The 57671-nt window shown below is 65.3% G+C and carries 45 protein-coding genes and 2 tRNA genes (1 of these 47 running past the window's edge); 26 read left to right on the top strand and 21 right to left on the bottom strand.

Translation table 11 applies throughout. The features are described from left to right. The 9 genes in view from ACEN2S_RS16275 to ACEN2S_RS16235 are tightly spaced (at most 40 nt apart) and all read left to right on the top strand, a layout consistent with a single transcriptional unit that may run on beyond the window. Positions 1-495, top strand: the 3' portion of a protein-coding gene (locus ACEN2S_RS16275; protein ID WP_441867803.1) for a type VI secretion system Vgr family protein. The gene continues 1590 nt to the left of window position 1, outside the view; only the last 495 of its 2085 coding nucleotides appear in the window; its start codon lies beyond the left edge, outside the window; its stop codon occupies positions 493-495. A 2-nt stretch (positions 496-497) separates the two neighbouring features. Beyond that, positions 498-1121 (top strand): DUF6931 family protein, encoded by a 624-nt coding sequence (locus tag ACEN2S_RS16270; RefSeq protein ID WP_441867801.1) that lies wholly within the window; start codon positions 498-500, stop codon positions 1119-1121. A gap of 3 nt (positions 1122-1124) precedes the next feature. Further along, on the top strand, positions 1125-1424 hold the full coding sequence (locus ACEN2S_RS16265; RefSeq protein WP_441867799.1) for a PAAR domain-containing protein: 300 nt from the start codon (positions 1125-1127) through the stop codon (positions 1422-1424). A 9-nt stretch (positions 1425-1433) separates the two neighbouring features. After that, complete coding sequence (gene tagH / locus ACEN2S_RS16260; protein ID WP_441867797.1) at positions 1434-3029, top strand: type VI secretion system-associated FHA domain protein TagH; 1596 nt, start codon at positions 1434-1436, stop codon at positions 3027-3029. A gap of 40 nt (positions 3030-3069) precedes the next feature. Continuing rightward, positions 3070-4410, top strand: coding sequence for a type VI secretion system baseplate subunit TssK (gene tssK, locus ACEN2S_RS16255; RefSeq protein WP_441867795.1), 1341 nt, complete (start codon positions 3070-3072; stop codon positions 4408-4410). Positions 4411-4423: 13 nt separating this feature from the next. Next, on the top strand, positions 4424-5857 hold the full coding sequence (tssL, locus tag ACEN2S_RS16250) for a type VI secretion system protein TssL, long form (RefSeq protein ID WP_441867793.1): 1434 nt from the start codon (positions 4424-4426) through the stop codon (positions 5855-5857). Then, positions 5854-9423, top strand: a complete 3570-nt coding sequence (gene tssM / locus ACEN2S_RS16245; protein ID WP_441867791.1) for a type VI secretion system membrane subunit TssM — start codon at positions 5854-5856, stop codon at positions 9421-9423. Before tssL ends, tssM begins: the two co-directional genes overlap by 4 nt. After that, complete coding sequence (tagF, locus tag ACEN2S_RS16240; protein WP_441867789.1) at positions 9423-10013, top strand: type VI secretion system-associated protein TagF; 591 nt, start codon at positions 9423-9425, stop codon at positions 10011-10013. The genes tssM and tagF overlap by 1 nt, the downstream gene beginning before the upstream one ends. Continuing rightward, on the top strand, positions 10010-10732 hold the full coding sequence (locus ACEN2S_RS16235; protein WP_441867787.1) for a PP2C family protein-serine/threonine phosphatase: 723 nt from the start codon (positions 10010-10012) through the stop codon (positions 10730-10732). Before tagF ends, ACEN2S_RS16235 begins: the two co-directional genes overlap by 4 nt. Before the next feature lie 49 nt (positions 10733-10781). Here the strand turns inward: ACEN2S_RS16235 and ACEN2S_RS16230 are convergent, their stop codons facing one another. Beyond that, positions 10782-13085 (bottom strand): protein kinase domain-containing protein, encoded by a 2304-nt coding sequence (locus tag ACEN2S_RS16230; protein ID WP_441867785.1) that lies wholly within the window; start codon positions 13083-13085, stop codon positions 10782-10784. A gap of 68 nt (positions 13086-13153) precedes the next feature. After that, positions 13154-13765, bottom strand: coding sequence for an OmpA family protein (locus ACEN2S_RS16225; protein ID WP_441867783.1), 612 nt, complete (start codon positions 13763-13765; stop codon positions 13154-13156). A gap of 192 nt (positions 13766-13957) precedes the next feature. Here ACEN2S_RS16225 and ACEN2S_RS16220 point away from each other — a divergent pair, with 192 nt between their 5' ends. The 4 genes from ACEN2S_RS16220 (at position 13958) to ACEN2S_RS16205 (ending at position 23400) form a co-directional block, all read left to right on the top strand. Further along, positions 13958-14803 (top strand): M15 family metallopeptidase, encoded by an 846-nt coding sequence (locus tag ACEN2S_RS16220; protein ID WP_441867781.1) that lies wholly within the window; start codon positions 13958-13960, stop codon positions 14801-14803. A 304-nt stretch (positions 14804-15107) separates the two neighbouring features. After that, entirely contained in the window at positions 15108-16805 is a 1698-nt protein-coding gene (locus ACEN2S_RS16215; RefSeq protein WP_441867779.1) for a ShlB/FhaC/HecB family hemolysin secretion/activation protein, read from the top strand. Between the two features lie 91 nt (positions 16806-16896). After that, positions 16897-21450 carry a two-partner secretion domain-containing protein gene (locus ACEN2S_RS16210; protein ID WP_441867777.1) on the top strand — a complete coding sequence of 1518 codons (4554 nt, stop codon included), beginning with the start codon at positions 16897-16899 and terminating at the stop codon, positions 21448-21450. A 12-nt stretch (positions 21451-21462) separates the two neighbouring features. After that, positions 21463-23400, top strand: coding sequence for a caspase family protein (locus ACEN2S_RS16205; RefSeq protein WP_441867775.1), 1938 nt, complete (start codon positions 21463-21465; stop codon positions 23398-23400). Positions 23401-23415: 15 nt separating this feature from the next. Here ACEN2S_RS16205 and ACEN2S_RS16200 read toward each other — a convergent pair whose 3' ends face one another. Further along, positions 23416-23907 (bottom strand): Lrp/AsnC family transcriptional regulator, encoded by a 492-nt coding sequence (locus ACEN2S_RS16200; protein WP_441867773.1) that lies wholly within the window; start codon positions 23905-23907, stop codon positions 23416-23418. A gap of 283 nt (positions 23908-24190) precedes the next feature. Here ACEN2S_RS16200 and rsgA point away from each other — a divergent pair, with 283 nt between their 5' ends. Next, positions 24191-25219: a ribosome small subunit-dependent GTPase A gene (gene rsgA / locus ACEN2S_RS16195; protein ID WP_441867771.1), complete on the top strand. Its 1029-nt coding sequence runs from the start codon at positions 24191-24193 to the stop codon at positions 25217-25219. Between the two features lie 164 nt (positions 25220-25383). Here rsgA and aspA read toward each other — a convergent pair whose 3' ends face one another. Further along, positions 25384-26826, bottom strand: a complete 1443-nt coding sequence (gene aspA, locus ACEN2S_RS16190; RefSeq protein WP_441867769.1) for an aspartate ammonia-lyase — start codon at positions 26824-26826, stop codon at positions 25384-25386. A 105-nt stretch (positions 26827-26931) separates the two neighbouring features. Beyond that, positions 26932-27819 carry a LysR family transcriptional regulator gene (locus ACEN2S_RS16185; protein ID WP_441867767.1) on the bottom strand — a complete coding sequence of 296 codons (888 nt, stop codon included), beginning with the start codon at positions 27817-27819 and terminating at the stop codon, positions 26932-26934. 212 nt (positions 27820-28031) lie between these two features. Here ACEN2S_RS16185 and ACEN2S_RS16180 point away from each other — a divergent pair, with 212 nt between their 5' ends. Further along, positions 28032-28577 carry a fasciclin domain-containing protein gene (locus tag ACEN2S_RS16180; RefSeq protein WP_441867765.1) on the top strand — a complete coding sequence of 182 codons (546 nt, stop codon included), beginning with the start codon at positions 28032-28034 and terminating at the stop codon, positions 28575-28577. A gap of 121 nt (positions 28578-28698) precedes the next feature. Here the strand turns inward: ACEN2S_RS16180 and ACEN2S_RS16175 are convergent, their stop codons facing one another. Both ACEN2S_RS16175 and ACEN2S_RS16170 read right to left on the bottom strand, forming a co-directional pair. Then, positions 28699-29157, bottom strand: a complete 459-nt coding sequence (locus ACEN2S_RS16175; RefSeq protein WP_441867763.1) for a hypothetical protein — start codon at positions 29155-29157, stop codon at positions 28699-28701. Between the two features lie 121 nt (positions 29158-29278). After that, positions 29279-29353 (bottom strand) — tRNA-Gln (locus tag ACEN2S_RS16170). A 102-nt stretch (positions 29354-29455) separates the two neighbouring features. Here ACEN2S_RS16170 and ACEN2S_RS16165 point away from each other — a divergent pair. Then, the gene (locus ACEN2S_RS16165) at positions 29456-30634 is read left to right on the top strand and encodes an NAD(P)/FAD-dependent oxidoreductase (RefSeq protein WP_441867761.1); all 1179 of its coding nucleotides are present in this window, start codon (positions 29456-29458) and stop codon (positions 30632-30634) included. Positions 30635-30764: 130 nt separating this feature from the next. Here the strand turns inward: ACEN2S_RS16165 and kdsA are convergent, their stop codons facing one another. Genes kdsA through ACEN2S_RS16150 form a run of 3 tightly spaced genes read right to left on the bottom strand, consistent with a single transcriptional unit; the run spans position 30765 to position 34036 of the window. Further along, positions 30765-31598, bottom strand: a complete 834-nt coding sequence (kdsA, locus tag ACEN2S_RS16160) for a 3-deoxy-8-phosphooctulonate synthase (RefSeq protein ID WP_441867759.1) — start codon at positions 31596-31598, stop codon at positions 30765-30767. A 43-nt stretch (positions 31599-31641) separates the two neighbouring features. Continuing rightward, the gene (locus ACEN2S_RS16155; RefSeq protein ID WP_441867757.1) at positions 31642-33399 is read right to left on the bottom strand and encodes a capsule biosynthesis protein; all 1758 of its coding nucleotides are present in this window, start codon (positions 33397-33399) and stop codon (positions 31642-31644) included. Beyond that, positions 33377-34036: an ABC transporter ATP-binding protein gene (locus ACEN2S_RS16150; RefSeq protein ID WP_441867755.1), complete on the bottom strand. Its 660-nt coding sequence runs from the start codon at positions 34034-34036 to the stop codon at positions 33377-33379. The genes ACEN2S_RS16155 and ACEN2S_RS16150 overlap by 23 nt, the downstream gene beginning before the upstream one ends. Positions 34037-34207: 171 nt before the next feature. On the opposite strand from ACEN2S_RS16150, the gene ACEN2S_RS16145 reads away from it, so the two are divergent. Together ACEN2S_RS16145 and ACEN2S_RS16140 are read left to right on the top strand one after the other, a co-directional pair. Next, positions 34208-34861 (top strand): uracil-DNA glycosylase family protein, encoded by a 654-nt coding sequence (locus ACEN2S_RS16145; RefSeq protein ID WP_441867753.1) that lies wholly within the window; start codon positions 34208-34210, stop codon positions 34859-34861. Beyond that, the gene (locus ACEN2S_RS16140) at positions 34854-35684 is read left to right on the top strand and encodes an SseB family protein (protein WP_441867751.1); all 831 of its coding nucleotides are present in this window, start codon (positions 34854-34856) and stop codon (positions 35682-35684) included. Before ACEN2S_RS16145 ends, ACEN2S_RS16140 begins: the two co-directional genes overlap by 8 nt. Positions 35685-35780: 96 nt before the next feature. On the opposite strand, the gene ACEN2S_RS16135 is transcribed toward ACEN2S_RS16140, so the two are convergent. Both ACEN2S_RS16135 and ACEN2S_RS16130 read right to left on the bottom strand, forming a co-directional pair. Continuing rightward, positions 35781-36239, bottom strand: a complete 459-nt coding sequence (locus tag ACEN2S_RS16135) for an Lrp/AsnC family transcriptional regulator (RefSeq protein WP_441867749.1) — start codon at positions 36237-36239, stop codon at positions 35781-35783. Further along, the gene (locus tag ACEN2S_RS16130; RefSeq protein ID WP_441867747.1) at positions 36236-36694 is read right to left on the bottom strand and encodes an Lrp/AsnC family transcriptional regulator; all 459 of its coding nucleotides are present in this window, start codon (positions 36692-36694) and stop codon (positions 36236-36238) included. Before ACEN2S_RS16130 ends, ACEN2S_RS16135 begins: the two co-directional genes overlap by 4 nt. A 127-nt stretch (positions 36695-36821) precedes the next feature. Between ACEN2S_RS16130 and ilvC the strand changes: the two genes are divergently transcribed. Continuing rightward, positions 36822-37844, top strand: coding sequence for a ketol-acid reductoisomerase (gene ilvC / locus ACEN2S_RS16125; RefSeq protein ID WP_441867745.1), 1023 nt, complete (start codon positions 36822-36824; stop codon positions 37842-37844). A gap of 143 nt (positions 37845-37987) precedes the next feature. Here ilvC and ACEN2S_RS16120 read toward each other — a convergent pair whose 3' ends face one another. The 3 genes from ACEN2S_RS16120 to ACEN2S_RS16110 all read right to left on the bottom strand — a co-directional run bounded on the left by ACEN2S_RS16120 (position 37988) and on the right by ACEN2S_RS16110 (position 40241). Beyond that, a complete protein-coding gene (locus tag ACEN2S_RS16120) occupies positions 37988-39193 on the bottom strand; it encodes a UbiH/UbiF family hydroxylase (RefSeq protein ID WP_441867743.1) in 1206 nt (401 codons plus the stop codon). A 72-nt stretch (positions 39194-39265) separates the two neighbouring features. Further along, a complete protein-coding gene (locus ACEN2S_RS16115) occupies positions 39266-39487 on the bottom strand; it encodes a hypothetical protein (protein WP_441867741.1) in 222 nt (73 codons plus the stop codon). Between the two features lie 109 nt (positions 39488-39596). Next, entirely contained in the window at positions 39597-40241 is a 645-nt protein-coding gene (locus ACEN2S_RS16110) for a pyrimidine 5'-nucleotidase (protein ID WP_441867739.1), read from the bottom strand. A 108-nt stretch (positions 40242-40349) separates the two neighbouring features. Here ACEN2S_RS16110 and ACEN2S_RS16105 point away from each other — a divergent pair, with 108 nt between their 5' ends. After that, complete coding sequence (locus tag ACEN2S_RS16105; RefSeq protein WP_441867737.1) at positions 40350-40988, top strand: GntR family transcriptional regulator; 639 nt, start codon at positions 40350-40352, stop codon at positions 40986-40988. Between the two features lie 129 nt (positions 40989-41117). Here ACEN2S_RS16105 and ACEN2S_RS16100 read toward each other — a convergent pair whose 3' ends face one another. Both ACEN2S_RS16100 and carA read right to left on the bottom strand, forming a co-directional pair. Further along, on the bottom strand, positions 41118-43070 hold the full coding sequence (locus tag ACEN2S_RS16100) for a glycosyltransferase family 2 protein (protein WP_441867735.1): 1953 nt from the start codon (positions 43068-43070) through the stop codon (positions 41118-41120). 133 nt (positions 43071-43203) lie between these two features. Beyond that, positions 43204-44370 (bottom strand): glutamine-hydrolyzing carbamoyl-phosphate synthase small subunit, encoded by a 1167-nt coding sequence (carA, locus tag ACEN2S_RS16095; RefSeq protein ID WP_441867733.1) that lies wholly within the window; start codon positions 44368-44370, stop codon positions 43204-43206. A gap of 171 nt (positions 44371-44541) precedes the next feature. Between carA and ACEN2S_RS16090 the strand changes: the two genes are divergently transcribed. Then, positions 44542-44994 (top strand): GatB/YqeY domain-containing protein, encoded by a 453-nt coding sequence (locus tag ACEN2S_RS16090; protein ID WP_441867731.1) that lies wholly within the window; start codon positions 44542-44544, stop codon positions 44992-44994. Positions 44995-45168: 174 nt separating this feature from the next. Here ACEN2S_RS16090 and ACEN2S_RS16085 read toward each other — a convergent pair whose 3' ends face one another. The 4 genes from ACEN2S_RS16085 to lipB all read right to left on the bottom strand — a co-directional run bounded on the left by ACEN2S_RS16085 (position 45169) and on the right by lipB (position 49000). Next, on the bottom strand, positions 45169-45762 hold the full coding sequence (locus ACEN2S_RS16085) for a DUF2244 domain-containing protein (protein ID WP_441867729.1): 594 nt from the start codon (positions 45760-45762) through the stop codon (positions 45169-45171). 116 nt (positions 45763-45878) lie between these two features. Beyond that, a complete protein-coding gene (locus ACEN2S_RS16080) occupies positions 45879-47552 on the bottom strand; it encodes a cytochrome c oxidase subunit I (RefSeq protein ID WP_441867727.1) in 1674 nt (557 codons plus the stop codon). 166 nt (positions 47553-47718) lie between these two features. After that, the gene (locus ACEN2S_RS16075) at positions 47719-48144 is read right to left on the bottom strand and encodes a c-type cytochrome (protein ID WP_441867725.1); all 426 of its coding nucleotides are present in this window, start codon (positions 48142-48144) and stop codon (positions 47719-47721) included. Between the two features lie 148 nt (positions 48145-48292). Next, positions 48293-49000: a lipoyl(octanoyl) transferase LipB gene (gene lipB, locus ACEN2S_RS16070; RefSeq protein ID WP_441867723.1), complete on the bottom strand. Its 708-nt coding sequence runs from the start codon at positions 48998-49000 to the stop codon at positions 48293-48295. A gap of 218 nt (positions 49001-49218) precedes the next feature. Here lipB and ACEN2S_RS16065 point away from each other — a divergent pair, with 218 nt between their 5' ends. From ACEN2S_RS16065 to ACEN2S_RS16045, 5 genes are all read left to right on the top strand, one after another. Beyond that, a complete protein-coding gene (locus ACEN2S_RS16065) occupies positions 49219-50607 on the top strand; it encodes a peptidoglycan-binding domain-containing protein (RefSeq protein ID WP_441867721.1) in 1389 nt (462 codons plus the stop codon). 271 nt (positions 50608-50878) lie between these two features. Beyond that, a tRNA-Leu gene (locus tag ACEN2S_RS16060) sits at positions 50879-50965 on the top strand. A gap of 993 nt (positions 50966-51958) precedes the next feature. After that, a complete protein-coding gene (locus ACEN2S_RS16055) occupies positions 51959-55126 on the top strand; it encodes a Hint domain-containing protein (RefSeq protein WP_441867719.1) in 3168 nt (1055 codons plus the stop codon). 100 nt (positions 55127-55226) lie between these two features. Then, entirely contained in the window at positions 55227-56330 is a 1104-nt protein-coding gene (locus tag ACEN2S_RS16050) for an ABC transporter ATP-binding protein (protein WP_441867717.1), read from the top strand. 127 nt (positions 56331-56457) lie between these two features. Beyond that, positions 56458-57540, top strand: coding sequence for an ABC transporter substrate-binding protein (locus ACEN2S_RS16045; protein ID WP_441867715.1), 1083 nt, complete (start codon positions 56458-56460; stop codon positions 57538-57540). Positions 57541-57671: the final 131 nt, after the last annotated feature.

The raw sequence follows: 57671 nt of genomic DNA, 5'->3' as shown, positions 1-57671 counted from the left end.
CAGGTGGTGCGCAACAATGCCACCGTGACCATCGGCGACAAGAAAGACGCAGGCGATTTGACGCTGACCGTGCACAATAACCTGACCGAGAAAGTGCTGGACGGGGATATGTCGACCACGGTCGCCAAGGGCAATCAGACGATCACGGTTGAGACGGGCAATCAGGACACCACGATCAAAAAGGGCCATCAGACCCAGACGGTGGAGACCGGCAATCAGACGGTGACAATCTCACAGGGGAACCAGTCGACCACGGTCAGCATGGGCGATCTGACGGTCAAAGTCTCGACGGGCAAGATCAGCATGGAGGCGATGTCGTCGATAGAGCTGAAATGCGGCGCCTCCTCGATCAAGCTTGAGCCCGCGAAAGTGACGATCAAAGCGCCGGTGGTTGAAGTGAAAGCCGATGGCAAGATGGATATCTCCAGCCCGATCACCACGGTCAAGGGCGACGGCATGCTGACCCTCAAGGGCGGCATGACCATGATCAACTAGGGATGAACCTCGTGAACACGCGCTTTCAATCCATGGTGAAATTGCCCGAGGGGCCGGTGGCCAAGCGGCTGGCCGAGCTGAATGTGACGTTGAAAACCCCGCTCGTGGCGCCCGCCAGTGCGCCCGCGGAGGTGGTGCTGGCCGAGCTGGACGAGAAGGGCGCGCTGATTGATCTCTTGCGCCTCTTGTCCATCCTGTTGCCCGCGCGCGAACGGGTCTGGTGGGCCTGTCTGGCGGCGCGTGATATGGTCGGGGCGGCCCCTGAAAGCGCCACGCCATCGCTGTTGGCGGCCGAGGCCTGGGTGTTCCGCCCGAGCGCCGAGAACCGGATTGCGGCGCAAGAGGCGGTGGATCTGGCCGGACCGGAGGATGAGACGGTGAATTGCGCGTTGAGCGTCGTTTATTCCGACGGCACGCTGGGGCCGAAGGCGCTGGCGCAATATCCCGCGCCGCTGGGGGCGGCAACCATCACCGCCTTTGGGGTGGTGGTCACCGCGCTGGGGCATCACGCGGATCGCTATGCGGAATATGGTCAGCTGCTGATCGACCGGGCGGTGAACATCGGCCGCGGCGGCAATGGCAAACTGGAGGTGGCCGAGGCCGCCGGAACGACAGGGGAGGGCTGAGCCATGGGCGTTCCACAAGCGCGGGTGGGCGATCTGCATGCCTGTTTGCTGCCCTCGATCCCGCCGCCGCCGGTGCTGCCGGTGCCGCTTCCGGTTGCGCCGCCCTGTTGCCCCACGGTGCTGGTCGGCAAAAGACCGGCCGCGCGGGTGACGGACATGCTGGCCGCGGCACCGCCGCATCCGATTGCCAAAGGCTCGATGACGGTGCTGATCGGCAAAATGCCCGCCGCCCGGATCACCGACATCTGTGCCTGCGGCGGCATGATCCTCTTGGGCGAATTCACGGTTTTGGTTGGGGGCTGATCTGCAAGAATGACCGTTACGTTGAAATTCCAATCCTCGGGTATGCTGCCCGGTGATGCTCGTCCTGTCCGGATGCAGGGCAACAGTCTGACCGTGGGGCGGGGCCCGGCGAATGATCTGGTGCTGCCCGATCCCGACCGCATGCTGTCAAAAAGCCATTGTGTGATCGAGGATCACGGCGGCAATGTCGTGGTGGTGGATCTTTCGACCAACGGCACCTTCCTCAATTACGCGAAAATGCCGCTGGGCCGGGTGCCGACACCCCTCAGCCATGGCGATGTGATCTGCCTGGGCGGCTATGAGCTGGTGGTCGAGATCGAGAGCGGCATCCCCGATTTCGGTGACCTTCTGGTCGCGCCCGCCGCGCCGGGGGCAGTGTCGCACGGGCGGGCGGATCGCGCGCCGGATCCGCTGTCGCTTTTGGATGACGCAGGCCCCGGCGGGGATTTCCTCGATGATCTTCTGGGCGATGCGGCGGGGCCGAAAGGGCCGGGGCAGATCAAGCGCCCGGATCCGTTCGAGGATCTGTTGCCGCCGCTGGGCGAAGAGGCTGATCCCTTCTTTCGCGCACCGGATGACGGGCGCGGCAGTGGCTCGTCCTTGCCGATGCACAACCCCGGCACGCAAGACAGCTTTGCGCCGCCGGTGCAGCGGGCGCCCTCGCTGATCCCCGATGACTGGGATGATCTCTTAAGCCCGACACCGCCAAAGCCCGCAGCCCCCGCGCCGGTTCCGCCCTCGCCCGCTCCGGTCGCCGCCCCGCCCGTCACGCAAATGATGCCGCCGGAAGCACCGGTGCCAGCTTCGGCGCCGATCCCGCACGACCCTTTTGACGATATTTTCGGCGAAGGGCCTCTGGTGCCGCCCGCAGCACCGCCGCCGCCCGAGCCCCTGCCTGTGCCTCCGGTTGCAGAGGTGGCGCCGGTGGCGATCCCGAAACCCGGCGCCGCAACCCTGCCGCCGCCGGTGGCCCCCATCGCGCCTGCCGCGCCCGCGACCGCGCCTGCCGCCCCGTCGGCAGGCAGTGAGGCCGCCGCGCAGGCGTTTTTGACGGCGCTGGAGGTCGAGGGGCTGCGCATCGACGCTGCGGATCTGACGGGCACCATGGGCCGCCTGGGCCGGATGATGCGGCTGATGATCACCGGCCTGCGCGAAATCCTGATGACCCGCACCTCGATCAAATCCGAGTTCCGCATTGATCAGACGATGATTTCCGCGGGCGGCAACAACCCGCTGAAATTCTCGATCAGCCCCGAGCAGGCGATCGAGGCTTTGGTGCGTCCGACCGGCAAGGGCTATCTCGACTCCGGGGCGGCGGTGGAGCAGGCGCTGAACGACATCAAGGCGCATGAGATGGCGATGGTGACCGGGATGGAGGCGGCGCTGAAGGGCGTGCTGGCCAAGCTTGACCCCGAGGTTCTGGCCGGGCGGATCGAGGTTTCCGGCGGGCTGGGCAGCATCCTGAAAGGCAAAAAGGCCCGCTACTGGGAGGTCTATGAAAAGATGTATGCCGAAATCTCGGATCAGGCGGAAAACGACTTCCACGAATTGTTCAGCCGCGAATTCGCGCGCGCCTACAAGCAACAGCTTGATAAGCTGAAATAGCGCCGCAGGGCGCCAAAGAAGAAACGAAGGGAGGACGGATTTGTCCTGGGACAGCAAAGTGCTTTGGACGGAGGGGCTGTTTTTGCAGCCGCATCATTTCCAGCAGGCCGACCGTTACACCGAAGCGCTCGTGGCGGGGCTGGCGCGGCGCATTGTGCCCTATGCCTGGGGCGTGAGCGCGCTGGAGATTGACGATGAGGCGCTGAAGGTGGGGCAATTCGCGTTGAAATCCTGTGCCGGGCTGACGCAGGACGGCACGGTGTTCCGGGTGCCGCAGGCGGATGACCATCCGCCCGCGCTCGAGGTGCCGGGGTCGATCAAGGATTGCGTGGTCTATCTGACGGTGCCGCAGCGGCGGCAGGGGGCCAGCGAAGTGGATCTGAGCGGGGCCGAGCAATCGGCCAGCCGCCTGCGCCCGGCCGAGGTCGAAGTGACCGATGTGATGAGCCAGCAAAAGAAACCGACCACGCTTGGGGTGGGCAAATTGCGGCTGCAATTCGCGCTGGCGGTGGATGATCTGGCCGACAAGCTGGCGATCCCGGTGGCGCGGATCATCGAGGTGCGGCCCGACAAGGAGATCCTTCTGGACCGCAGTTTCATTCCCACCTGCACCGATGTGCGCGCGGCCCCGACGCTGACCGGCTTCCTGAGCGAGGTGGAGGGGCTTTTGTCGCACCGGATGCTGGCGCTGGCGGGGCGGATGTCGGAAAGCGGTCCGGCGCGGGGGGCCTCGGAAATCTCGGATTTCCTGCTCCTGATGACGGTGAACCGCACCCTGCCGGTGTTCCGGCACTATGCCCATATCGAAAACCTGCACCCCGAGGCCGCCTATCGCGCCTGTATCGGGCTGGCGGGCGAGCTGGCGACCTTTATGAGCGCCGACAAGGAGGTGCCGAAATTCCCGCCCTACCGGCACAATGATCTGAAAGAGAGCTTTGCGCCGGTGATCCGGGTCTTGCGGCAATATCTCAGCTCGGTGCTGGAGCAGACGGCGGTGTCGATCACGCTGGAAGAGCGGAAATACGGCATCAGCGTGGGCGTGATTGCCGACCGCAAACTGATCGGCAGCGCGGGTTTTGTGCTGGCGGTCAGCGCCGATATCCCGGCCGAGGATGTGCGGCGGCATTTCGCCGGGCATTCCAAGATCGGCCCGGTCGAGGAAATCCGGCAGCTGGTCAATTCGGCCCTGCCGGGGATTACCCTGCGCCCCTTGCCGGTGGCGCCGCGGCAGATCCCCTATCACGCCGGGGTGGTCTATTTCGAACTGGATGCGGCCAGCCCCTATTGGTCGAAAATGACCACATCGGGTGGCGTCGCGGTGCATGTCTCCGGGCAATATCCGGGGCTGAAGATGGAACTCTGGGCGATCCGCAACACCTGAGGAGGGGAGTGCGATGAGCGATAACGACCCGTTTGCGGAACCGTTCGACACCGATAAAACGGTGATCAAGCCCAATCCGGGCGGACGGCGCAATGCCGCGCCGGTGCCGGGTGTGCCGGAACCGGCTGCCGCCGCGCCTCAGCCGCCCGCCGCGCCGGGCGCTGGCTTTGATGCCTTTGGCGTGCCCGCCGCCGCCGCCGCCGCGCCGCGCGCGCAGGCCCCCCGTGCCCCGGCAACCGGGGATGCGGGCGAGCTGGTGCTGACCGGGATGAACCCGCTCAATGCCTGCGCCGCGCCGCTGTTTTCGCTGATCAGCCGCATCCGCAACCGCGCGCAGCATATGGACCCGGACAAATTGCGCGAGGCGGTGGTGACCGAGTTGCGCGCCTTTGAGAACCGTGCTTTGCAGGCGGGGATTGCCGCGCAAACCGTCAAGGTGGCGCGCTATGCGCTTTGTGCGACGCTGGATGATGTGGTGCTGAACACCCCCTGGGGTGGGCAGTCGAGCTGGGGCGTGCAGTCGATGGTGGCCACCTTCCACCGCGAAACCGTGGGCGGTGATCGCTTTTATGACCTGCTGGCGCGGCTGGAGCAGGAACCGGGCAGCAATCTCGACCTGCTGGAATTCATCTATATGTGCCTCTCGCTGGGGTTTGAGGGGCGGCTCAGGGTCGAGCAGGGCGGATCGGACAAGCATCTGCAGATCCGCCTCGGCCTCGCGCGGATCATCGCGGCGCAGCGTGGCCCGGTTGAGCGTGACCTCTCGCCGCATTGGGCGGGGGTGCTGCGCCCCTTCCGTGCGCTCTCGGCCTGGCGGCTGGTCTGGATCGCGCTGGGGGTGACGGGCATCCTCCTTGCCCTCGAATTCGGCGGGCTGAGCTATGCGCTCTCCAACCGCACCGAAAATCTGATTGGCCGGATGTCGGTGGTGGATGCGGGGCCGGTGGCCACGCTCGAGCGGCGTGCGCCGCCGCCACCGCCGCCGGTGGTGGAAACCGCGCAGCCGCAGATCGAAAAGGTCGCGGCTTTCCTCAAGCCCGAGATTGATGAGGGGCTGGTGACGGTGTTCCAGCAGGGCAATACGCTGGTGATCCGCATGGCGGGATCGGGGATGTTCGGCTCGGGGTCTGACGCGCTCGCCAAGGGCTTCAAGGAACCGATCGAGCGGGTGGCCAAGGCGCTGAACGATGAGCCGGGCAAGGTGATCATCGCCGGGCATTCCGACAATGTGCCGATCCGGTCCTCGCGCTTTCCCTCCAACATGCATCTGTCGCTGGCCCGCGCCAAGACGGTGATGAACACGATGGAAAGCGCGCTGACCGACCCCACGCGGCTGAGTGCCGAGGGGCGGGCGGATGCCGAGCCCATCGCCGATAATGCGACCGCCGAAGGGCGCGCCACCAACCGCCGCATCGAAGTGCTGCTGGTGCAGGAGCAAGATCAATGATCCTTCGAGGTTTCCTTTTCCCGCTGTTCCGCTCGATCTATTTCGTGCTGTTCTTTGTGGCGGCCGTCCTCTCCGGGCTGGTCTGGTATTTCGGGCCGCTGCTGGGCACCGACAGCTGGCGGCCGTTTGACAGCTGGGTGAACCGGCTGATCACCACCGGCGTGCTGTTTGGCGTTTTCGCCCTCGTGGCGCTGATGATCTTTCTGATCCGCCGCCGCCGCGAAAAGGCGATGACCGAGGATATCGCGGGCAGTGTCGAGACCGGCGAAGATGTCGTGGGCACCGAGGTGGGCGAACTTCGCCGCAAGCTGAAGACCGCGATGGCCGAGCTGCGTAAATCGAAGAACGGCCGCAAACATCTGAACGATCTGCCCTGGTATGTGATGATCGGGCCGCCGGGGGCGGGCAAAACCACCGCCATCGTCAATTCCGGCCTGCAATTCCCGCTGGCCGAGAAGATGGGCAAGACCGCGATTGGCGGCGTCGGCGGCACCCGCAACTGCGATTGGTGGTTCACCAATAATGCGGTGCTGATCGACACGGCGGGGCGCTACACCACGCAGGAAAGCGATGCGCAGCTGGACAATGCCGCCTGGCTCGGCTTTCTCGCGTTGCTGAAAAAGTACCGCAAACGGCAGCCGATCAATGGCGCGATGATCGCCATCAGCCTGTCGGATCTGTCGCTGACCGATGAGATCACCCAGCAGGAACATGCCAAAGCCGTGCGCCGCCGCCTGAATGAGCTGCGCGAGAAACTCGGCGTCCGCTTTCCGGTCTATGTTTTGTTCACCAAGGCCGATCTGATCGCGGGCTTCACCGAATTCTACGACAATCTTGGCAAGGAAGACCGCGAGCAGGTCTGGGGTTTCACCCTGCCGCTCGACAAGACCCGGGCCGAGGCCTCGCCGGTGGCGGGGTTTGATGAGGAATTCGCGCTGCTGCTGGGGCAACTCAATGCGCAATCGCTCGACCGGATGCAGGTCGAGACCGATCCGCAGCGCCGGGCGCTGATCGCCGGGTTCCCCTCACAATTGGCCTCACTGCGGCGGGTGGCGCGGGATTTCCTGACCGAAGTCTTTCAGGACAACCGCTATGAGCAGCGGCAGATGCTGCGCGGGGTCTATTTCACCTCCGGCACGCAGGAGGGCACGCCGATCGACCGGCTGATGATGTCGATGGCGCGCACCTTTGGCATCGGGCGGCAGGCTTTGGGCAGCGGGCAGGGGGCGGGACGCTCGTATTTCCTGACCCGGCTCTTTGAGCAGGTGGTCTTCCCCGAGGCCGGTCTGGTCTCGGCGGATGACAAGGTGGAGCGGCGCTACAAGATCACCAAATGGGCGGCGGTCACCGCCACCGTGCTGGTGGCGCTCGCGGTGGGCGGGCTTTTGGTGCGCAGTTTTGTCGGCAATTCGGCGCTGGTCGCGCAGGCGGGGGCGCAGCTGGACACCTATCAGGCCGCAGCGGCGCAGCTGCCGTCCAATCCGGTGGGCGACAGCGATCTGCCGCCGGTGGTGGCGGCGCTGAACACGCTTCGCGACATGCCGGGCAATCCGGTGCTGTCGGATCCGGAACCCGATGGCGCGCTCGGGTACGGCCTTTATCAGGGCGATGTCATCGGCACGCAGGCGGCGCAGACCTATCGTGCGGCGCTCAATCAGCGGTTTCTGCCCCGGCTTTTGCTGCGGCTGGAAGAGCAGATCAGCGGCAATATGAACAACCCCGATGTGCTGTATGAGGCGCTGAAGGTCTATCTGATGCTGGGCCTGCAGGGGCCGATGAACACCGATCTGGTCAAGGAATGGATGGATCTCGACTGGTCTACTTCTTTCGCCGGACCCAGCCGCGATCAGCTGCGCGCCGATCTGGCGGACCATCTGAACGCGCTGCTCAGCCAGCCGATGCAGGAGATTGCGCTGAACGGCCCGCTGGTCGATCAGGTGCAGGGGCTTTTGTCGGAAATGCCGCTGGCGCAGCGCGTCTATAACGGCATCATCAACAGCCCTGCCGCCACCTCGCTGCCGAAATGGCGGGTGTCGGATGCGGGGGGGCCGGCCGTGGCGCGGGTGCTCGTGCGGTCCTCTGGCAAGCCGCTGACGGAGGGCGTCGATGGCATCTTCACCTACAAGGGCTTCAATGAGGTGTTTCTGGGCGAGGCTTTGGGCGTCGCCCGCCGCATTCAGCGTGACAGCTGGGTGCTCGGCCCGCGTGGCGAGGCCGAGCAGACCGAGCAGGCGCTGACCGCGCTCAGCCGCGATGTGCTCGACCTCTATTACAACGACTACATCGCCCGCTATGATGGGATTCTGGCGGATATCGACATTATCCCCCTGGAATCGCTCAGCCATGCGGTGGAGGTGACCAATGTCTTGTCCGGTCCCACCTCGCCTTTGGTGAATATCCTTGAGGCGATCTCGCAGGAGACCAAGCTGAGCGAGGACCGCTCGGTTCTGGCCAATACCGCGATTGGCGAGGGGGTGGGCAAGATCGCCGGGATGGAGCTGCAATCCGCGCTCAACGTGCAGTCCCAGGCGCTGCTCGAGGCCTTTGCCAAATCGGCCAGCACCGCGGGCGGACCGCCGCCGAAGGCGCCGGGGGTCTATGTCGAGGAGCGGTTCGACTGGCTGCATCAGCTGGTGGCCAAGCCCGAGGGGCAGCCCTCGCAGCTCGATGAGCTGATGGGCAAGCTGACGCTGGTCTATCAGGAGCTGAACAAGATGAGCTTCAGCGGCGCCACCGGCGGGGCCGAACAGGGCTTCGCGTTGCAGCAGTTTCAGGAACAGGCGGCGCGCATCCCCGGCCCGCTGGAGCGCTGGGCGACGCAAATCGCCAGCGGTTCTTCGGGTGTGACCTCGGAGAGCACGCGTGCCTCGATCAATGCGCGCTGGCAGGCGACCGTGCTGCCGTTTTGCGAGCAGGCGCTGAGCAACCGCTATCCCTTTGCCAATGGTGCGCAGGCGGATGTGGCGCTGGCGGATTTCCAGAAGCTGTTTGGTCCGGCAGGGTTGATCGACAGTTTCGTCAATGACGGGCTGTTGAAATACATCGACACCCGCGCGCGGCCCTGGGCCTGGAAACGGGTGAATGATGTCGATCTGGGCATCTCGCCCGCCGTCTTGCAACAGCTGCAATATGCGGCCGAGATCCGCGATGCGTTCTTCGCCAACGGCCCGGCGCCGTCGGTGAAATTCCAGATCCTGACCGAGGCTTTGGACCCGCAGGCGAAATCGGTGCTGCTGGAGATCGACGGTCAAAAGATTGCCTATGCCCATACCGATGGCGTGCCGGATCCGGTGGCGATCACCTGGCCGGGCAGCGTCGGCATGGCGCGGATTTCGTTCGAGCCGGGGGCGGAAAATGCGGAAAGCGCGATCAGCAAGGACGGGCCCTGGGCCTGGTTCCGGCTGCTCTCGGCGGCAGAGGTGCGGCGCAGCAATGTTTCGGACCGCAAGAAGGTGATCTTCCGCATCGGCGGCCGCATCGCGTTTTTCCAACTGCAATCGGGCTCGGTCATCACCCCCTTTGCCCTGCCGGCGCTGACGAAATTCAGCTGTCCGAAGTCTTTCTGATGCTGGCGGCGGGCGTGGGGGCCTATGGCAAGATGCCGGCGGCGGGGGATTTCTTCCGGCTGAACGCACCGGCGGGCTTTGTCGCGGTCTGGGACCCCTGGTTGCAGGCGGGGATGGTTCAGGTGGCGCAGGCGATGGGGGCGGGTTGGGAGGCGGCCTATATGTCGGCGCCGATCTGGCGCTTCAGCATCGCGGCGGGGCTGGCTGGGCCACAGGCGGTGACGGGGGTGCTGATGCCCTCGGTCGACCGGGTGGGGCGGCAGTTTCCGCTGACGCTGATGGCACCCTTGCAGGCGGGCACCGACCTTACAGCGCATCACGCGGCGGCAGAGCCGTTGTTTCTGGCGCTGGAGGATCTGGTGCTCACGGCGCTGCAGGATGATCTGACGCGCGACGCGCTGGAGGTGGCGCTGGCGGCACTGCCAGACATGGGATTGCCCGATCTGCCCGGTGGTGCCGGGGAGGGGGGGAGCCTGTGGAGCAGTGTGCTCGACGGCGCGCTGCATCAGATGCGCTGCGCGGCGCTGCCCGCCGGGGCGCAGATGCGGGGATTGTTTGATCTGGCGACAACAGAGGCGGGGTGGGCATGACGCAAAACCATATGCTGCGTTACTCGGTGCAGACCCATGTCGGTCTGAAGCGCAAAGTGAATGAGGATGCGGTGCTGGCGCTGCCCGATCACCAGATCTGGGTGGTTTCGGACGGGATGGGGGGGCATGCGGCGGGGGATTATGCCAGCCGCCTGATCGCCGACCTGATCGCGACGATTCCCCTCGACCTCGCGCCTGCCGCGCGGATGCAGGCGCTGCGCGATGCGATCCAGAAAGCGCATGAGATCATTCAGGCCGAAGCGGTGGCGCGCGGCGTCTCGGTGATTGGCGCGACGGTGGTCTGCCTGATGATGGCCGAGGGGCATTTTGCGGCGCTCTGGGCGGGGGACAGCAGGCTGTATCTTCTGCGCGACGGGCAGATCCAGATGCTGACGGTGGATCATTCGGTGGTGGCCAGTCTGGTGCTCTCGGGGCAGATGCATTGGGATGAGGCGGAAAAACTGCCGCAATCCAATGCGATCACCCGGGCCGTCGGCGTCGGCGATGCGCTTGAGCTGGACAAGGTGCGCGGCGAGTTGCGCTCGGGCGACCGCTTTCTTTTGTGCTCGGACGGGCTGACCAAATACGCCACTTTCGCCGTGCTGCAGGAGGCATTGTCGCAGGCGCCGCTGGAGACGGTGGCCGACCGGCTGGTGCAGATCGCCCTCACCGGCGGCGGCGGCGACAATATCAGCGTGATCGTGGTCGACGTGCTCTGACCCCCCCGCCGCCTGCAGGCGCCTCTGACCCCCGCCACCCGCAGACGGTTCAGGGTTTGGCGGTGGTCAGGATCCGGCTGTCGAGCGAGGTGATGCGCGCCTTGGCATCCTGTTCCTGCAGGCGCAGCGCCTCGGCATAGCCGGTGGCGGATTCGCTGGTGGGCCGCATCTGGTCAAACAACGGCCCCTCGGAATGGATCACCAGGATCTTGCTTTTGCCCAGCGTGCTGTCATCCACGGTAAAGGCCAGCGCGCCGCTTTGTTGCGCCTCGGCAATCGGATAGGCGACGCGTACTGAGACCTCGCCGGTTTGCCCCGCGCGCAGATGCGCCACCGCATTGTCCTGCCGCCCGATATTGGGAAGCAGGTGGAAGACATTGCCCGAGACATCCAGCACCGAAACCGACAGATAGCCCCCGGTCATATCGGCGGGCAGCAGCACATCGATTACCGGGTTTTGCCCGACCAGAAACGCGCCGTCCGGGTTGGGGGCATTGTTCTGATCGCCATTGGCAAAGGCGATCTTGATGCCGCTCGCGGGGGCTTTCGGCAGGAAATTCTCAATCAGGCAGAGCGAAGGGTTCAAGATGTCGGTGTCCAGCGTCACCGGCCGCTCGCCCGCCACCGCGCGCAAGGCATCGCTGAGCGCGGCGCGGCCCTCGGCGCTGGCGAGGGTGCCGGTGACCACGATCGGGGTCTGCGGGCCAAAGCCGGTGGCTGGGCTGTCGGCCAGCACCAGCGGGCCGCAATCGGCATATTGCGTCAGCACCGGGGTCACCAGTGCCGCACTCAAGAAAGTTTGCGTCAGCCGGATCTCGGCATGGCCGGTCAGCGCGCCGGGCAGGCCCGCCGCGAACTGGCTTTGCAGCTTTTCTTTCAAGGCCTTGTCGGTGGTGGCACCGCTGATCGTTGCCTGATTGCCGTTCAGCGCGAGGCTGAAGCTGTCGAGCCCGTCAAGCGCACCCAGCAGGCTTTGCAGATCATCGCCCCAGCTGGGCGCAATCGCGCCCGAGGCAAGGGTCAGGCTGCTGTTGCCCGAAACTGCTGCCATCCGCGCATCGAGCGCGGTTTTCACCGCCTCGGAGGGGACATTGCCGGTGGCGGAGGCCGGACCCTCGGCGGGCTTGTCGATCACCAGCGTGTAGGGCTCGGCCAGAGGGTAGGCGGGGCGCAGGATGCTGTCGAACAGCCCGGTCGCATAGCCGCCCGCGCCGCCGATCAACACGAGGCCGACCAGCGCCGCCGCAACCAGCCCGCCGCGTGACTTTTGCGGCGCGGCGGGGGTAGGGGCGGTCTGGGCGCGTGCCACGATCAGCTCGGGCGCGGTCGTTTCAGGCGCGTTCGAACCGGATGCGGTCGATTCGGGCGTGGCGGATGCCGGTGCTGCGGGCGGTACCGTGGTCGGGGGGCCCGGCGGGATGGTCACCTCCGGACCTGCGGCGGGCGGTTTGGGCGTCACGCTGCTGCGCGGGATAATGACGGTGGCGTCGCTCAGATCCACTTGCCCGGCCAGCGGTTCGGTGCTGGCGGGGGGCGCCGCGAGATAGGCCAGCACCTCGGCGGCGCTTTGAAAACGGTCATCGGGATTGGGCGCGGTCATCCTGGCGATCAGGGTGCGCAGGGGATCGGGCAGATCGGCAGTATCGAGGGGTTCTGCCTTTTTCTGCAACACTTCCATCGGGTTGCGGCCAATGTTGGGGGCCGCCCCTCGGTAGTTGGCCAAAAGCAGCGCGCCCAGAGAATAGATGTCCGTCCGCGTGTCGGTCTTGCCCGCCAGTTGCTCGGGCGCGGCATAGGCATATTTGCCCGCAAATTCATTGCCGACGATGGTTTCCGCGCCGGGATTGGTGTCCTTGGCGATGCCGAAATCAATGATCACCGCCTGCGCCGGATCGCCGCCGCGCAGGATGATATTGTCGGGCGAGAGGTCTCGGTGCACGATGTTGCGGCTGTGCGCCGCCTGCAGCCCCTCGGCCACCCGGCGGCAGATGACCAGCAGGTCTTCGGCGGCCATCGGGCCTTCCTTCAGCTTCTTGTCCAGCCCCGGCCCGTCGATGAAATCCATCAGCAGATAGACCAGACCATCCTGCGTCCGGTGATTCTCGGAATAGCGCACCACCGCATCATGGCGGATGTCGCGGATCTCCTCCTCGCGCGTGAGCAGCACGAGGTAATCGTCATTGCCGGAAAACTCCGACTTCAGCACCTTCAACGCCACCTGCCGTCCCGAAATTTCGGAGCGCGCGCGGTAGACATCCGAGGTGCCCCCGCGCCCCAATATGGCCTCGATCCGATAGGTGTTGTTCAGCAGATCGCCGGGTTGAAAGGCGTCACCGGGACGGGGTTCTATCATGGGCGCTCCGAAGTCGGATCGTTTGCGGTCAGATCGTGCAGGGGCGGCACAGCCGGGGTGCCGGGCGGTCAGCCCAGCGCCTGAAATTCCACGCGGCGGTTCTGGTCGCTGCGCGGGTCGGCGGCGTCATAGGGGGCACGCTCGCCCATGCCGATCGCCTCAAGTCGCTCTGCCGGGATCTGGCAATCGCTGACCAGAAACCGCTTCACCTCCTGCGCGCGCAGGAGCGAAAGGTTCTCGTTATAGGCGGCAGAGCCGGAGCTGTCGGTGTGGCCAATGATCTGAAAAACCGAGACATCCACCGATTTCATCGCCTGACAGAGCGTCGAGAGTTTCGGCTTTTGATCCTCGCGCAGGGTGGCGCTGTCGAAATCAAAGCTGATCTGAATGTTGACCTGCTGGTCCTTGTCCACCGGCTGATAGGCGGCGGTGACGCTGGTGGTGGCTGCGGCGGCGGGGGCGGTTTCGGCGCTGGCCGCCGCGCTGGCCGCGGGCGCGTCGGTTGCCGGCGCCGCGGCCGGGGGCACCAACACCAGACCACGGGTCTTTTGCTTCTTGAACGCCTCCGTCATCTGGTCGGCGGTCAGTTCGGTCGCGGTCTGGGCCTGAACGATCCCGGCGGTGGAAAGGCTCAGGGCCAGCGCGAGAGTCAGCCCGGTTAAGTGCTTAAGCTGGGACATGATCCTAATTTTCCTAAATCGCCTTGGGGGATGGATGAAAGAACGTTACTCCAGAGGCCCGGTTGCGACAACTTTTTTAACGTGCCGTTTTGGCGGGTTGCAGATATATCTTGGGGGGCAAGCGCCCAGACCGCTTGAATGCAACGCCGGGGGCCGGAGGCCACCCGCGCCAAGGAAAGGCTCCCTGTCTCTATGCGTTTGCTGTCGGCTTTCATTGTGGCGTTCGCGATTATACTGGCGCCGGTGCTGTGGTTTGCGCTGCCACGGGTGTTTCCCGGGCCGGGCGCAGGCGGGCCCGAGGGCGGGGCCATCGATTCCGGCGCGCGGATTGATATCGAGATGCTGAGCCAGCAGGTCGAGGATCTGCAGATCAAGGTCGAGGAGCTGAGCAATTCGCTGGCCGAATATGCGGCGGGTTCGCAAGAGACGGCACCGCCCGCCGCCGGAGATGACGCCGAGGTTTTTCAGCAAAGCGGGCCGAACGGCATCATTGATGCCTATGCCAAGGTGGTGCTGATCGCCAACCGCCGCAATGTGAACGACGGGCTGGTCGTGGCCACGCCCTCGTTTCTCGAGCAGACTTTTGGTCCCCCGCGGGAGGATCTGAACGATCAGTGTCAGGCACTGACCAATCCCCGTCTGGCGCCCAGGCTGAAAACCGAGGATGTCGGGCCGATCCGGGTGCAGATGCTGGCGCCTGCGATTGAATCGTTGCGCCGGGTGTTCGAGAATATCCGCAAGACCGATGCCGATCTTTATGCCCGCATCAACACGGCGGGCTCGCTCTGCGTGCGCCAGATCCGCGGCACGGTGGGGCGCGCGTCGACGCATTCCTACGGGCTGGCGGTGGATCTGAACATCGACGGGGTGCTCGACACATTGGGCGATGGCAAGACGCAGCTGGGCCTGACCATCCTCGCGGATTTCTTCCGCACCGAGGGCTGGGTCTGGGGCGCCGCCTGGTCGCGCGAGGACAGCATGCATTTTGAGGTCAGCCGCAAACAGCTGGATCTTTGGCTGGCCGACGGCTCGCTCTGAGGGCTGGGATTCTGTGTCGCCGGGCGGTCAGCCCCGGCCGACCGCCTGTTCTGAGGGCAGGCTCTGCCGCGGCCCGGCGTTTTGGGGCGCTGGCGGGGGTGCCGGCGGGGGCGCTGGCGCCGTCCCTGTGGCGAAAACGCCCATAAATGCGGGCCGCAGCGAATTGGATGCGGTTCGTAGTTTACGGAACGTAAGGAAGTAAGGCAGAGTTGCCGGGTGAGGGCATGGTGATACCAGGGAGGGTGGCGTTTTGACCCAAAGCAGACTGCGGACCGCAGGGCTTGCCGCTGTGCCGGGGCCGCGATTGCACCGCCGGTTTCCTGCCCTGACCCTTGCGGCGCTGATGGCGGTCGGCGCGACGGCGGGCTGGGGCCAGACGGCCAGCCAGCTGACCCCCCAGAGTTTTGAGCCGCAGGCCCAGCGCCCGACCGGTCCGGTGGTGTTGTCCGGGCGCGCGGGCGGTCCGGTGCCCGCCGGGGCGGACCGGCTCTTCGTGCGGCTGAGCGATGTGGTTGTCGAGGATGCACTGCCCGAAATGGCCGCCGCCGGTGCCGCGCTGCGCGGGCGGCTGGCCGGGCAAGTGATTTCCGCCGCCGAGATTTTCAAGGCCGCCAGCGCGCTGGAGGCGGATTATGCCAAGGCGGGCTTTGTGCTGGCGCGCGTGGTCCTGCCGCCGCAAACGCTGAACAACGGCGGCACCTTGCGTCTGCAGGTGATCAACGGCTTTGTCGAAAACGTCGATGTCACCAATGTGCCCGGCCCGGTGCGCAACCGTGTGAGCCAGCTGAGCACGCCGTTGGTCGGGCGCAAGGCTCTGCGGCTGAGCGATATTGAGCGTCGGCTTTTGCTGGCGGGGGATACCTTTGGCCTGTCGCTCGGCTCCTCGCTGATCGCGGGCGAGGATCCGGGCAGCACGCGGGTGCTGTTGGATGCCGAGTTCCGGCCGGTCACCGCCTTTGTCGGGCTGGACGATACGCTGGGCGCGGATCTGGGCACTTATTCTTTTTCCAGCGGGGTTGAGGTCAACGGCGCGCTGAAAATGGGCGAGACTTTTTACGGCCGCCTTTCCGGTAACCCCTCGCAGTTGTTTGACGATCTGCCCCGCTACCGCACGGCGGCGCTGGGCTTTGTGCTGCCCTTGGGGGGCAACGGGCTGACGCTGAATGTCGAGGGCACCTCGAGCAAATCCACCCCGGATACGGCCTTTGCCCCCACCACCAGCGATTTTGAGCGTCTGTCGGTGCGGCTGTTTTATCCCTGGATCCGCTCGCGCGATCTGAACCTCTCCAGTCAGGTCAGTCTGGATCGGCAGAGCGACAAGCAATTCCTGCTGCTGGGTGCCAGCCGGGTCGGGCTTTATCATGATGAGCTGTCGGTGCTGCGCGCCTCGCTCGACGGGATGCGGCGCAACGCCAGAGGCGGGGTGTTTGAGGGCGCGCTGTCGCTGTCGCAGGGGCTGGATGGGCTGGGCGCGCGCGATGGCAGCACGGGTCTGCCGTTGTCGCGGCAGGGGGCGGCACCGGATTTCAGCAAACTGGTGATCGCCGGGCGCTACACGCAGCCGCTGAATGAGAAATTCCTGATGGTGCTGAGCGGGCGGGCGCAAACCGCCTTTGGCGACGCGCTGCCCAACAGCGAGCGTTTGGGGATCGTCGGCGCGTCGGAACTGTCGAGCTTTGATGCGGGCAAGCTGCAGGGCGACAGTGGCTGGGTGGTGCGGGGCGAGGTGTTGATGCCGCGTCCGGTCACCGTGGGCGCCGTGCCGCTGCAAATGAGCCCCTATGTGTTTGGCGCCTATGGTCAGGTGAACAATGCCCGGCCCACCGCGGTGGAAGCGGCGCGGATCCGTGCCTCCTCCGTCGGGCTGGGGGTGAAATTCGACTATCAGGGGGGCGATCCGTTTACCTCGGGTTCGCTCAGGATTGAACTCGGAAAAGGAGCGCGGGATGACAATGGACCCGATGGGTATCGCATCGCCGTCTTGGCCAACTACCGGTTCTGAGCCTGGCTGCGCGGTCAGGCGGGCGTCACCCCAGCGCCGGCGCGCGCTGGCGCTATGGCTTTGCGCGCTGGCCAGCACCGCGCTGACCCCGGTGGGGGCCCCGACGGCGGCACGGGCGCAGGCGCTGCCCGAGGGGGCCACGGTTGCCGCCGGGTCGGCCAGCATCAGCACCGGCGCGCCGGGCAGCATGGTCATCACCCAGGGCACCGATACGGCGGTGATCAACTGGAACAGCTTCTCCATCGGCAGCGGCGGCACGGTGGACATCCGGCAACCGGATGCCACGGCGGCGCTGCTCAACCGGGTGACCGGCGACAGCACGAGCACGATTTATGGCAGCCTGACCGCCAATGGGCAGGTCTATCTGGTCAACCCGAACGGCATTTTCATCGGCCCCTCCGGTCAGGTCAGCACCGGCGGTTTCGTCGCCTCGACGCTGGACATTTCGGACGCGGATTTTCAGGCCGGGCGGTTGCGGTTTGGCGGCACCGGTCAGTCGGCCGCGGTGGTGAACCAGGGCACGATCAGCACATTGCGCGGCGGCTATGCGGCGCTGCTGGGCGGTTCGGTGGACAATGCCGGGGTGATCCGGGTGCCGATGGGCCGGGTGGGTCTGGGCGCGGGCGAGCAGGTTACACTCGATCTGGCGGGTGACGGCTTTTTGCAGGTGGCGCTGCCCTCCGAGAGCGATGATGCGGCCACCACCGCTCTGGTGCGCAATTCCGGCACGATCATCGCCAATGGCGGTCAGGTCGAGCTGATGGCCGCCACCGCCCGCGATGCGGCACGGCAGACGATCAACATGTCGGGTGTGATCGAGGCGCGCAGCGTCGGCGGCCAGTCGGGGGCCATCGTGCTCGGCGGCGGATCGGGCGGTGCGGTGCGCATCAGCGGCCGGATGGATGTCAGTGCGGCGGCGCCTGCCAGCTCTCCCACGCCGCCTGCACGGCCTGCGGTGGGCGGTGCGATCACCGTGACCGGGGCGGATATCAGCCTGACCGGGGCCAGCCTGAATGCCAGCGGTGCGGCGGGCGGCGGCACGATCCGCATTGGCGGCGATGCGCGGGGCGAGGGGGATTTGCCGCATGCTGAGACGGTCAGCATGGATGCCACGAGCAGCCTGCGGGCGGATGCGCTGACGAATGGCGATGGCGGGCGGATCATCCTGTGGTCAGACCTGCTGACCGATGCGCGCGGCACATTCAGCGCGCGCGGCGGTGCCGAGGGCGGCGACGGCGGCTTTGTCGAGGTCTCGGGTCATGATGACCTTCGCTATTTCGGCCGGACCGACACCCGCGCGCCGCAGGGCCAGACCGGGATGCTGCTGCTCGATCCGGTGGATTACACCCTGCCCGGCAGTTCGGATGCCGCGACGATTGAGGCGAACCTTGCCACCAGCGATGTCACCATCTCGACCACGGGTTCGGGCACGGATGCGGGCAATATCACCATCAATGAGGCGCTGAGCTGGACCGCCTTTACCGCGCTCTATTTCTACGCCGACAACAACATCGTCCTGAACAGCCCGATCACCGGCCCGGCAGGCGGGCTCTATTTTTCGGCGCCGGGCACGGTCACCACCGGGGCGGCCGCCGACATTGATGTGCGCTGGTTCTATCTGGCGCAGGGCAATTGGCTGCAATTGGGCAGCACCCTGCCGGGTCTCACGGCAACCGATTTTGCGGTCTCGAGCAGCGCGAATTTCCTGCGCGCCCTGGGCGGCGACGGCAGCGCGGGCGATCCCTATCAGCTGACGGATGCCTATGGCCTCGTGGCGCTGGCGGGCTCGCTCTATACCGAGGCTGATTTCGTGCTGGCCAATGACATTGATGCCAGCGGCACGGCGGGCTGGGACGACACCGGTGAAGGCGCTTTGGGCTTTAACCCCATCGGCTTTTTTGACGGCACGCTGGACGGGGCGGGCCATGCAATCGACGGGCTGACCGAATTCGACTACGCGACGGAAGGCGGCCTGTTCAATACCCTCGGCAGCAATGCGGTGATCACCGATCTGCGGATGACAAATGCCGATCTGCAATTCGGCAATGGCGGCATTCTGGCGGCAACAAACAATGGCACCATCCGCAACACCTCGGTGTCGGGATCGGTTGTCGGCGATCAGGGCTCGGCGCTGGGCGGTATGGTCGGCACCAACACCGGCAGCATCACCGACAGTTTCTCGACGGCAACGGTGGATCTGACCTACGCGGATTTTTATGCGACCGAACTGGCCGTTGGCGGGCTTGCGGGCATCAACGAAGGGACGATCACCCGCTCGAATGCCACCGGCACGGTCTCGGGCGACAATTTCGCGGGCGGGGTCGAGATGTCTGTCGGCGGGTTGGTCGGGGCCAATCACGCGGCGGGGCAGATCACGGATTCCTATGCCTGGGGCGCGGTGCAGGCCACCGGCGACTCGCTCGGGGCGGTGCTGGGCGGCCTGACGGGCACCAATGCCGGCACGATCACCCGTTCCATCGCCACCGGAGCGGTCCAGGGCAGCGGCTCGGCCAGCTTCACCGAAGGGGGCCTCAACGGCCGCGACCTGTCAGGCACCGTCACCGCCTCCTATTGGGATGCGACGGCCAGCGGGCAGGCGACCAGCGCGGGCGGCACCAGCCTGACCACCTCCGCCTTGCAAGATACCGCGGGTTTCAGGACTCTCGCCACCTCGGCCGGCTGGGATTTCGGCGGGGTCTGGGCGCCGGGGGCGAACGGCTATTACCCGGTGAATTACTCGACAACGCCAGTGGTCTTTGCGCTGCCGGACAATCTGACGCTGCAATATGGCACGGTGGAATCCGCCGTGGCGACGGGAAGCGTTTCGGGGGGCAGCAGCGCCTATGTCTTTGATGATCCGACGGATACGATGACACCGACGGACCTTTTGGCCGATCTGACCTTTGCCAGCAATACCGTCGGCACCAGCAGTTTCGGGGTGACCGCAACCACCGCGACCAGCACGCAGGGGCAGGCGTTCCGCGTTGTCTCGCTGCCCGCGACGGCCACGATCACCCCCGCGCCGCTGACGGTGACCGCGGGCGATCAGGTGGGGGTCTACGGCCCCGGCGTTGCGCTGGGCGGCAGCGCCTACAGCGTTGACGGGTTGGTTTATTCTGACACCGTTGACAGTGTGCTGCTGGACAGCAGCGGTGCTGCGCCCGGTGCGGCCGTGGCGGGCAGCCCCTATGCCATCACCCCGAGCGGGGCCAGCGGCAGCGGGCTGAGCAATTACGACATCACCTATGTTGCGGGGGCGCTGGTGTTGACCCCGGCGGCGCTGACGATCACCGCGCTGGATCAAAGCGGTGTTTACGGGCCGGGCTTCACGCTGCCAGGCAGTGGCTACAGCACCGGCGCTTTGGCCTATTCGGGCGACAGCGTCACCGCGGTCACCCTCAGCAGTGCGGGGGCGGCGCCGGGCGCGCCGGTGGCGGGCAGCCCCTATGTGATCACGCCGAGCGGGGCCACCGGCACCGGTCTGAGCAATTACACCATCACCTATGTGCCGGGGGCGCTGACGGTCACCCCGGCGGCGCTGACGATCACCGCGCTTGATCAAAGCGGTGTCTATGGGCCCAGCCGGTCGCTGGGCAGCACCGGGTTCACCACCTCCGGTCTGGCCTATTCGGGGGACTCTGTGGACAGCGTGGCGCTCGCCAGCAGCGGTGCCGCTGCCGGAGCGCCGGTGGCGGGCAGCCCCTATGTGATCAGCGTCAGCAATGCCAGCGGCACGGGGCTGAGCAATTACGACATCTCTTATGTCTCGGGGGCGCTGACTCTGGTGGCGGCGCCACTGACCATCACCGCCCTTGATCAGAGCCGGTTCGAGGGGGATGGTTTTGGGTTCGCGGGGACCGAGTTTTCCGTGACCGGGCTGGCCTATTCGGGCGATCTGGTGAGCATGGTCGATCTGGCCAGCGACGGTGCGGCATCGGATGCCACGGCGGATGGCAGCCCCTATGCCATCACCGCCAGCGATGCGACGGGCACCGGCCTTGGCAATTACGACATCACCTATGTCGCGGGCACGATGACCGTGGCCGCGCCCACCCCGGACATCGCGCCGCCGCCGCCCCCGGTGCCGAGCGCGCTGCCCAATCCGGCGGATACGGTCAACACCACGCTGGTGACGCCGGGCAGCACGGTTGCCGTCGCCCCCGGAGTTGAGCCTGCAACCGAGACGCTGGTTGTGGTCAAATCCATCGCAACCAAACTCGAGATTGCGGCGCGCTCCTGTGGGCAGAGCGACGCGGATATTGGCCGCTATCTGGCCTGTCTGGCCGACAGCATGGACCAGTTTGCCACCTCTCTGGATGAGATTTCGCAGGACCTGCCCCCGGGGCTCGGCTCGGTCGGTGACATCATCCGGGGCACCCGCGACGACATCCTGAACATCAGCGCCACCGCCGAGGCGCGGCTGGCGACGGCCACCACCGATGCCGAGCGGCAGGCGATCCGCCGCGACGCGGTGGGGGCGGCGCACCGGTCCCTGCAAAACGCCCAATCCGAGATCCGCAAGGCGATCTCGCTGATCCGGGCGGAAGATCCCGAGCTTGTGAGTTTGCAAACCGCGACCATCGAGACGATAGTCGGGGCGGTTGCCAGCGTGGACAGCGGATTGTCGCGCGTGGCCGAACTGTAAGCGGAGGGCGCAATGCCGGGGATGTTCAGGGCCGCAGCGCTTGCGCTGGCCGGTTACCTCGCGACCAGTGTCGCGGGGCTGGCCGAGGTCCGCACCGCGCTGATCGTCGGCAATTCGCATTACGAGGCGGTGGGCACGCTGGACAATCCGGTGAACGACGCCTCGGACATTGCCATCGCGCTGGAGGGGCTGGGGTTTGAGGTCTTTCTCGGCCTCGATCAGACCGAAGTGCAGATGCAGGCGCTCGCGGCCAAATTCGAGGCGGCGGCGGCGCAGTCGGATGTGGCGCTGTTCTACTATGCCGGGCATGGGTTTCAGGTGAACGGCCAGAACTATCTGGTGCCGACGGATGCGCATATTTCCAGCGCCGAGGATGTGGCCACCCAGACGCTGCCGGTGAACGAAGTGCTTGACGCGATGGAGAAATCCAAAGGTCTGCGGCTGGTGTTTCTGGATGCCTGCCGCAACAATCCCTTTGGGGAGACGCCGGTCGGGCCGCAGATCTCCAGCGGCCTCGCACGGATGGGCAATGCGGCGGATTTTCTGGTGGCCTATGCCACCCAGCCCGACAATGTCGCCTATGACGGCACCGGACGGAACAGCTTTTTCACCGAAGCCATGCTCAGCCATATCTACACCCCCGGGCAGGATATGTCGGATCTGATGATGTCGGTGCGCCGCGATGTGATGGCGGCCACCGGTGGGCGGCAGATCCCCTGGGAGAACTCCTCGCTCACCCGGCAATTCCGCTTTGACAACAGCCCGGTGACGGCTTCCGAGGAAACGCTCTTGTGGCAGGTGGCGGCAAATGCCGATGATCCGGCGCTGATGCGGCTCTACCTCGACCGCTACCCGGAGGGGGCGCATGTCGGCGATGTGGTGGCCTATCTCGATCAGGGCGATACCGGCATGCGGACCCGCGATCTGGGGCTCGGCGATGCCGATGCCCAGGCCGAGCGTTTGTGGCAATTGGCGCAGCGCAGCCGGATGCGGCCGCTGCTGGAGTTTTACCTCGATCAATACGGGCAGGGCGCGCATGCCGATCAGGCGCGGCGCCTTTTGCAATCGCTGCCGCCCTCGGACGACACCACGCCGGGCGGGATTTGCGAGCGGCTGACCACGCATCCGCGCGATGCGACGGCGACGCAATCGGGCGTGCCCTTCGCGCAGCTGCAGCGCAATGCGGTGGCGGCGATTCAGGCCTGCAGTGCGGCGGCGGCGCAGGCGCCCGATCTGCCGCATTACACCGCGCTTTTGGCGCGGGCGACGGCGGCGACCGGCGATATGGGCCGGGCGGTGCAGCTCTATCAGCAGGCGGCCGACCGGGGTGACCTGCGGGCGATGGTCAGTCTGGCGCAGCTGCGCGAAACCGGCACCGGCCTGCCGCAGGATCCGGCGGCGGCGGTGGCGCTCTATCAGCGGGCAGCGGATGCGGGCAGCCCGGATGCGATGATCAACCTTGCGGTGATGCTGTTTGAGGGCAAGAGCCTGCCGCAGGACAAGGCGAAAGCGGTGGCGCTGTTGCAGCAGGCCTCGGCGCAGGGCTCGGCCAAGGCCACCTTCAACCTCGGCGTCTTGATGCAGGAGGGCGATCTGGGCGACCCGGGCGAGGCGCTGGCCTATTTCCGGCGTGCGGCGCAAGAGGGCGAAACTGCGGCCTACCGCGCGGCGGCGGTGCTGCTGGATGAGGGGCGCGGGGTGCCCGCCGATCCGGCGGCGGCGGCGGATCTCTTGTTGCGGGGTGCGGCCGAGGACAACGGCCTGATCGTGCAGCAGCTGAGCACCGCACCGGGCGAGTGGTCGCGCGCCACATTGTCGGCGATGCAGGGGCGGTTGCAGGCGGCGGGCTATTACACCAGTGCCATCGACGGGCGCGGCGGGCCGGGCCTGACTGCGGCGCTGGCCACCTGGCGCAACGGCGGTTTTCGCCCGGATCTGCTGGCGCCCTGATGCGTCAGGGCCGCCTCAGGGGGTTGAGAAGGCCAGGTGCCCGTCCTTGACCACCTCCATCGCCACATAGGTCGAGGTGGAGGCCACATGCGGCAGCGCCGAGATTTTCTCGGCCATCACCTGCCGGTAGCCGATGATGTCATGCGTGCGCACCTTCAGCAGATAGTCAAAGCCGCCCGCGATCATGTGGCATTCCTCAATCTCGGGCACCTGCCGTGCGGCCTTGTTGAAGGTTTGCAGCGCCGCCTCGCGCGTGTCGGACAGGCGCAGCTCGACATAGGCGACATGCGCCAGCCCCAGCCGGATCGGCGACAGGATGGCGCGGTAGCCCGCAATGATCCCCTCGGCCTCCAGCCGTTTGACCCGGGCGATCACCGGGGTTTTCGACAGGCCAACCCGGACCGCCAGATCGGTCATCGACATGCGCCCATCCGCCGAGAGGCATCGGATGATCGCCTGGTCGTATTTGTCCAATGCATCAAACCGTTTGGCCTCATCGGTCGACATGGCGGCATTCCTTTGGCTGAATATCGGGGAAATATTGGTCCGATCCGTCTTCATATAGCGCCAGATCCGGTTCTCTGGCTAGGGTATGCGCGGCGGCAGGCGGCGCGGCAGGCGGTCGCGGGGGGCTGGCGGTCGCAGGGGCAGGGGCCGCCGGGGTGCGCCCGGGCGGCGCTTGCCAAACCGCAGACAGCTGCTTATGCCAAAGCACAGGCGGGCCCCGTCGGGTCGCAGGATCAGGATATTCAATGATGCGGCGTGCAGCGTGCCCCCGGGCGCAATCGTGATGGCGGATTTTGCGACCACCGGCCCGGCGCCTCTGGCCGTCATGGGCTGGTCCGAGCATTACACCGAGCAGCTGACCCCGGATGAGATGGCACTGGCCCCCGTGCGCATCGCGACCGTTCACCGGGCGCGGATGTCGGCGGTGGGGCTGGAGGGGCCGTTGAAGCTGATGCTGCCGCCGAAAACCAATACGCAGAATTACGCCGTGGGCGACTGGGTGCTGATCGAGCCGGAAACCGCGATGCTGGTGCGCCGCCTCAAACCCCTGACGCTGGTGCAGCGCCGCCATGACAGCGGGCGCGGGCATGTGCAGCTGATCGCCGCCAATATCGACACGATGTTCATCGTCACCTCCTGCAATGCCGATTTCAACCCGGCGCGGCTGGAACGCTATCTGGCGCTGGCCAATGAGGCGGGGACGACGCCGGTCATCGTGCTGACCAAGGCCGATACCACCGAAGACCTCGCCCGCTACCGCGCCGAGGCCGAGGCCTTGCAGCGCGATCTGCCCGTGGTTTCGGTGAATGCGCGCGAGGCGGCGGCGGCCGGGGTGCTGGCGCCTTGGTGCGGGCCGGGGCAGACCGTGGCGCTGATCGGCTCCTCCGGGGTGGGGAAATCCACGCTGCTGAACACCCTGGCAGGTCCCGATTATGCCGCGCCACAGGCGACCGGCGACATCCGCGAGGCGGATGCCAAGGGGCGCCACACCACCACCGGGCGCTCGCTGCATGCGATTGCGGGCGGCGGCTGGGTGATCGACACGCCCGGCATGCGGACCCTGCATCTGAGCGATGTGGGCGACGGGATCGACACGCTCTTTGCCGAGATCACCGAACTCGCCCCCGAATGCCGTTTCCGCGATTGCACCCATGCGCATGAGCCGGGCTGCGCGGTGCAGGCGGCGGCGCGGGACGGGCGTCTTGACCCCGAGCGGCTGGCCCGCTGGCGCAAATTGCAGGATGAAAACCAGTTCAACACCCCGGTGGTGGGGCGGGGGAACCGCCCGGGCCCAGCCCGCGGCAGGCGCTGAGGCGCACCCGCTGGCCGGTCGTTCTTGCCGGGCGCGTTCAGATCTTTCAGCAGGTGTCATCAGAACGCGCAGCGCCTGCGGCCAAAGTGAAGGTGGCATGCAGAGATGAGCATTTGGCCGCCTGATGCGGTAAAAAGGCCGCCCGATCAGGGCGGCCTTCCCCGTCAATGCTTGTGCGAGGGGCGGAAGGGCTGCGGCTTGGTCAGCATCTCGGGCTGCAGCACCGCATCCAGATCGTCTTTTTCCATCAAGCCCTTGTCCAGCACCAGCTGATAGACCGAGGCGCCGGTGGTATGCGCTTCGAGTGCCACTTCGGTGGCATTGGCATAGCCGATATAGGGGTTGAGCGCGGTGACGATGCCGATCGAGTTTTCCACCGTGGCGCGCAGCAGGTCGCGGTTCGCGGTGATGCCGCGCACGCAATTCACCTCCAGCGTCTCACAGGCGGCTTTCAGATGCGCGAGGCTGCGGAAGAGCGAGTAGAAGATCACCGGCTCAAAGGCATTCAGCTGCAACTGGCCGCCTTCGGCGGCAAAACTGATGGTGACGTCATTGCCGATCACCTCAAAGGCCACCTGATTGACCACTTCCGGGATCACCGGATTCACCTTGCCCGGCATGATCGAGGAGCCGGCCTGTTTCGCGGGCAGGTTGATCTCATTGAAGCCCGCGCGGGGGCCGGAGGACAAGAGCCGCAGATCGTTGCAGGTTTTCGACAGCTTCACCGCCACCCGTTTCAAAACGCCCGAGACCTGCACAAAGGCCCCGCAATCCTGCGTCGCCTCGATCAGATCCGGCGCGGTGATCACCGGGATGCCGGTGATGTCGGCCAGATGCGTGCGCACGCGGGCGGCATATTCGGGATGCGCGGTGATGCCGGTGCCGATGGCGGTGGCGCCCATGTTGATCTCAAGGATCAGCTGCGCCGCCTCGGTCAGGCGGGATTCATCCTCTGACAGCATCAGGGCGTAGGTGCCGAATTCCTGCCCCAGCGTCATCGGGACGGCATCCTGCAACTGCGTGCGGCCCATCTTGATCACATCGGCAAATTCGGCGGATTTCGCGGCGAATGCCCCGCGCAGCCCGGCCATCGCGCCCACCAGCTGGTGGATGCCGCTCCAGGCGGCGAGTTTCAGCGCGGTGGGGTAGACGTCATTCGTGCTCTGCCCCATGTTCACATGTTCATTCGGGTGCAGATGGCGAAACTCGCCCTTGGCATGACCCATGATCTCCAGCGCGCGGTTGGCGATGACCTCATTGGCGTTCATGTTGGTCGAGGTGCCGGCGCCGCCCTGAATGAGGTCGACGACGAACTGGTCATGCAGCTTGCCCGCGCGGATCTCGTCGCAGGCGGCGGAAATCGCGTCGCAGCGCGCGGCGTCGAGCAGGCCCAGATCGCGGTTGGCGCGGGCGGCGGCCTGTTTGATCGCGGCCAGCGCATTGATCAGTTCCGGCGCATCGGCAATCGTGCGGCCGGTGATGGCGAAGTTTTCCACCGCGCGCAACGTATGCACCCCCCAATAGGCCGAAGCGGGCACTTCGCGGTCGCCCAAAAGGTCATGTTCGATGCGGTATTCTGTGGTCACGATGGTCTCCCGCCGGGGCATGCCCGGAATGCGCGTTTTCTGGTCCCGGCTGGTGACGCCTGTCACAAACCGTGCTCCAGAAATGCGCCGGACCCGGGGAAAGGTCCAATGCCAAGGCGGACTGGGTTATTCCGTTCTTGCATAACCCTGTTCGGCGGCTTTCCAGACCGTGTCCATCAGCGGGCGCGAGCGGGTGGCGCTGCGGTAGAGCCGGATTTCCATCGGCAGCTCCGGCCCCATCACCTTCAGCGCACCGGAAGCGAGTTCTGCCTCGACCAGACTGCGCGGCAGCCAGGCCAGACCATGCCCCGCCACCGCCATGAATTTCAGCGCCTCGGCCATCGAGCCGTCATCGGTATGCGCGACATAGGTCTCGGGCGTGCCCTCCTGCCCCTGCGCCATCACCGTCAGCAGACCGAGGAACGACCCCCGGGAATATTGCAGCAAGGGCAGCCGCGATCCGCGCACCATCCAGCCATCGAGAAAGGCAGGGTTGATCACCGGCACCAGACTGTCATGCCCGACGGTCAGATAGGCGAACCGCACCGGGTCAAGCGGGATCGGCACACTGGGGTGGTGATAGGTCAGCATGAAATCATAGCCGCCCTCGACCAGACTCTGGATGCAGAGATGGAAATTGTCGGGCAGCACGCGGCTGGCCACCGGGCCGATCCGGTCGCGGATGCCGCTGAACCAACGCGGAAAGAAGGTCAGCGTCAGCGTGTGCAGCGCGGTGACCGTCACCGTGGGCAGGTTGGGGCGGCCGGGCTGCGGGCTGCGGGCGCGGGTCATCATCCGCAGCACCTCTTCCGCCGTCTCGCGGAACTGGCGGCCCTCGGCGGTCAGACTGATCGGATAGCGGCTGCGGTCGATCAGGTCAAAACCCAGCCACAGTTCCAGCTGGCGCACCCGGCGGCTGAAGGCGCTTTGCGTGACATTGCGGTCTTCGGCCGAGCGGGAAAAGCTGCGCGTATCGGCGAGGGAGAGGAAGTCCTCAAGCCATTTCAGTTCCATGCCGACCTCCGCAGGGTGCCGACGGCGGCACCCGATGGCCTTCTGTGACATGAAGCGGTGGCCGGGGCCAAGCGGAGAATCGGCCCGTCCAGGGGCGAAGGGGAGATGGGCGGGCCAAAAGAATTTTGCACGCCGCGGAAACTTTCGGCGAAAGGCCGCCGTAGCTCATGGTGACCGGGAAACATCCCGGACCCGTTCAACAGGAGAGAGACATGCGCAGCCAAATGATCGCCAGCCTGCTGGCCCTGACCCTTGCCACCCCGGTTCTGGCCGCCAATCCCGATGTCGGCGGCGCGCCGATGTTCGAGACGAAGAACATTGTGGAAAACGCCGTGAACTCGGCCGATCACACCACGCTCGTCGCCGCCGTGAAGGCCGCCGGCCTGGTGGATGCGCTGCAGGGTCCGGGGCCGTTCACCGTCTTTGCCCCGGTCAATGACGCCTTTGCCGCCTTGCCGGCGGGCACCGTGGAGACGCTCCTGAAGCCCGAGAACAAGGCGATGCTGACCAAGATCCTGACCGCGCATGTGGTGGCGGGGGACTATACCACCGCTGACATCATGCGCCGGGCCAAGGCCTCCAAGGATGGCTATTTCAACATGGTGACGCTGTCGGGCGATGCGCTCTCGGCCACGGTGCGCGGCAAGAACCTGTATATTCTGGATGAAATGGGCAATGCCTCAAAGGTCACCATTGCCGATGTCAAACAGTCGAACGGCGTCATTCAGGTGGTGAACAAGGTTCTGCTCCCGCGCTGAGGGGGTTTTCAGCACGGTGAGCGGGGGAGGGCGGTCCGATGGGCCGCCCTTCTGGCATGATGGGCTGGCCGCGCGGCGCGCCGGAGGCCGACGCGCCTGAGGGGCGCTCCGATGCGCCGCCTCAGAACAGCAGTTTGTAGCTGTTGCCGCGGCTGTCGGTGGCGGAGCCGGTGCCGCTTTGCGTGCCCGAGCCCATGATGAACGTGCCCTGCACCCGCGTGCCATCGGTGCAGACGGCGTAGATCTCACCGCTGTTGATGCCGCCCACATCCTCGGAGGCGTTTTTGAACTTGCCGCCGGTGTCGCGCAGGGTCAGCGACAGGCCGCGCTCGCGCGAGGTGACCTTGGGCACCACCGAGGTCCAGGTGCCGGTGCAGCGCGTCTTGTCGGGCTTGGGCAGGCGGAAGCTGATCGTGCCGGAGGTGTCGGTGTCATCCTCGGATTTCACCGGAATCATCGTGGCCGGGCTCTGCATCGCGATCGGGCCTTGCAGAGGGTAAAGACGCATGTCGCCCTGACCGTTGCCGCAGGCAGTCACGAGCGCGAGGGAGCTGAGGGCGAGGAGGGCACGCAGGGTCACAGGCAGGATCTTTCCAATTGCAGGGCGACAGGGGAGAGCGCTGAAGGATCAACGCGTTTTGCCCGCCCGGCTTGGGGCGGGAGTGCGCATCTGGTAAGGTATTCATTTCTTTTAGGAAATTTGGCTGGGGCGGTAGGATTCGAACCTACGGTACACGGTACCAAAAACCGACGCCTTACCACTTGGCCACGCCCCAACTCTGTGAGGCGGTGTTTAGCCAAGGCGGGTGGGGGCCGCAAGAGGAAAAACGACAGTTTTTTACATTGCACCCCGAACTTTCTGCGGGCAAAGCAAAAACATGGAAAAAGTAGATGTGGTGATCCTGGGCGCCGGTGCTGCCGGCATGATGTGCGGCATTGAATCGGCCCGCCGGGGACGGCGGGTGGTGATTCTGGATCATGCGCGCAGCCCCGGCGAGAAGATCCGGATCTCGGGCGGCGGGCGGTGCAATTTCACCAACCGCACCGTGGCGCCGGAGCGATTCCTGTCCCAAAATCCGCGCTTTGCGCTGTCGGCCCTTGCGCGCTACACGCCCGCGGATTTCATCGCCCGGGTGGATCGCGCGGGAATCGCCTGGCATGAGAAAACGCTGGGGCAGTTGTTTTGCGACGGCAAGGCCACGCAGATCGTGGAGATGCTGGTGGCGGATCTGCGGGCGGGCGGGGCTGAGCTGCGGCTGGGCACGGCGATCACCGAGGTGCGGCGCGAGGGCACGGGATTCGTGGTCGGGACGGACCGCGGGATGCTCGCGGCCGAGAGCCTGGTGGTGGCTTTGGGCGGCAAGTCGATCCCGAAGATGGGCGCGACCGGGCTCGGCTATAAAATCGCCGAGGATTTCGGGCTGAAGCTGACCGAAACGCGTCCGGCATTGGTGCCACTGACCTTTGCCGAGCAAGAGCTGGCGCAGACCGTGCCCTTGGCCGGGGTCTCAGTGATGGCGCGGGTCAGCCATGGCAAGACCGGCTTTGATGAGGCGCTGCTTTTTACCCACCGCGGATTGTCGGGGCCGTCGATCCTTCAGATCTCAAGCTATTGGCGCGAGGGGGACAGTCTGCGCGTCGATCTGGCGCCGGGGACGGATGTGGCGGAGCGGCTGGCGCAGATGCGCTCGGAAGCGGGGAAAGTGGCCATTCACAATGCGCTGGCGCGGCTCTTGCCCGAGCGGCTGGCGGGGTTTGTGGTGGCGGAGGCCGGGCTTTCGGGGCGGCTCGCGGATCAGAGCAAGGCGGGGCTCGCCCGGCTCGGTGCGCAGGTGCATGACTGGCAGATCCGGCCGGTGGGCTCGGAAGGGTATCGCACGGCCGAGGTGACGCTGGGCGGGGTGGACACGCGGGGGTTGGACGCCAAAACCATGGCGGCGCGGGGACAGCCGGGGCTCTATTTCATCGGCGAAGTGGTGGATGTGACCGGCTGGCTGGGCGGGTACAACTTCCAATGGGCCTGGGCCTCGGGCTGGGCGGCGGGGCAGGCGGCCTGAGCCATCTTTGCGCGAAGGGCCTGTGGGGCGCGGCGGCGGGGGCTGTCTGCCCCCGCACCCCCGAAGGTATTTTCGCCAAGAAGAAAGGGGACGGCGGCGCGGAAGGGGCGGGCGCCGCCGGTCTTTGCGGTCAGACGCGGATCGGGTCGGCTTTCGCCAGCGCGTCAAAGGCCATCAGCGTTGCGATCAGTTTCGGCATCTGGTCGAGCGGGATCATGTTCGGCCCGTCGGAGGGGGCGGTGTCGGGCGCTTCGTGGGTTTCGATGAAGACGCCTGCAATGCCAAGGCTGACGGCGGCACGTGCCATCACCGGGGCAAACTCGCGCTGCCCGCCCGAGGAATTGCCCTGTCCGCCCGGTTGTTGCACCGAATGCGTGGCGTCCATGATCACCGGATAGCCGGTTTTCACCATCGTCGGCAGGCCGCGCATGTCGGCCACGAGCGTGTTATAGCCAAAGGAGGTGCCGCGCTCGGTCAGCAGGATGTTTTCATTGCCGGTGGAGGCGACCTTGGCGGCGACATTGGGCATGTCCCAGGGGGCGAGGAACTGGCCCTTTTTGATATTGACCACCGCGCCGGTTTCGCCCGCGGCGATCAAAAGATCGGTCTGGCGGCAGAGGAAGGCGGGGATCTGGATCACATCCACCACCGCGCCCGCGGTGCGGGCCTGCTCGGCGTCGTGAATGTCGGTGAGGACCGGGCAGCCGAGTTCGGCCCGCACGGTTTCCAGCACCCGCAGACCTTCCTCGATGCCGAGGCCGCGGCGGCCCGAGAGCGAGGTGCGGTTGGCTTTGTCATAGCTGGCCTTGAAGATATATTGCGCGCCCGCGGCGGCACAGGCCGCCACCATCGCGCGGCCGATCATCAGCGCATGCTCGAGGCTTTCGAGCTGGCAGGGGCCTGCAATCATGGTCAGGGGGCGGTCATTGCTGACCGTCAACGCGCCGATACGCACATCTTTCATGGGTCTTCCTTTGCAATCCGGGGGCCCCGCCGGGGCCGCCCGGTCAGGACGATACCTGCTCGCGCAGGATCGACGCGGTGAGCGACATCATCAGATAGATGCCACCGAAGATCAGAAAGGCCAAGATGGTGTTTTCGAATTTGCGCGGATAGGTCGGCTCATCCGGGGCCACCGGGCTGACGCCCATCGACAGGTAGCGCACCTGTTTGTTCGCCTCGATCCGGGCGGTTTCCAGCTGGGCCGCCGCCTGACCGAGCAGGACCTGCCGGGTCTGCAGCTCGGCCTCGGCGATGCGCAGCTGGCCGGTGACCGAGGCCAGCGAGGTGCTGGTGCCCGAGCCCTGGGTCAGTTGCGAGCGCAGTTGCGCGATCACCGCCTCAAGACGCGCGATGTCGCCCTTGACGCCTTCGACGCGGGCGGCATTCGGCTGGGCATTGTCCATCAGCTGTTGCAGCTGCAGGCGTTTCTTCTGCGCCTCGGTCTCAAAGGTTGAGACCTGGCTCATCACCACATTGGATTCGGTGACCGGGTCCAGCACGCCCAATTGCTCTTGCAGGTGCAGTACCTTTTCCTGCGCGGCGAGCACTTTCGCCTCGGCATCGGCATAGCTGTCGCGCGCGCCCTGCATCTGATCTTCGCGCAGGCGTTGGGTCAGCTGGTCGACCTGCTCTTCGGCATAGTTGATCAGGGCCTGGGAGAAATGCACCGAATCCTGCGGATCGGGCGCGATCACTTCCATCTTGATGATGCCCTCGGTCGGGTCATAGCCGATCTTCACGTTGTTGCGGTAAACCTTATAGGCCTTTTCATTCGAGGCCCCCTCGGGCAGCCGCTGAATGGCATCAAGCGAGGGGTTGGAGAATTTCGCCTTGAAACCCTGATCCTTGTCGAGCCGCAGCAAAGCCTCGCGCGAGTTCAGATAGCTTTGCACGGTGATCGAATCCTGGCTGGTGGCCAGTTGCGTGCCCGAGAACAGCCCGGCAAGCCCGCCGGAAGCGGTCTGATCTGCCTGCTGGATCACGAATTCGGCGCGCGTCGCATACATCGGCGAGGCGATGAAGTAGAAATACCAGCCCGCCATGATCGTGGGCAGCAGCACGAAAATGGCCAGACGCGAGGCCAGCAGCAATTGTTTGCGCCGCCGCCGCTTGGCGATGTCGCGCTGCATGCGGATGATTTCGGCGGCACGGCTGCCTTCGTCCATCGGGGCCGGTTTCGCGGGCAGGTTCTTGCCCTGCCGGGTGGTCTGGGGCAGCTGCACGCGGGTGTCCGCGCCCTTGCCATCCATGCGCGCGATCGCGGTGCCGGTCTGGGCGGGCGCGTCATCATCATCGGCCTGGCCGATCTGGAGCACCTGATTGCGGTCGAACGGATCGATCCCGCGGCGGCGGAGCAGTTTCACCGCTTCAAAATCCGAGGTGGCGTCGATCCCGTGCCGCTGGGCCACGCGGCGGGCCATGCGCAATTGCCGCCCCGTCAGCCCTTCGGCGCGGATGGCGGCAATTTCCTCGTCCGAGGTCAGCTCGTTCGGGGCCAGCACGGTGCTGCGCTCGGCGGTGGGGAAAAGGCCTTCGCCAAAGCCATCATCATGCGGCGCCAGAAGGTCATCGTTCTGTGCAGGGCTCTGGCGTTGCAACCGTTCCGGCTCAGCCGGGGCGCTGACGGCGCGCGGGGCCAGCCGCTGATTGGCGGCGGGCTGACCGGGCAGGCCGCCATCAAGGACCGACACCGGGGTGGCCGCGGCAAGGGCGGGCTCATGGCGGCGGATGCGGAATTTCTTAGCCTTGGGAATGGTAGTCATATAAACGCTTCGCCTCTTCCAAGGTATCGAACATATAAAGCTGCCCGTCGCGCAGGACGGCGGCGCGGCGACAGAACTTTTCAAGGGTTGCCGCCTGATGCGAGACGACAATCACGGTGGATTCCTTCAGCCGGTCGCGCAGGATCGACCCGGCCTTGCGGTTGAACTCCACATCCGTGGTCGAGGGCATCCCCTCGTCGATCAGATAGATGTCGAATTCGATGGCCAGCAGCAAGGCAAAGGTAAAGCGCGAGCGCATCCCCTGACTATAGGTGCCGACCGGCATGTCGAAATATTCCTCGATCCCGCAGAGCCAGCGGCAAAATGCCTCAACATAATCAGGGTCGAGACCGTAGAGACGGGCGATGAAACGCGCGTTTTCGGTGGCGGTGTGGCGCGAGACGACGCCGCCCATGAAGCCCAGCGGAAAAGAGACGCGGCAGGTTTTGCGGATCTCGCCCTCATCGGGTTTCTCAAGGCCCGCCATCATGTTGATCAGCGTGGTCTTGCCGGTGCCGTTCGGGGCCAGAATGCCCAGCGATGTGCCCAGTTCCACCCGAAAAGACGCCTGATCAAGAATGACCTTGCGCGTCTTGCCGGTCCAGAAGGACTTGCTGACATTCTCAAATTCGAGCATTTCGCCCATTTGCCTCGGTTGGTGCCGCACCCGTTTCCCGCAAGGATAGGCGCTGTTGGTTAAAACAAAGACTAGACGGTAAATCGGGCAAGAGTAAGGCCGTTCCCGCTTCCTGTATACGCGGATGCGGGCCAATCTCGTGCTTCACGAAACAGAGAGGGGGGTGTCGGGATGGCGCGAAAGGCAGCGGCGGGCGGCGAGGGGGCAGGGCCTGCGGAGGTGCCGCACAGCGGACTTGCGGCACAGATTGCCGACTGCCGCCTTTGTGCACCGCAATTTGCCCTGACGGCCACCGCGCATCTGCCGCGTCCCGTGGTCTGGTTTCGCCCCGGCGCGCGGGTGTTGATTGCCGGGCAGGCACCCGGCGCGCGGGTGCAGGCCAGCGGTCGCCCCTTCACCGATGCCTCGGGCGACCGCTTGCGCGACTGGCTGGGGATCGATGAGGCCGCGTTTTATGACCGGGAGCGGGTGGCGATCGTGCCGATGGCCTTTTGCTTTCCCGGCTATGACGCCAAAGGCGCCGATCTGCCGCCGCCGCCGCTCTGCGCCGCGACATGGCGCGCGCCGGTGATGGCGGCATTGGGCGCGGTGCCGCTGGTGATCCTGGTGGGCGGCGCGGCGCAGCGCTGGCATCTGGGGCCTGCGGCCCGGCGGGCGGGGGTCACGGCCACCGTTGCGGGCTGGCGCGCGCATGCGCCGCGCGTCTTTCCCTTGCCCCATCCGTCCTGGCGGAATACGGGATGGCTGAAACGGCATCCCTGGTTTGCCGATGAACTCTTGCCTGCGCTGCGCGCGCGCCTGACCGAGGTATTGTTGGATGACTGAATTCGCCACCCCCGAGCATGCCACCCCGTTTGATCTGGCCCATGCCGCGATGGAGGCCGCGCCGGAAGAGGACGGCGCGCGGCTGGCGCTTTATCATCTGCTGGCCGATACCGAGCTTTATCTGCTGCTGGAGGTCGAACCGGAGGATGCCGACATCACCCCGCAGGTCTTTGAGACCGAGGAGGGCGATTTCGTGATGGCCTTTGACCTCGAAGAGCGGCTGGCGGAATTCGCCGGCATGCCCGCACCCTATGCGGCCTTGCCGGGGCGGGTGATCGCGGAAAAGCTGGTGGGGCATGAGGTGGGCCTCGGCATCAATCTGGGCGTTGCCAATTCGGCGATGCTGTTGCCGCCCGAAGCGCTGGAATGGCTGGCCGAAACGCTGACCCAGGCGCCCGAGGCCGCGAGTGGCCGCCCGGTGGCTTTTCATCCGCCCGCCCTGGGGCCGGGGCCGCTCAGTGCGCTGCTGACGGCGTTTCAGGCGAAATTCACCCATCTGGCGGGGTTGGCAAGCCACGCACTGCTGGCCGGGGTGACCTATGAAGGCGGCGGGCGCGGGCATATTCTGGCTTTTCTGGGTGCCGCGCCGCAATCGGAACCGGCTTTGGCGAAAGCGGTGGGCGAGGCGCTGACCTTTTCGGGGCTGGAGGCGGCGCAGATTGATGTGACCTTCATCACCACCGAAGATCCGGCGGCGGAAGCGATCCTGAAGGCGGCGCAGGTGATTGCGCTGCCCGAGCCGGTCTCGGCGGAGGCGGCGGGCGACACGGTGGTGCCGAAAGGGCCGGGGATGGATCCGACGAAGCCGCCGATCCTGCGCTGAGCCGCCGTTGAGAAATGGGGCGGGGCTGAAAGAGGGGGCGCTGCCCCCGCCCTGCGGGCTCCCCCGAGGTATTTTGGCCAAGAAGAAAGCGGGCGGTCAGCCCAAGGGGCCGGGGCGGCGTTCCTCGGACAATAGGACATTGGCCTCGACCTGGCCGACGCCGGGCAGGGTCATGATCCGGCGGCGCAGGACGCGTTCAAAGTCGGAGATGTCGCGGGCGGTGACACGCAGGCGGTAGTCGAAGAGGCCAAGGACCAACTGCACGAGCGAGACCTCGGGGATGGCGGAGACGGCGCGTTCGAAATCTTCAAGGCTGGTGCGGCCGCGGGCGGCGAGTTTGATCCCGAGGTAGACGGTGACGCCAAAGCCCAGTGCCGCCGTGTCGAGGCGCAGGCGGCGGCCGCGCAGAACGCCCGCCTCCTCCAGCCGTTTGATGCGGCGCCAAGCGGCGGGTTGCGACAGGCCGAGGCGGCGCCCGAGCGCGCCGGCGCTTTGCGTGGCATCTTCAGCGAGGGCGCGCAGGAGGGCGCGGTCGAGCGGGTCGAGGTCGATCACAGCGGCAGGCCTCCGCTGTCTTTCAACGTCGAGACCAGCATCAGCGCGTCGCTCTCGGCCACATGCGGCAGGGCGAGGATCTGGCGGCGGTAGATTTCCTGCCAATGCGCCATGTCGCGGGCGATAACATGCAGGCGCACATCGACGCGGCCCAGAAAGGTCTGGATCTCGGTGCATTCGGGGACGGCGCGGGCCGCTTCGAGGAATTCGTCAAAGGCACGCGGGTTGGATTTGTCGAGGGTGAAGCGCAGGGATACCTCGACCTCCCAGCCGAGCGCCCGCCAGTCGATGATCGCCTCTTCGCCCTTCAGGATGCCATTGGCGCGCAGTTTCTCAATCCGGCGCCAGCAGGTGGCGGCGGTGACGCCCGCGCGTTCGGCGAGGTCGGCGGTGGCGAGGCCGGGTTCGGCCAGCATCTGGCGCAGGATCCTGCGGTCTGTGTCGTCGATGGACATGAATTTTTCACACAGAGTAATTGTTGCGCATGATTTTTCGCAGATTGGAGAATAATAGTCAAATTTTGCACGGGAAATTGCGGGGAAGACGCTATGGTGCCGCCATCAACTTCGAAAGGAACGCCCGATGCGCGTCTATTATGATCGCGATTGCGATATCAACCTGATCAAAGACAAAAAAGTGGCCATTCTCGGCTACGGCAGCCAGGGCCATGCCCATGCGCTGAACCTGCGCGATTCGGGCGCGAAAAACTTGGTGGTGGCGCTGCGCGAAGGCTCGCCCTCGGCCAAGAAAGCCGAAGGCGAAGGCCTGAAAGTGATGGGGATCGCCGAGGCGGCTGCTTGGTGCGACCTGATCATGTTCACCATGCCGGATGAGCTGCAGGCCGAAACCTACAAGAAATACGTGCATGACAACCTGCGCGAAGGGGCCGCCATTGCTTTTGCGCACGGCCTGAACGTGCATTTCGGCCTGATCGAGCCGAAGCCGGCCGTGGACGTCATCATGATGGCCCCGAAGGGTCCGGGCCACACGGTGCGCGGCGAATACACCAAAGGCGGCGGCGTGCCCTGCCTCTTTGCGGTGCATAACGACGCGTCGGGCAAAGCGCAGGACCTCGCGCTGTCCTATTGCTCGGGCATCGGTGGCGGCCGTTCGGGCATCATCGAGACCAACTTCCGTCAGGAATGCGAAACCGACCTGTTCGGCGAGCAGGCCGTGCTTTGCGGCGGTCTGGTCGAGCTGATCCGCATGGGCTTTGAAACCCTGGTGGAAGCCGGTTACGAGCCGGAAATGGCCTATTTCGAATGCCTGCACGAAGTGAAGCTGATCGTGGACCTGATCTACGAAGGCGGCATTGCCAACATGAACTACTCGATCTCGAACACCGCCGAATATGGCGAATATGTTTCGGGCCCGCGCATCCTGCCCTACGAAGAGACCAAAGCGCGGATGAAAGCGGTTCTGACCGACATCCAGACCGGCAAATTCGTGCGCGATTTCATGCAGGAAAACGCCGTGGGTCAGCCGTTCTTCAAAGCAACCCGTCGCATCAACGACGAGCATCAGATCGAGCAAGTTGGCGAAAAGCTGCGCGCGATGATGCCCTGGATCTCGGCTGGCAAGATGGTCGACAAAGCCCGCAACTGAGGGCTGGCAGCGTTTGGGGAAAGGGCGTCCTGCGGGGCGCCCTTTTTCATTTCCGGTCGCGGTTCTGCGCGGCGGAGGCCTCCGGCGGGGATATTTTGGATCAGGCAAAGGGGGAGGCCGGGGCTTTTGCCCCGGCGCCGGGGCTATTTCATGCCGAGGCCGGCGCGCATCAGGGTTTTGCGAACGGGGGCCAGGGAGTAGAGCGCGCCAAGGACGCCCGCGCGCAGGTCGCGCAGGGGCTGCGCCGAGACCATCGAGGCGCGGTTGAGTGCGCCGATGCCGGTGACGCGTGCCTTCACTTCGGGCCAGCGGCGGCGCTGATAGGTGGCGAGCATGTCCGGGCTGCCGATGCTGGCGGGGGCCTCAAGGCATAGGGTCAGCAGGCAGTCGATATCGGCCAGCGACATGTTCAGACCCTGCGCGCCGATCGGCGGGATCACATGCGCGGCTTCGGCGATCAGGGCGGTGCGGGGGCCGTCAAAGCGGGCGGCGATCTGGCTGATCATTGGCCAGACGGAGCGCGCGGTGGCCAGCGTCAGCGGGCCCCAGAGGCCGGTGGAGCGGGCGAAAATGGCGGCCTCGAATTCGGGAACGGGCAGGTTGGCGAGGCGCAGGGCTTCGGGGCCGCGCTCCATCCAGACCACGGCAGAGGAAGGGATACCGTCCCGGTCGGGCAGCGGCACCAGCGTGAAGGGGCCGCCGGAGCGGTGGATCTCGGCCGAGACCTGATCGTGGGGCACCGGATGCGTGACGGCGAAGGCCAGCGCCTTTTGGCCGTAATGCGTTGTTTTGACCGGGATGTTCAGCGCCTGCCGCAGGGTGGAATGGCGGCCATCGGCGGCGATCACCAGCCGGGCCTGCGCGATACGCCCGTCCGAGAGCGTGACCTGTGCATGTGCATCGCGCGGGGTGAGGCCGGTGGTGGCGGTGCCGGGCAGGAAGGTCACCTCCGGCAGCTCGGCGATGCGGGCGACCATTTCGCGCCGCAAAAGCCAGTTGGGCAGGTTCCAGCCAAAGGGTTGATCCGAGATTTCGCTGGCGTCGAAATCGCGCACCAGCCGGGCCGTGGGCTCCGCTCCGCCCGCGTCGATGATCCGCATCACCTGCAGGGCTGCGGCATGCGGTGCGAGCCGGTCCCAGAGACCTGCCGCCGCCAGCACCCGCTGTGAGGGTTGCAGAAAGGCGGTGGTGCGCAGATCGGCGCCCGCATCGGCTTCGGCGGTGACCGGGGGGGTTGGGTCGACGCAGATCACCCGGAACCCGGCGGCGCCAAAGGCGGCGGCGGCGGTCAGCCCCGCCACGCCCCCGCCTGAAATCAGGACATCGGTCTCCAGAATATCTTGGCGCATCACGGGACTCCTTTGCCCCTTATCTAGCGCAAACCGGGGCCGAGGTCCAAGCGACAAGCTGTCGCCCGCGGTTCAGCCGCCCGCGGTCATCACCACCAGAAGGCCGAGCATCAGGAAGGTGGCCGCAACGCCCGACAGGATCAGCGCGCCAAGGCCCCAGAGGAAGGTTGCGCCGCCCACGGCCACCACGAGAAGGCCCATCGCCGCAAAGAGCCACAGCGCGTTGCGCGATTCCGTGCTGCGCGCGACAGCTTTGGCGGTGGTCAGGTCTTGGGCGTTCAGGCTCATGGTCATGGTCAGCATCCGGTTGCAAAGGGGAGGGGAGATACCCCCGTGATACCGCAAATCGCCGCTGCCGGGGACGGCGCCGATTGTCGCAGGTAAGATGCAGGATTGCCTCAGATCAGACGAGGCGGCGGAGAAAGCCGGAGAGATCGTCGGTGTGGTGCTGGATATGCGGCGCTTCCAGCGGTTCGGGGGTCACCAGAACCGTGCGCATGCCCATCGCATGCGGGGCGGCCAGATTGCGCGGATCATCCTCAAACATCGCGGCGCGGGAGGGGGTGATCCCCGCCTGTTCAAAGACCGCCTCAAAGGCATCGCGCTGCGGTTTCGGGCGGTAGCCTGCGTTCTCAACGCCGTAAATGCCCGCAAAAAGACCGCTGAGCCCGCGCGCCGCCAGCACCCGTTCGGCATAGGGCGCGCTGCCGTTGGTGTAGACGATGCGGCGGCCGGGCAGCGCCGCGATGGCGGCGGCCAGCGCCGGATCTGGCTCAAGATGCGCCAGCGAAATGTCGTGCACATCAATCAGATAGGGCACCGGATCGAGGTCATGCTCGCGCATCAGCCCGGCCAAGGTGGTGCCGTGCAGGCGCCAATATTCCCCGCGCAGGCGGTTCGCCTCGGTTTCCTCCACCCCCAGCGCCGCCATCACATAGGCGGTCATCTTCACTTCGATCTGGTCGAAGAGCCGGGCCTGCGGCGGATAGAGCGTGTTGTCGAGGTCAAAGACCCAATCGGTGACGTGGTGAAAGCTGGATTTTGGCATGGGCAGAGATTAGGCCGGGGCGGTGACGGGGGCAAGGCGCCTTATCGCTTGTCATCCCCGCGCCCGCGCGCTTAGGGTTCGCCCCTGATTTTGCCGAAAGCGGGACCGATGCAGAAAGACGCCTATACGCTGATCCTTGAGGCCATCGACGGCGGGATTTACCGCCCCGGTGACCGGTTGGTGGAATCCGAGCTGGCCGAACGCTTTGGGGTGTCGCGCACGCCGGTACGCGAGGCGCTGCAACGGCTGGAAACGCAGAGCATGCTGGCGCGGGACGGGCGCAGCCTGATCGTGGCCTCGCTCGATCATAACCAACTGGCGGAACTCTATGTGGTGCGCGCCGAGCTGGAGGGGCTGGCGGCGCGGCTGGCGGCGCGGCATGCCTCGCCCGAGGAGGTGAAAGTGTTGCGCGACATGGTGGCCGAGGATGCCGCCTATATCGGCAAGCCAGATGCCCTGTCGCGTGCAAACCGCCGTTTTCACAAGCAAATTCATTTGGCGTCGCACAACCGCTATCTGGTGCAACAGCTGGACCTGGTGCACCGCTCGATGGCGCTTTTGGCCACCACCTCGCTGGCGGCCGAGGGGCGGGGCGAGACGGCGCAGGCCGAGCATCTGGCGATTGTCGAGGCGATCGGTGCGGGCGATGGCGAGGCGGCGCAGGCGGCGCTGCGGGCGCATATCTCCAAGGCCTTTGAGACGCGGCTGAAGCTCGATGCAGGCTCCGTGACGCGCGCGAAACCGTGACATCTGCGGCGGAGCGGCCGGGGCAAACCGGCTGACTGCCTCCGTTCCGTTCGCCTGTCGACAGGCGCCTTGGCCTCACGTGCGGGATCCATGCGGCACGGGTGTTCAGGGGCGCGGCGCCGACGCGGATCACAGGCGGTTTTGCACAATGATTTCCACGGGTTGCGGATCTCCGGGCGGCGTGGTGCGCGGCGTCAGGTCGAACAGGCCGTGCTGGGTCTTGTCCCAATAAAAGGGTTTCGAGATCACCTCATAAATCGCTTTCCAGCCGGCCAGCGCGCCGAGGGGATGGTAGAGATGCAGGCTGGGCACCCATGGCCAGAGGAACCGGTGGCCTTTTCCGCGCACTGCCCACAGGCCGACGGCAATGTTCAGCGCCTCGGTCATCACGAAGAGCGCGATCAGCCCCCCCTGTGCGCCGTCCGGCATGTAAACCTGCAATGGATGCGGCAGGCCAAAGGCCATCAGCCAACAGCTCCACAGCAGGGGGGCGAGCAGATACTGCGACAACGTGCCCAGAAACTGCACCTGCACCGCGCAAAACCGCCAAAACCCCAGCTGCCGGTACAAAAGACCGGGGTCGCGCATATGCACCCCCCAGGTCATCGCATAGCCCTTGAGCCAGCGTGAGCGTTGCTTGATCCAGGGCAGGGGTCGGCAATTGGCCTCTTCCTGCGTGACGGTTTCCAGCACCGCGCAGCGATAGCCGTGCCGGGCCAGGCGCAGCCCGAGATCGGCGTCTTCGGTGACATTCCAGGCGTCCCAACCCCCGAGGTCCTCAAGGATTTTCCGGCGAAAGAACAATGTGGTACCGCCCAAGGGCACCACAAGCCCCAGCCGCGCCAGCCCGGGCAGCATGGCGCGAAACCACGCCGCATATTCGATGGTGAAGCACCGCGCGAGCCAATTGGTGCGGGGATTGTAATAGTCCAGCACGCCCTGCACGCAGGCGAGGTCCGGCCCGGCGGTGCCAAAGGCGCGCACCACACGGTGCAGCTGATCGGGGGCGGGCGCATCCTCGGCGTCATAGACCCCGATCACGCTGCCCCGGCAAAAGTTCAGGGCGAAATTCAAGGCGCGTGGTTTGGTGCGGATCGGCCCCGCAGGCACCACCACCAGCCGCATCCAGGGCGGCAGGCTGGCATTGGCCAGGGCCGTGCGGGTCAGGTGATCTTCCTCCTCAAGCACAAGGAGAATGTCGAGCAATTCGCGCGGATAGTCCAAGGCGCCGAGGCGGGCCACCAGCCGGGGGGCAATGTCCGGCTCGCGGAACATCGGCACCATGACCGAGACCACCGGCAAGCGGCCGAGCAGTTGCGGCGGGGGCGTTGCGGGCTGGCGGGCCCGGCGCGCCTGATGGCGGACCTCCGAGAGGAACGCCAGAAGCTTGAGCGCGCTGACGGCCATCAGGGAGAGTATGGCCCAGCAGAAAAGCAGCATCACTACGGCTGCGGGGATCAGGATCAGGGCAAGAGCGGCGGCCACCAGCAGACCCCAGCACAGACCTGCGAGCCGCGCCTCATCACGGCCGCGGCAACTCTCCTGCAGGGGAACGCTGGCCTCGGCACGGCGAATCAGCGACGTTTGCCGCTGCGCCAAAAGCGCCGCGTGAATCGCGGTCTCCGGTGCGAGCACCATGGCGAAGGGGTGATACGCGGGTGGCAGCTGCGCGCGCAGGGTCAGGAAGGCTTCCGGGCGCGATGTGGCAATGACCGTGGTGCCGCCAACCCGGCGCAGGGGCACGATGCCCTGCGTCAGGCAAAGGTCCGCGCCGAAGGCATCAATCAGCCGGGGATCCGGGCGATCTGTCTGAAGATCAACAACTTTTGCAGACCACTGCTTCGCAAGCGCGGCCATCAGTGCGGGTTCGCTCACCCATCCCTGGGCCAGAAGGATGTCGCCCAGACGGACATCCTCACGCTGTTGCAGGGCCAGCGCCTTGAGCAGATTGCCGGGATCGACCGCTTTGGCTTCGAGGAGAATTTGCCCCAGCGGCATGCGCTGGTCCGCGGACAGAATCCGTTCGGGCACCCAAAACCGGTGACGCCGACCATCAACCAACCGCACACTCGAAACCGACATTTCCTCCTCCCCAGGAGAACAATCCGGAAAGTGTGCGGCGGCATGGTTAACAAAGCGTTAATTGTGGAAAAGGCCGGGAAACCCTGTGGGTAACCCGGCCAATCTGGGGATAAAGCTGTGGGCAGCCGCCGGTTCAGGCGCCGCGGCGGGCGCGCATCGCCTCCGAGAACCGCTCGAACAGATAGAAGCTGTCTTGCGGGCCGGGGCTGGCTTCCGGGTGGTGCTGCACCGAAAACACCGGTTTGTCGGCCATGCGGATGCCGCAGTTCGAGCCGTCAAACAGGCTGATATGGGTTTCCAGAACGCCTGCGGGCAGGGTCTGGCTGTCGACGGTAAAGCCATGGTTCATCGAGGTAATCTCGACCTTGCCGCTTTCGACATCCTTCACCGGATGGTTGGCGCCATGGTGGCCGTGGTTCATCTTGATGGTCTTGGCACCCAGCGCCAGCGCCAGCATCTGATGGCCGAGGCAGATGCCGAAGACCGGCAGATCGGCCGCCAGAACGCCCTGGATCATCGGCACGGCATAGGCACCGGTCGCCGCCGGATCGCCGGGGCCGTTCGAGAGGAACACACCCTCGGGGTTCAGCGCCAGCACGTCCTCGGCGGTGGCCGTGGCCGGAAGCACCGTCACGTCGCAGCCCGACGAGGCGAGGCAGCGCAGGATGTTGCGCTTGGCGCCATAGTCGATGGCCACCACGCGCAGCCCCTCGCCTTCGCGCTTGGCATAGCCCTCGGGCCAGGCCCACCGCATCTCGTCCCAGCGGTAGGATTGGGTGCAGGACACTTCTTTTGCCAGATCGAGGCCGACGAGGCCGCTCCAGGCGCGGGCCTTTTTCACCAGCGCTTCAATGTCAAAGACGCCATCCGGGGAATAGGCCAGGGCCACATGCGGCGCGCCTTGCTGGCGGATCGCGCGGGTCAGGCGGCGGGTGTCGAGGCCGCCAATGCCGATGCGGCCGCGTTTTTCCAGCCAGTCGCCCAGCTCGCCGGTGGCGCGCCAGTTCGACGGTTCGGTCGGATCCCATTTCACCACCATGCCAGCAGCGACGGGCAGGGCGGTTTCATCATCCTCATCCGTGACACCGGTGTTGCCGATATGCGGGAAGGTGAAGGTGACGATCTGGCCCGCATAGGAGGGATCGGTCATGATTTCCTGATAGCCGGTCATCGCGGTGTTGAACACCAGCTCGGCCACCGTCTCGCCGGGTCGGCCAAAGCCCTTGCCGTAAAACAGCGTTCCATCCGCCAGCGCGAGGCAGGCAGTGGGTTTTTCCGATGTCGAATGAAGGACGGACATGGCGCGACTCCCGGGGCAAAATCTCGCGGAACCTAAGGGGAGGCGGGGTTCGGGTCAACCCCTCGGGGTGGAAATCTCAAGATCAACAATATCAATGACTTAGCAAGGTTGTGCCGGGGGGCGGTTTTCGGTATTGTGCGGCTCTTGGATTGGCAGGGGAAAAGCACAACCATGGACATGCGCGCGCGCATCGCGGCCGGCCTCATTGAGGCCATGAAATCCAAAGAGGCATCACGTCTGTCGACGTTGCGTCTGATCAATGCCGCCATCAAGGACCGGGAAATTGCTCTGCGGGGCGAAGATGGCACGGTGGGGGATGCCGAAATTCTGGCGATTCTCGGCAAGATGGTGAAACAGCGGCAGGAAAGCGCGCGCGCCTATGAAGAGGGCGGGCGGCTGGAACTGGCTGAAAAGGAACTCAGCGAGATCACGGTGATCGAAGAGTTTTTGCCGCGGCAGCTGGCCGCCGATGAGGTGGAGGCCGCGGTGAATGCGGCGGTGGCCTCGGTCGGGGCGTCGTCGATCCGTGACATCGGCCGGGTGATGGCCGAGCTGAAGGCCAAATATACCGGGCAAATGGATTTTGGCGCCGTGGGCGCTTTGGTCAAAGGCCGTCTGGCCTGACGGCCGGGCTTGCACCGCGATAAGAATTCCCCCGTCCGGCCGGAGCCGTGGCGGGGTTTTTCATTTCTGGGGCCGGGCGTGAGGCGCAGTGTTCCGCCCGTGGGCCGCCGCAGCAGAGGGGCCACCGCGCGCATCGCCCAAGACTGCCATGATTCTTTGGGCCGGGGGGCAGCGTCAGTCCCGGGGCCGCGGCGCGCGGGCCTGGTTCAGCCGGGTTTGCAGCTCTCCAAACAGAGCCCGGCGCTCCTCCGGGCTGAGAAAGGCGCCGAGTTCGACCCGGCGCGCGCCGCCCTCCAGCGTCAGATAGGCGGGGACCGGGCTGTCGCCTTCGTGCAGTTTCGGGCGGATCCAGTAGGGGTTGCCCTCCCAGTCGCGCGGGGGCTTGCCGGGGGGCTGATGGCGCAGGGTCACCCGGTCCGGCCAGAGTGTCAGGACCTCGATCACCGTGCCGCTGCGGTAGCTGCGCTGCAGCGCGAACCAGACCCCCGCCAGTGCCGCCAGCAAGAACGGCAACAAGGCCCAGAGCACCATCGAGCCGAGCACCGCCAGAAGCGGCAGGGTCAGCAAACCGGCGGTGGCACCGATGAAAATCACAAAGCCTTTGCGTGGCAGTGAGCGGTAGGGCCACAGATGCAGGACGGCCAGCGGGGGAGGTGGCGCCGCCCCGAAGGCCACCCCGCCGGGCGCTCCTTTGGCCGCCCCATCAGCGGGCGTGCCGGGCGACGCGGCACTGCGGGGCGCCGGATCGTTCAGCCATTCATAGGGCATGGGCAGCGGGGCGCAGGATGGGAGGGGCGCGCATGGATAGGGGCTCCGGTCGCAAAAAGGCCCCGGGCGGTGCCGGGGCCTTTTCAGATTAGATCGCTTTCAAGGCCGCGCAAGGCTTAGTGGTTATGCGCGTGATCCCAGTCTTCGCGTTTCGGGAGCGTTTCGAACGTATGCTCCGGCGGCGGCGAGGGCAGGGTCCATTCCAGCGTGTCGGCATATTCGTTCCAGTAGTTGTTCTCGGTCACACGGCGACCGGCGAACAGGGTGTAGAACACGATGCCGATGAAGAACACGAAGGAGGCAAACGACAGGAAGGCGCCATAGGAGGAGATCTTGTTCCAGTAGGCGAAGGCTTCGTTATAGTCGATGTAGCGGCGCGGCATGCCCTGACGGCCCAGGAAATGCTGCGGGAAGAAGGTCATGTTGGCGCCGATGAACATCATCCAGAAGTGCAGCTTGCCTGCCCATTCCGGATATTGGCGGCCCGACATCTTGCCGATCCAGAAATAGACCCCGGCAAAGATGGCGAAGACGGCGCCAAGCGACATCACGTAGTGGAAGTGCGCCACGACGTAATAGGTGTCGTGATAGACGCGGTCGAGCGGCGCCTGGCTCAGCACAACCCCGGTCACACCGCCGACGGTGAACAGGAAGAGGAAGCCGAAGGCCCAGAGCATCGGGGTTTTGAACTCGATCGAGCCGCCCCACATGGTGGCGATCCACGAGAAGACCTTCACGCCCGTCGGGACAGCAATAACCATCGTCGCGACCATGAAATAGGACTGCTGCGTCAGCGACAGGCCCACGGTGTACATGTGGTGCGCCCAGACGACAAAGCCCAGCACGCCGATGGCGACCATCGCGTAAACCATCGGGAGATAGCCGAAGATCGGCTTTTTCGAGAAGGTCGCGATGACATGGGAGATGATGCCAAAGCCCGGCAGAATGATGATGTACACTTCCGGGTGTCCAAAGAACCACAGGATGTGCTGATACAGGATCGGGTCACCGCCGCCGCCAGCCTGGAAGAAGGTGGTGCCGAAGTTACGGTCCATCAGCAGCATGGTGATCGCGCCTGCCAGAACCGGCAAGCTGAGCAGGATCAGCCAGGAGGTGACAAAGATCGACCAGGCGAACAGCGGCACTTTGTGCAGCGTCATGCCCGGGGTCCGCATGTTGAGGAAGGTGGTGATCATGTTGATCGCGCCGAGAATCGACGAGGCACCCGAGACGTGAACCGCGAAGATCGCGAGGTCCATCGAATAGCCGCCTTCCGAGGTCGAGAGCGGCGGATAGAGCACCCAGCCCACACCCGAGCCCATCTGCTGATCGCCGCCCGGCGCCAGCAGCGAAGCGACGCCGAGGGCGACACCGGCCACATACATCCAGTAGGAGAGGTTGTTCATCCGCGGGAAGGCCATGTCCGGCGCACCGATCTGCAGCGGCATGAAGTAGTTGCCAAAGCCGCCGAACAGTGCCGGAATCACCACGAAGAACATCATCAGCACGCCGTGATACGTGATCATCACGTTCCACAGATGGCCGTTCGGGGTACATTCCTTGGCGGCATCCGCAAAGAAACGCGCACCTTCAAGGCACATGTACTGAACGCCCGGCTCCATCAGCTCAAGGCGCATATAGACAGTGAAGATCACCGACAGAAGGCCAACAAGCCCTGCGGTGAACAGATAAAGGATGCCGATGTCCTTGTGGTTGGTGGACATGAACCAGCGGGTAAAGAACCCGCGGTGATCATGCTCACCATGGCTGTGAACGGCTGCGTCCGCCATGCTGATCTCCCAATTCATGCGTCATGCCCAGGGTCTTCCCCCCCCGGCACGTATGGCTCACGTTTTAGTGCGCAATTTCGTGATCGGCAATGCGCAAGGGCGAGGCATCGTTGAAAAAACGCCTCGCCCTTCAGGGTATCTGGGCGGCCGGGGCCGCAGGGGTGCCTTATTGCGCGACAGAGGCGAGATAGGCCGCGACGTCTTCGCCGCCTTTGGCCAGCTTGAAGGTCATCGCCGATTTGGCCGCGGCATCGCCGGATTTGTCTTTGATCCAGGTGGTGGGGTCGACGACATAGGCGGCGAGTTCGGCCTCATCCCAGACGGTGCCGAGGGCGTTCACTTCGAGAATCGACTTGCTGTATTTGAAGCCTTCTTCCGAGCCGACGGTGCGCCCGATCACGCCGTAGAGGTTGGGGCCGACCTTGCCGCCTTTGACAATCGCGGTGCCGTCATCGGCCACGATCGAGTGGCAGGCCTTGCATTTGCTGAAAACTTTGGCGCCGGCCTCGGCGTCCCCGGCAAAGGCGGCAGTGCCGATCAACGGCAGGGAGAGGGTGGCAGCGGCGAGCATGGCGAGTGGGCTGATCTTCATCGCAGGTTCCTGTTTTTCTGAGGGGCCGGTGCCGGAGAATCTACCTCCGTCACCGGAATGTGAGCGCACATTACGAGACGACGGCCCCCGCGCCTATGGGGCAGCATGTCACTCCCCCCGCGCAAAAGAACAGGCCGCGCGTTGCGGATCAGCCTGCCGCTGTGCCTGAGATCTGGCAGGCGGTTGCCGCGTCGCTGTCGCTGCCGGGCTCCGGAAAGCTGCGCTGAAATGTCGCAACCAACGCGGCATCAAGATCATCCAGCGTCACCGGTAATCCGAGGTCGACGAGGCTGGTCACCCCGTGGTCGCGGATGCCGCAGGGGACGATTCCGCCGAAATGCGCCAGATCCGGCTCCACATTGATCGAGATGCCGTGAAAGCTGACCCAGCGGCGCAGCTTGACGCCGATGGCGGCAATCTTGTCCTCGCGCGGGGTGCCGTCGAAGGCGGGGGCCTTGTCCGTGCGCTGCACCCAGACGCCGACCCGGCCCGCGCGCCGCTCGCCGGTCACGTTGAATTCGGCCAGGGTTTCGATCACCCAATTCTCCAGCGCACAAACGAATTTGCGCACGTCGCGGCCGCGCCGGTTCAGATCCAGCATGACATAGGCCACCCGCTGGCCGGGGCCGTGGTAGGTGTATTGACCGCCGCGCCCCGCCGCATAGACCGGGAAGCGTTCCGGCTCGGTCAGATCCTCGGCGCGCGCCGAGGTGCCCGCCGTGTAGAGGGGGGGATGTTCGAGCAGCCAGATCGCCTCATCGGCGCGGCCTGCCGCGATATCGGCCACCCGCGCCTCCATGAAGGCCAGCGCATCGGGATAGGGCACAAGGCCGGGTGCTGTGATCCATTCCACCATTTCGGGCCCTTTCAGCTGCGATTCCGGGGCAGGGTGAGCATTTTCCTTGCCTGAATCGCGTCAAACGCGTCACATTTTCGTCAGGACCGGCGCCGTGTCGATGTGGGGCCGCCCGGATCAGCTGCCCTCCGACGGTGCCGGGGGACGTTTCGAGTTTGTTTACGCGTCCTGTGATCCCTTGCCAAGGAATTGGGACGTCGGTGTGGGAGTATTTCGGCATGTTCATCAAACGAATGGGTGTTTTGGCGCTCAGCGGCGCCCTCGTCGCGGGATCTGTCGGGCAGGCGATGGCGGATGCGGATGGTCTCGTGGGCGGGATCATCGGCGGGATCATCGGCGGCGCGATCGTCAATGAGGGGAACCGGCATCGCACGACAACGCGGGCGGCGCCGGTCCGGACGGGAATCAGTTCGGCACAGCGCGAGCAGAATCGTGAAGTGCAGGTGGCGCTGAATTACTTCGGCTTTCCGGTCGGCGCGCCCGATGGCGCGCTCGGCTCGCGCTCGCGCGCGGCGATCGGGCAATATCAGGCGGTGCTGGGCTACGCGCCCACCGGCCAGCTGACCGATTACGAGCGCGTGCTGCTCGTCGGCTCGTATCAGCGGGCTTTGGCGGGGGGCAACCAGACGATGCAGCTTGCCGCGGCCAACCCAATGGGGCTGAAGGGGCTGCTGGTCAGCTGGCGCGATGAAGCCGCCGGTGTTTCGGTGCCCGCGCCCGTGCCGCTGCCCGCCCCGGTTCTGGCGCCCCCGGTCGCTGTTGCCGCGCCCGCACCTGTGCCCGCACCGGCCATGCCGCAGCTGGCCGCGGCCCCGGCGCCGGAAATGCCCGCACTTCCGGCTTTCGGCGGGCAGGCGGCGGCCGCCGCACCGGGACTGCCGAACTTCATGGGCGCTGCGGCAGGGCAGGCCTCGCTGGCGTCCTATTGCAACAAGGTCAATCTGGTCACCTCGACCAATGGCGGCTTTGTGACGCTGGCCTCGATGAGCGACCCCTCGGTCGCCTTGGGCGAGCAGTTCTGTCTGGCGCGGACCTATTCGATCAGCGCGGGCGAGGAGCTGATTGCCAAGCTGGCCGGCTTCACCCCGGATCAGGTCGCCGCGCAATGCGAAGGGTTTGGCCCGGCGCTCAAGGATCAGGTCGCGGCGCTCTCGCTGCAGCCGCGTGACGAGGTGTTGCGCAGTGTGTCGGCCTTTGCGCTGTCCTCGGGCATGGCCCCGGCGCAGCTGGCCGGGACCGCGAAGATCTGCCTGTCGGTGGGGTATCGCACGGATAACATGGATGTGGCGGTGGGCTCGGCGCTGTTGCTGGTGGCCTTGGGTGACCAGCCTTACGGCGAGCTGCTGGGGCACCATCTGGCACTGGGTTATGGTGCCAGCGCCCGGCCCGATCTGGCGGTGAACTGGTACAGCGGCGCCTTGGATGCTTTGGCCAAAGGCACGCCGGCGGTGTTTGCGCCCGCGCAGCCCGAACGCAATGATCTGATCCGCAAAGCGGCGTTCACGCTGGGCGGTCGCAGCGATTTGCTGGGCGGCAGCGCGCCGGTGCCGGCGGCTTTGCCGAGCTTTGGCCTGACGGTGCCCGGCGCGCCCGCCGCGAATCCCTGACGCGGCCCGCTCGGCGGCGGCGCTGGTCCGTAAAACGGTCGCTGGCCCCGACGCTTTGGCGGCGCCGGGGCGGCGCATTTGGGGCGCCCGGGCCGGAATGACGCGGCGGTGCCGGGCGGTTTTGGGCAGGCCGGGCGTGCCACGGGCGCGTGGTTGGCCGCGATGAAGGGCGTGGAGCCGGGTCCGCATGCGAAGTTTTTTGAGAGAAAGCAAAAATCCTCTTTTCTTCGCCGTGGCCCTCGGCTAATACCCCGCCACCAAGCCCAGACGTGCGGTCGTGGCGGAATTGGTAGACGCGCAGCGTTGAGGTCGCTGTGGGGTAACTCCCGTGGAAGTTCGAGTCTTCTCGACCGCACCATTTTACGACGCTTAGGCGCTGAAATTTCAAACCTGAATTTCAGCGCCTCCGTCGCTCCCCCCACTCAGAACAGTACCTTTCGCAGTTTCGCGCCCCTAGCGTGGCCGCAGAGCATGTTTGCACCTCTGCGCGCTTTCCTGGGATTCGCGCTCGCAGTAGCGGCCCGGATCAGGGGTGCACGCAGCACGCTTTCTGCGCGGGTGCTGTCGGTCGTCGCCCGCCGTGTTCTCTCATTTGACTGGCGCCCATAGGACTCTTGTCGGGCAGAACTCGGCAAGTTTCGGCGGTTCCGAGCCATGGTGGCGGGCGCCAATGCCTGTGTCTCTCCCGTTGCCGCCATATCCTCCGAGGGATGAGGTTCGGCATGGGCTTCAGATGCATCGGCCCCGTTTCAACCGGTTTTTGCCGTTTTGACGGGTGCGGTCAGGGCATTGTCCGGAAGGGCGCGGAAATCAAGCCCGTGGCACCCGCGTTTCATTCATCGTGACGGCGGGCTTTGTGTCTGGGACAGCGGCACGGATGGTGCCGCGGTCGCCAGAACCAGCTGCAGGCGCGGTTGAGAGGGGGCCCGCGCAGAGGCGAAATGCAGCCCGCAGCCAGCCCGCAGCCCCGCGACGCAACCAATGTCTGTGACCGGGTCAGGAGCGGTGCCCTGATCGGGAGCGTGTCTCAACGGCTGCCGTTCCGCAGGTCCTGCGCCCTGGCCGAGAAACGGCCGGCCCGCTTGTGCCGGTGCATCGGTTCATAGGGCCGGTGGGGCGCCCCGGTCCCGGTCTGCCCGGTGACACAGTCAGGTTCCCGGGCTTGGAGAGGGGGCGGGCGGAACCTTCGGGGGGCGCGACAGAGGGCGCTCATCCCGCCCTCGATGTCATTGCTGCAGCTGCGAAATTCTTCGCCTTATGGTTAACGGATCGGCGCCAGATCAGGAGTTGTTAAGGTTGCTTTGCTAGTTTTTCCGCATGGCCTTCGGTGCCAGAACGGAGACGCGGCACGATGACCCAATATACGCTTGGCGCGTATTCACTTAGTGATTTCAGTGTGGAAGGGGGCGGTGCCCCTCAGATCGGCTCCAATTTTGCGCTGAAACCGACCTATAATTCGGCCAGTGATGCGCGGCAGATCATCATTACCGATGACGACACCACCTTCAACGGCAGTGCGGGCGCTCAACAGGATGCCAACCAGTCCGGCGTGTTCAAGGATGCGGCGGGCACCACCCTTGCCTCTGGTGCCACACGGCTGGGTTATGCCACCACGGTCACCAATCCCGAGGGTGGCCAGATCAAGATCTATGAGGTCTACGTCGGCAACACGCTGGTCGGCTATGTGTCCGATCATCCGCTCGAGCCCGGCGTCACCTATCAGATCACCAATTTTTCGGACACCAGCAGTGGCGCGCCGTCTTATGCGTCGCTGGGCAATGTCTATCACAACCCGGCGGATGCCGACAGCATCACCGGCGGGCAGTATAACGACAGCATTCAGGGCGGCGCGGGCAACGACACGATCAACGTCAATGACGGCAATGACACCGTCTATGGCGGGGCCGGGGCGGACAGCATTTCGGGCGGCAACGGCAATGACCTGCTCTACGGCGGCGATGACAATGACACGATCTCGGGCGGGGCGGGCAATGATACGCTCTATGGCGAGGGCGGTCAGGACACGTTCAAATTCTACGACGGCTGGGGCAGTGACACCGTCTGGGGCGGCAATGCCGGCTCGGATTTCGACACGCTGGATTTCTCGTCGGTCACCACCGGCGGCATCAATGTCACCTTCACCGGCTCTGAGGATGGCACCGCCAGCTCGGGCCCGAACACCGTCACCTTTGACAATATCGAAGGCGTGGTCGGCAGCAATCAGGCCGACAGCATCAACGCCGCGGCGGATAACAGCGGCCTGACCCTCTTGGGGGGCGGCGGCAATGACACGATCATCGGCGGTGGCGGGGCTGATTCCATCGACGGCGGCGCGGGCAATGACCTGATCTCGGGCGGGGCGGGCGATGACACGCTGCTCGGCGGGGCGGGTGACAACACCATCGACGGTGGCGACGGCAATGACTTCATCGACGATGTCATCGGCAGCGTCGGCACCGGGACCAGCTCGGTGTCGGGTGGCGCGGGCAACGATACGATTTACACCGGCACCGGCAATGATACGATTCACGGCGATGCGGGCAATGATCTGATCATCGCGGCGGCGGGCAATGACCTTGTCGATGGCGGTGATGGCGACGATCAGCTCTTTGGCGAGGACGGCAATGATACGCTGTCGGGCGGGGCCGGGGCGGACTTCATCGACGGCGGCAGCGGCGCGGATGTGATGAGCGGCGGTGCCGATGCCGATACATTTGTGATCAACATCGGCTCGGGCACCGGCGATGTCATCACCGGCGGAGAGACCGGAACGGATGCCGACGGGCTGATGTTCGATAGCGGCTCAACCATTGGCTATACAGTCATTTTCTCCGGAAATGAGGCCGGGACTTACAGCTTTGACGGCGGTGGTGTTGATGGCAGTTTCAGTGAGATTGAAGGGATTTGGGGGTCGTCCGGCGACGACTATATCAACGCCTACCAATCGGGCGCGGATCAAAGGATTTTCGGCAACGCCGGGGATGATACGGTCATCGGCGGCTCCGGCAATGATGCAGTGGCGGGCGGTGATGGCGATGACGTCCTGGTCGGTGGCTCTGGCGATGACACGCTGTGGGGTGATCGCGGGTCGGACACTTTCTACATCTTTGAGAATGACGATACGACGACGATCTATGCCGGTGAAGACGGCGGCGAAACCGACACCCTGATCTTCAACAATGACGCCAGCCCGGAGGGCGTGACCGTCATCTTCGGGGGCTGGGAATACGGCAGTTATGCGTATGACGGCGGCCAATCGTCCGGTGTTTTCTGGGAGGTAGAGCGGGTCGTCGGGACCGAGCAGGCCGATACAGTCGATGCGACGCTGTCGGAGAGTTCGATGCAGCTGATCGGCGGCGGCGGCGATGACACGATCCTCGGCGGTGCAGGCAACGATTCCATTTCGGGCGATGCGGGCAACGATTACCTCTCGGGTGGGGCCGGGGATGACGTCATTGATGGCGGCGACGAGAATGACACCATCCTTGGCGGTGCAGGCACCGACAGCTTGAGTGGCGGAGCGGGCAGTGACCGGATCGATGGCGGGGTCGGTGATGATTCACTGGCCGGTGGCAGCGGCGACGACACGTTCGTCTTTCAGGATGGCTCGGGCGCAGACGTCGTTACCGACTTTGACATGACGACGACGGACGGGCAGACCGCCGATCAGTTTGACGTTTCCGATCTGCATGATGCCGATGGCAATCCGGTCAATGCCTGGGATGTCACGGTGAGTGATGATGGCAACGGCAATGCGCGGCTGACCTTCCCGATGGGCGAGCAGGTGGTGCTGGTTGGTGTGACCCCGGCGCAGGCCCAGGGCGCGCAGGCGCTGCATTCCATGGGCATCCCCTGTTTTGCGACAGGCACCCGGATCGACACCCCCACGGGGCCGCGCCGGGTCGAGACCTTGCGCGCGGGCGATCTGGTGCTGACGGCGGACCGCGGCGCGCAGCCTCTGATCTGGGCGGGATCCAGCCATTTTGACGCCGCCGCCCTGGCCGCGCGGCCACAGGCGCGGCCGATCCGGATCCGCGCGGGGGCGCTGGGCAATGACCATGATCTGACAGTGTCGGCGCAGCATGCGGTCTGGGTGCCGGACTCGCGCGCCGGTCCTGATGGCGGGTTGGTGCGTGCGGGGCATCTGGCGCGGCGGGGATATCGCGGTGTGCGGGTGATGCGGGGCGCCAGAGACATCGGCTATCACCACTTTTTGCTGCCCGCTCATGCATTGGTGCGGGCCAATGGTTTGTGGGCCGAGAGCTTTTGGCCGGGCCCGAATGGCGTGGCGGGCCTGACGGCTGAGTCGCGGCTGGCGCTGATGCGCGCGGCCCCGCATCTGGTGCGCGCCATGCTGGGTCTCGCCCCGGTTGTGCCGCTTTACGGCGAGAGATGCCGCCCGATGCTGCAACTGCGGCATCTGAATCATGCTGCAATTGCGCAATGGTCGTTTGGCGGGCAGCATATGCCGTTTTTGAGCGGTTTCAGGGCTGCATCCATGATTGCATCAACGGGCTGACGCTTAGATGACGCGACGGGGTTGCCACGCGCCCCCAAGATCTTCTAGCCTAGGCCTACGGGAAAAAAACGAACCAACAATAATATACGGGGAGCCCGATTTGACCTTTAACGCCTCCGGCGACGGATTCGTCGTATTCGATCGCGTGCAAAAGAGTTACGACGGGGAAGTTCTGGTCGTGAAAGACCTGAACCTGTCGATCGGCAAAGGCGAATTTCTGACCATGCTCGGACCCTCGGGGTCGGGCAAAACCACTTGCCTGATGATGCTGGCGGGGTTTGAAACCGCCACGCATGGCGAGATCACCCTCGCGGGACGTCCGATCAACCAGGTGCCGCCGCATGAGCGCGGCATCGGCATGGTGTTCCAGAACTACGCGCTGTTTCCGCATATGACAGTGGGGGAGAACCTGTCTTTCCCGCTGGAAGTGCGGGGCATGGGCAAGTCTGAACGCGAAGCCAAGGTGATGCGCGCGCTCGACATGGTGCAGATGGGGAAATTTGCCAACCGACGTCCGGCGCAGCTTTCGGGCGGCCAGCAGCAGCGGATCGCTTTGGCCCGCGCGCTGGTCTTTGACCCGGAACTGGTGCTGATGGATGAGCCTCTGGGCGCGCTCGACAAACAACTGCGTGAACATATGCAGTATGAAATCAAGCATTTGCACGAGAGCCTCGGCATCACCGTGGTCTATGTGACCCATGATCAGGGCGAAGCGCTGACCATGTCGGACCGCGTTGCCGTGTTCAACGATGGCCGCATTCAGCAACTGGCGCCGCCGGATGAGCTCTATGAACGCCCCAATAACAGCTTTGTCGCGGGCTTCATCGGCGAGAACAACAAGCTGCTGGGCACGGTCGAGGATTTCGACGATGCGAAAACCACGGTCCGGCTGGCCACGGGCGAGCTGATCGAGGCGACGCCGGTGAACATCCGTGCCAAGGGGCAGAAAACCATGGTCTCGATCCGCCCCGAGCGGGTGGAATTCAAGCCCGAGATGATGCCCCCCGGGGCCCATACCATCGCCGCCGAAGTGCTCGAGGTGATTTATATGGGCGATATTTTTCGCACCCGCTTGCGTGTCGCCGGTTCCGATGATTTCGTGATGAAGAGCCGCAACACGCTCGGCCAGACCAAACTGGTGCCGGGGCAGGCGGTGAACATCGGCTGGCACCCGGCCGATGCCCGGGCGCTTGATCCGGTATGATTTTTGCGCGGGGCCGCGCAAGTTTTGCAGGCCCCCGCGATCTTGTCGTCTCCTGCGGGAGACGGCCAAAAAGCCCCAAAGAGGGCACCATGACGCAAGTCAGCTTCAACACCAACGGGAGTATGCAATGAAAAGAATTCTGACCCTGACGACCACCCTTGCCGGGGTGGCGCTGGCCACCTCGGCCGCGCAGGCGCAAGAGCTCAACATCGTGTCTTGGGGCGGTTCTTACACCACCAGCCAGATCGAAGCCTACCAAAAGCCCTTTACCGAAATGACCGGCATCAAGATCAACTCGATCGACGCCGACAATCCGGTGACGCCGCTGAAGGCGCAGGTCGAAGCCAAGAACGTCACCATCGATCTGGCGGACGTTGAACTGTCCGACGCGGTGCGCATGTGCGACGAGGGTCTGCTGGAAGAGATCGACCCGGCCATGCTGCCGGCGGCGCCCGATGGCACCCCGGCGACGGAAGACTTCATCCCGGGCGCGCTGACCGATTGCGCGGTGGCCTCGATCGTCTGGTCGACGGTTTACGCCTATGACGACAGCAAATTCACCGGCGAGAAGCCGACGACGATTGCCGATTTCTTCGACCTCGAGAAATTCCCCGGCAAACGCGGCCTGAAAAAGGGCGCCAAAGCCACGATGGAAATGGCGCTGATGGCCGATGGCGTCGACGCGGGCGAAGTCTACGAAGTGCTGGGCACGCCGGAAGGGGTGGACCGGGCGCTGGCCAAACTCGACACGATCAAGGATTCGGTCGTCTGGTGGGAAGCTGGTGCGCAGCCGCCGCAACTGCTGGCCGACGGCGAAGTGGCGATGACCACTGCCTATAACGGCCGGATCTTCAACGCCGCCGCTTCCGAAGGCAAACCCTTCGTCATCGTCTGGGACGGCCAGATCATGGACTTTGACCTCTGGGTCATCCCGAAAGGCGCGCCGCATCTGGAAGACGCCAAGAAGTTCCTGGCCTTCTCGACCGACACCCAGCGTCTGGCCGATCAGGCAAAATGGATCTCCTATGGTCCGGCCCGCAAGTCTTCGGCGCCGCTCGTAGGCCTCTATCAGGACGGCAAAACCGAGATGGGTCCGCAAATGCCGACCAACCCGGACAACATGTCGAACGCGCTGCTCAATGATTTCGAATTCTGGGCTGACCGCGACACCGAACTGTCCGAGCGTTTCAACGCCTGGCTGGCCAGCTGATCTTGCGGCCGCGCTGAACCGATCGGGGCAGGGGGGGGGAACCCCCCCCCCCCCCCCCCCCCCCCCCCCCCCCCCCCCCCAAGAAACCCCCACCCCCCCCCCCCCCCCCCCACCAGAACGGAGCCCCCCCC

Source organism: Phaeovulum sp. W22_SRMD_FR3, assembly GCF_052113705.1.
Taxonomy (GTDB): Bacteria; Pseudomonadota; Alphaproteobacteria; order Rhodobacterales; family Rhodobacteraceae; genus JBGQOG01.
This window is presented reverse-complemented; position numbering and strand designations above follow the sequence as displayed.

Coding starts and splice junctions, on each gene's coding strand:
- ACEN2S_RS16270 (WP_441867801.1), top strand. CDS start 498: ATGAACCTCGTGAACACGCGCTTTCAATCCATGGTGAAATTGCCCGAG.
- ACEN2S_RS16265 (WP_441867799.1), top strand. CDS start 1,125: ATGGGCGTTCCACAAGCGCGGGTGGGCGATCTGCATGCCTGTTTGCTG.
- tagH (WP_441867797.1), top strand. CDS start 1,434: ATGACCGTTACGTTGAAATTCCAATCCTCGGGTATGCTGCCCGGTGAT.
- tssL (WP_441867793.1), top strand. CDS start 4,424: ATGAGCGATAACGACCCGTTTGCGGAACCGTTCGACACCGATAAAACG.
- tssM (WP_441867791.1), top strand. CDS start 5,854: ATGATCCTTCGAGGTTTCCTTTTCCCGCTGTTCCGCTCGATCTATTTC.
- tagF (WP_441867789.1), top strand. CDS start 9,423: ATGCTGGCGGCGGGCGTGGGGGCCTATGGCAAGATGCCGGCGGCGGGG.
- ACEN2S_RS16235 (WP_441867787.1), top strand. CDS start 10,010: ATGACGCAAAACCATATGCTGCGTTACTCGGTGCAGACCCATGTCGGT.
- ACEN2S_RS16230 (WP_441867785.1), bottom strand. CDS start 13,085: ATGATAGAACCCCGTCCCGGTGACGCCTTTCAACCCGGCGATCTGCTG.
- ACEN2S_RS16225 (WP_441867783.1), bottom strand. CDS start 13,765: ATGTCCCAGCTTAAGCACTTAACCGGGCTGACTCTCGCGCTGGCCCTG.
- ACEN2S_RS16220 (WP_441867781.1), top strand. CDS start 13,958: ATGCGTTTGCTGTCGGCTTTCATTGTGGCGTTCGCGATTATACTGGCG.
- ACEN2S_RS16205 (WP_441867775.1), top strand. CDS start 21,463: ATGCCGGGGATGTTCAGGGCCGCAGCGCTTGCGCTGGCCGGTTACCTC.
- ACEN2S_RS16200 (WP_441867773.1), bottom strand. CDS start 23,907: ATGTCGACCGATGAGGCCAAACGGTTTGATGCATTGGACAAATACGAC.
- rsgA (WP_441867771.1), top strand. CDS start 24,191: ATGGCGGATTTTGCGACCACCGGCCCGGCGCCTCTGGCCGTCATGGGC.
- aspA (WP_441867769.1), bottom strand. CDS start 26,826: ATGCCCCGGCGGGAGACCATCGTGACCACAGAATACCGCATCGAACAT.
- ACEN2S_RS16185 (WP_441867767.1), bottom strand. CDS start 27,819: ATGGAACTGAAATGGCTTGAGGACTTCCTCTCCCTCGCCGATACGCGC.
- ACEN2S_RS16180 (WP_441867765.1), top strand. CDS start 28,032: ATGCGCAGCCAAATGATCGCCAGCCTGCTGGCCCTGACCCTTGCCACC.
- ACEN2S_RS16165 (WP_441867761.1), top strand. CDS start 29,456: ATGGAAAAAGTAGATGTGGTGATCCTGGGCGCCGGTGCTGCCGGCATG.
- kdsA (WP_441867759.1), bottom strand. CDS start 31,598: ATGAAAGATGTGCGTATCGGCGCGTTGACGGTCAGCAATGACCGCCCC.
- ACEN2S_RS16155 (WP_441867757.1), bottom strand. CDS start 33,399: ATGACTACCATTCCCAAGGCTAAGAAATTCCGCATCCGCCGCCATGAG.
- ACEN2S_RS16150 (WP_441867755.1), bottom strand. CDS start 34,036: ATGCTCGAATTTGAGAATGTCAGCAAGTCCTTCTGGACCGGCAAGACG.
- ACEN2S_RS16145 (WP_441867753.1), top strand. CDS start 34,208: ATGGCGCGAAAGGCAGCGGCGGGCGGCGAGGGGGCAGGGCCTGCGGAG.
- ACEN2S_RS16140 (WP_441867751.1), top strand. CDS start 34,854: ATGACTGAATTCGCCACCCCCGAGCATGCCACCCCGTTTGATCTGGCC.
- ACEN2S_RS16130 (WP_441867747.1), bottom strand. CDS start 36,694: ATGTCCATCGACGACACAGACCGCAGGATCCTGCGCCAGATGCTGGCC.
- ilvC (WP_441867745.1), top strand. CDS start 36,822: ATGCGCGTCTATTATGATCGCGATTGCGATATCAACCTGATCAAAGAC.
- ACEN2S_RS16120 (WP_441867743.1), bottom strand. CDS start 39,193: ATGCGCCAAGATATTCTGGAGACCGATGTCCTGATTTCAGGCGGGGGC.
- ACEN2S_RS16115 (WP_441867741.1), bottom strand. CDS start 39,487: ATGACCATGAGCCTGAACGCCCAAGACCTGACCACCGCCAAAGCTGTC.
- ACEN2S_RS16110 (WP_441867739.1), bottom strand. CDS start 40,241: ATGCCAAAATCCAGCTTTCACCACGTCACCGATTGGGTCTTTGACCTC.
- ACEN2S_RS16105 (WP_441867737.1), top strand. CDS start 40,350: ATGCAGAAAGACGCCTATACGCTGATCCTTGAGGCCATCGACGGCGGG.
- ACEN2S_RS16100 (WP_441867735.1), bottom strand. CDS start 43,070: ATGTCGGTTTCGAGTGTGCGGTTGGTTGATGGTCGGCGTCACCGGTTT.
- carA (WP_441867733.1), bottom strand. CDS start 44,370: ATGTCCGTCCTTCATTCGACATCGGAAAAACCCACTGCCTGCCTCGCG.
- ACEN2S_RS16090 (WP_441867731.1), top strand. CDS start 44,542: ATGGACATGCGCGCGCGCATCGCGGCCGGCCTCATTGAGGCCATGAAA.
- ACEN2S_RS16085 (WP_441867729.1), bottom strand. CDS start 45,762: ATGCCCTATGAATGGCTGAACGATCCGGCGCCCCGCAGTGCCGCGTCG.
- ACEN2S_RS16080 (WP_441867727.1), bottom strand. CDS start 47,552: ATGGCGGACGCAGCCGTTCACAGCCATGGTGAGCATGATCACCGCGGG.
- ACEN2S_RS16075 (WP_441867725.1), bottom strand. CDS start 48,144: ATGAAGATCAGCCCACTCGCCATGCTCGCCGCTGCCACCCTCTCCCTG.
- lipB (WP_441867723.1), bottom strand. CDS start 49,000: ATGGTGGAATGGATCACAGCACCCGGCCTTGTGCCCTATCCCGATGCG.
- ACEN2S_RS16065 (WP_441867721.1), top strand. CDS start 49,219: ATGTTCATCAAACGAATGGGTGTTTTGGCGCTCAGCGGCGCCCTCGTC.
- ACEN2S_RS16055 (WP_441867719.1), top strand. CDS start 51,959: ATGACCCAATATACGCTTGGCGCGTATTCACTTAGTGATTTCAGTGTG.
- ACEN2S_RS16045 (WP_441867715.1), top strand. CDS start 56,458: ATGAAAAGAATTCTGACCCTGACGACCACCCTTGCCGGGGTGGCGCTG.